Raw genomic sequence first — 56284 nt, 5'->3', positions numbered from 1 at the left:
TCAACGACATCAACCTGCCGCCCGGCTCCGTGCTGGCGACGGCCGATGCGCGCGGCACCGTCATCTCGCGCCGCCCCGATCCGGAGCGCTTCTTCGGCACCAGGTTGTCGCCGGCGATGCAGGAAGCGTTGAACACGGCCGGCCAGCGCGCCGTGACGGTCCGCGGCGACGACGGCATCGAGCGCCTGCACACGTTCGCGCGCGTGGGCGCGCCCGCGCTGACCGACTACACGGTCACGATCGGCATCCCCACCGAGACGATCCTGTCGGCCGCGCGCCACGACCAGATCATGTCCCTGCTGGGCCTCGCGGCGACCACGCTGCTCGCCATGCTGGCCGCCTGGCTCGTGGGCGACGTGCTGATCGTCCAGCGCGTGCGCAAGCTGATGGGCACCGCCGAGCGCATCGCCGCCGGCGACCTGGAAGCGCGCTCCGGCATCGCCTACGGCCACGAAGAGATCGGCAACCTGGCCCAGGCGCTGGACCGCATGGCGGCCGCGCTGCAGAAGAAAGAGACGGCCCGCTCGCTGGCCGAGCGCGAACTGCGCGCCGCCGACCAGCGCAAGGACGAATTCCTCGCGATGCTCGCGCACGAGCTGCGCAACCCGCTGGCGCCGATCAGCACGGGCGCGCACCTGCTCAAGCTGCTGCACTCCGATAATGCCCAGATCACCCAGACCTGTTCCATCATCGTGCGCCAGGTCGACCACATGACGAGCCTCGTCGACGACCTGCTCGACGTGTCGCGCGTGACGCGCGGCCTCGTGTCGCTGGCGACGCAGGTGCTGGACTTCAAGCGCGTCGTCGACGACGCGGCCGAGCAGATCCGCCCGCTGATCGCGGCGCGGCGCCACCGCGTCGTGATCGAGCTGCCGCCCGCGCCCGCGTACGTCAAGGGCGACCACAAGCGGCTCGTGCAGGTATGCGCGAACCTGCTCAACAACGCGACCAAGTACACGCCGGAAGGCGGCACCATCCACCTGCGCGTGGACGCGGACGGCAACGACTACGTGCTGACGGTGGCCGACGACGGCATCGGCATGGAGCCCGCCCTCGTCGAACGCGTGTTCGACCTGTTCACCCAGGCCGAGCGCACGCCGGACCGCTCGCAGGGCGGCCTCGGTCTCGGCCTCGCCCTCGTGAAAAGCCTCGTCGAACTGCACGGCGGCGAAGTGAAGGCCTACAGCGCGGGCCTCGGCAAGGGCTCGACGTTCACCGTACGCCTGCCCCGCTACACGCAGGACGTCGTGCTGGCGCCGGCGCCCGTCGTCGGCGGCGAACACCACGACGGCGGCGTGCCGCTGCGCATCCTGCTCGTGGACGACAACGTCGACGCCGTCCACACCTTGCAGCTGTTCCTGCGCTCCGGCGGGCACCGCGTGGAAGTCGCGTACTCCGCCACGGACGCGCTGGAACTGGCGAAATCCTTCGTGCCGGAAGTCTGCCTGCTCGACATCGGCCTGCCCGACTTCGACGGCAACGAACTGTCGCGGCGCCTGCGCCTGCTGCCGCAGGCGGCCGGCGCCACGCTGATCGCGATGACGGGCTACGGCCGCCAGCAGGACCGCGACACGTCGATGGCGGCCGGGTTCGACCACTACCTCGTCAAGCCGGTGAATACGATGCAGCTGGCGGATATCCTGGCTGCGGCCGCCGAGGCGAACATCCGGCGTTAACGCGTCTGCGTATCGCGTTGATGGACTGGGGAGCCCATCTTACGACGCTGCAAAACTATCGCCACGCGGTTTCTCTCAACATCTGCGGATACTGATCTCGCATAAATGTACTCGTGCCTTCCGGTCGAGAATCACGGATGGGCAACCGAGGAGAGAAACATGGCAGCTGATGTCTATTTGCAAATTGATGGCGTCAACGGGGAATCGAACGACGACAGGCACAAGGGATGGATCGAGATCGTGGCCGTTGACTGGGGTGTCACCCAGCCGACTGCCGGCACCGTGTCGACCGCTGGTGGCCACACAGTCGGACGCGCTGTCTTCGATGCGATCCGGATTACGAAGGCGGTTGATCTCGCTTCTCCAAAACTGATGGAACTGGCGGCCCAGGGCAAGACGATCCCGAAAGCCAAGCTCGAATTCTTCCGCGCGGACGGCTCCGGCGCGCTCAAGTATTACGAGGTCATGCTGGAAAGCGTGCTGGTGTCCAGCAGTAAAAAATCCTGGGGCGGATCCGGCTTGGTGCTTGACCAGTTCACACTGCACTACGCCAGGATCGCCGAGAAATACACCCAGCAGAAAATAGGCGGCGGTGCCGGCGGAAACACGTCCGGCGGATGGGATCTGGCAGCGAACAAGACCGCGGCCTGACAGGATGAGGTGACCTCATGCTCCATGTGGACACGCAAGGCTACGTCGTCAATGCACGTGTACAGCGGGCGCCGCGTCCACTGATCGAGCGCGGCATTTTACAGCGGGTCAATGGGATCATCGTTCACCAGACCGGCGGCGGGTCTGGCGCCTCGACCTTGAATAGCTACACGATGCAAAACGCGAACGGCGCTCATTTTTTGATCGACAAGGATGGAACGATCCATCAGACCGCATCGCTATTCCGGCAGACCTGGCATGTGGGTAGACTTCGAGCGCGGTGTCTCGCTGAGCATCGTTGTAGCCCGACCGACCTTCATGCGCTGAAACACTTCAGTCCAAAGACCGAACACCGGATGGAAATGGCGAAGCCCACGCCTCAGCGTTATCCCTCGAACGAGGACAGCATCGGGATTGAGATCGTTGGTGCCGTGGTAGCCGGCAAAAGCCGGAACCCGGCCGAGCAGGGAGTCTACGAAACGGTGAATGAACGGCAAAACGCGTCGCTTCAGTGGCTGATCGCCGAGCTCACCTCGACTTTCGGCGTGCCGATGAGTGAAATCTTCCGGCACCCGGTCGTCTCCCGCAAGAACCCGACGGAAGCCGAAAGCGCATCATGGTAGTCGCTGCACTCCTCCTTGCCGTGACGGCAGGCGCGTCCGTAGCAATGGACGATGGTTCTGGTACCGAACCAATAATGCGCAAGACACATCTTCCGCCGATCAGCACAGTCACCAGTCGGAACAGCGGCGCGATCTCTCCAGCGGCAGGTGAACCTGCGGCGCAATGCTCTGGTTTCAAGCTCAGCGATCAGGAAATCCGCGAGTACATCGGCAAAGCGGCCGAAGTCTCAGAACACGATTACTTTCATATGCTCGACTGGTCGCCCTGCTATGCGAGCGGAGAAGTCACCTTCAAGAACGGCGTCAGGGGTATCTGGGCAATCCAGCAGTATCGTGCCGGCTCGCTTAAACTGGGCAACGGTCAAACCTTATACCTGTATTGTCCGCGCTGCCGGGCCGACGCTTTCCCGCCTGCCGATGAATAATCAGGCCACGGCGGGTTGGTTGAACGTGTAGGCACGCGCAACCGTACCGTGTTTCATCCGCACCATCCCTTATCATCGACCGTGAAAGGAGATGATATGGAGACCGTCGAAGTCATCCTGGCGATGCTGCTCGCCGTGATCGCCAGCGGCTACGTGGCGCGCGTGCTGCCCATCGCCCTGCCCCTGCCGCTGATCCAGATCGCCGCGGGCGCCGTCATCTCGGGCGTTTTCCGCCATGGCATCGCGCTGGAGCCGGACATCTTTTTCCTGCTCTTCCTGCCCCCGCTGCTGTTCGTGGACGGCTGGCGTATTCCCAAGATCGGCCTGTTCCGCGACAAGGCGACGATCCTGGAACTCGCGCTGGGCCTCGTGCTGTTCACCGTCGTCGGCGCCGGCTACCTGCTGCACTGGATGATCCCCGCGATGCCGCTGGCGGTGGCCTTCGCGCTGGCGGCCATCGTGGCGCCGACGGACCCGGTCGCCGTCTCGTCGATCACGGCGCGCGTGCCGATGCCGCCGCGCCTCATGCACATCGTCGAGGGCGAGAGCCTGCTCAACGATGCGAGTGGCCTCGTGTGCTTCCGCTTCGCCGTCGCCGCGGCCGTGACCGGACACTTCTCGCTGGCGCAGGCGAGCCTGACGTTTCTGTGGGTGGCGCTGGCGGGCATCGCGGCCGGCATCGCGATCACGTTCGCCATCACGCGCGCGCACGGCATCCTGCAGCGCCGCTTCGGCGAAGAGGATGGCGTCCCGGTGCTGATCAACCTCCTGACGCCATTCGGCGCCTACCTCGTGGCCGAACGCCTCGAGGCATCGGGCATCCTCGCGGCCGTGGCGGCCGGCATCACGATGAGCTACCTGGAATTGTCGGGCGGGGCGACGCCGGGCACGCGCATCCGCCGCAACGTCATCTGGGATGCGCTGCAATTCACGTTGAACGGCACCATGTTCGTGCTGCTGGGCGAACAACTGCCGGACATCGTGCGCGGCGCGCTGCACCCGGCCGGCGGCACGCCGTACGATCTGTGGTGGCTCGTCGGCCGCGCGCTCGCGTTCAGCCTGGGGCTGGTGCTGCTGCGCTTCGCGTGGGTGTGGATTTCGCTGCAGCTGACGATCCTGAACCGCAAGCGCCTGGGCCGCCAGGTCTTCACGCCGAAACTGCGCGTGATGCTGGCCACGTCGGTGGCGGGCGTGCGCGGCGCCCTGACGATGGCTGGCGTGCTGACCCTGCCGCTCGCGCTGCCGAACGGCGATCCGTTCCCCGCGCGCCACCTGGCGATCTTCCTGGCCAGCAGCGTGATCGTGGTGTCGCTGCTGCTCGCCAGCGCCGCGCTGCCCGCCCTGCTGCGCGGCCTGGAGATGCCGGCCGAGCCGGATGCGAAGTGCAGCGAGGACGATGCGCGCCACGCGGCCACGCTGGCGGCCATCGCCGCGCTGGAACGGGCGGAGAAGGAGGACGGCGAGGACGGCAGCCGGGCCGTGGCCCACGTGCTGCGGCTGTACCGGCACCGCCTGAACGCGACCGACGCCGTGGGCGGCAATGGCGACGCGCAGGCGCTCAAGCGCACGGAGCGCAGCTACCGGCTGCTCGCGCTGAGCGCGGAGCGCGACACGGTGCTGCGCCTTGCGCGCCGCATGGACATCTCGGACGAGACGGCGCGCCGCCTGCTGCGCCAGATCGACTTGCTCGAAGCGCGTTATCAGAAAAACTGAGCAGCAAAACCGAGCAGCAAAACCGAGCAGCGAGGCTAGCCGCGGCTGCTCTTCAGCCAGTCGCGCCCCCGCTCGTCGAGCGCTTTCGCGATGACGTCGGGCGGCAGGCTGTACACGGTGGCCCACGTGGCGCGGCCGTCCGGCGCGTTGGAAGGAAAACTCGTCGTCTCGATCGGCCAGTGGTACTTGCGCTTGAGCGCGCGGACGATGGCGGCCAGCGTCACGCGGCCGCGCAGCGGCTCGGCGCCCGCCTGGTCGGCGTTGGACAGGAGGACGGCGAGGACGAGGCCGCGCGCGGTGCGCGGTCCGGGGAAGATGGGCGTTTTGCTCGGCATGGCGCCATTCTAACGGGCCTGCGCTACGTTAGTTCCCGAACGGTGCGCACCCGGCGCCGGCGTAGACTGGGGCCAGCCCACCTTGCGAGTCCCCGATGAAGAGCGCAGACCAGATACCTTCCGACCCGGTGCCGAACACCGATCCGCCTGCCGCCGCCAGGGCCGCGGGCCTGCGCTACGTCCACGACGACCGCCCGGGCATCTTGCGCGAGCCGGTCAAGGACGGCTTTCGCTACCTCGACGCGAAGGGCGAACCGGTCGAGGACGAGACCACCCTCAAGCGCATCAAGTCGCTGGCGATCCCGCCCGCGTGGACGGACGTGTGGATCTGCCCCCAGGCCAACGGCCACCTGCAGGCCACGGGCCGCGACGCGCGCGGGCGCAAGCAGTACCGCTACCACCCGAAATGGCGCGAGGTGCGCGACGAGGTCAAGTACGAACGGATGATCAAGTTCGGCAAGGCGCTGCCGCAGATCCGCAAGGAAGTCGATCGCGCGCTGTCCCTCCCCGGCCTGCCGCGCGAAAAAGTCCTCGCGACGATCGTCTACCTGCTGGAAGCGACGATGATGCGCATCGGTAACGACGAATACGCCCGCGAGAACAAGTCGTACGGCCTGACCACGCTGCGCAATCGCCACGTCAGGATCGACGGCAGCGAAGTCGAGTTCCGCTTCCGCGGCAAGAGCGGTGTGTATCACGACGTCAAGGTGCACGACCGGCGCCTCGCCCGCATCATCCAGCGCACGCGCGACCTGCCGGGCCAGGACCTGTTCCAGTACCTCGACGAAGACGGCGAAACGCACACGGTGGGATCGAGCGACGTGAACGACTACCTGCGTACGATCACCGGCGAGGATTACACGGCGAAGGATTTCCGCACGTGGTCCGGGACCGTCCTCGCCGCGATGGCGCTGCAGGAATTCGAAGCCGTCGATTCCGACACGCAGGCGAAGAAGAACGTCGTGCGCGCCATCGAATCCGTCGCGGAACGGCTGGGCAATACGCCGTCCGTGTGCCGCAAGTGCTACGTGCACCCGGCCGTGCTGGACGCCTACCTGGACGGCACCATGCTCGAAGGCCTGCGCGCCCGCGCCGAGGAAAGCCTCGTCGAAGACCTGAAGGACCTGCAGCCCGAAGAAGCGGCCGTGCTCGCGATGCTGGAACGGCGCCTCGCGCAGGAGACTGCCGCCAACGACCTGGCCGTGAAGCGGCGCGCCGCCTGAATCCATCCAACGAAAGGAACCCCATGAGCAGCATCGAACTCGTCGCCGATTTCGGCCACCAGGTGACGGGTGTGACCGTCGCCGAGGACGGCCGCATCTTCGTCAACTTCCCCCGCTGGACCGAGGACACCGAGGTGTCCGTCGCCGAATTGAAGGATGGCGGGGTGCGGCCGTATCCGGACGAAGCGTGGAACGGCTGGCGCAACGCGAAGAAGGACGAGGTGACGCCGCACGACCACTGGGTGTGCGTGCAGAGCGTCGTCGCCGACCGGCGCGGCAGCCTGTGGGTGCTGGACCCGGCCGCGCCGGCGCAGGCGCACCTGGTGGCCGGCGGCGCGAAGCTCGTGCGCATCGACCTCGCGACCGACAAGGTGACGCAGACGATCGCGTTCGACGAGGACGCCGCACCGCAAGGCTCCTACCTGAACGACGTGCGCTTCTCGAACGACGGCAAGGTCGCGTACATCACCGATTCCGGCGTGCGGGGCGCGCTGCTCGTCGTCGACATCGCGTCCGGCAAGACGGTGCGCGTGCTGGACGGCCACCCGTCCACGCAGATGAAAAAAGGCTTGAACGTGACGGCCGACGGCAAGATCCTGCGCCGCCCGGACGGCCGCGGCGTGGAGTTCTCGGCGGACGGCATCGAGCTGTCCGGCGACGGCAAGTACCTGTACTGGCAGGCGATCAAGGGCGACGAGTTGTATCGCATCCCGACCGCCGCCCTCACCGGCGCCGGCTTGCTGGGCGAGGACATCGGCGGGCAGGTCGAATCGTACGGGAAGAACGGCGTCAACGACGGCCTCCTCATCGCGCGCGGCACGGAGCTCATGTACCTGACGTCCGTGCAGGACGATGCGATCAAGGTGCGCGACCTGTCCGAAGGCCCGTCGGCGCAGGCGCGCATCGTCGTGCAGGACGAGCGGCTGCGCTGGCCGGATACGTTCAGCCAGGGCCCGGACGGGACGATCTACGTGACCACGTCGCACATCCAGGATTCCGCGTTCTTCAAGCCGGAGGCGCCGGCGGCGTTGCCGACGCAGTTGTGGAAGATTGTGCTCTAACCCGTCGTTCCCGCGAAAGCGGGAACCCATGCCGAGCAACAAAAACCAGTAAGTCGGATATTTCGCGAGCGGATTGATACCGGGCTTCTGACGTTCAGTATGGGTTCCCGCCTACGCGGGAACGACGAGTCATGGACTGTCGGCGAGTCCAAATACCCCTTCCCGCAACCACCCCCGCACAATCCGGAACCGCCACGTCCGCTCCACCGGCGGCATGCGCTCCGGCTCCGCCGCTTCCCAGTCCACCTCGACGACGCCCTGCAGCTGCAGCACGTCGCCGGTCGCGAAATCGGCCACCACGATCGCCGCGCGCGGCTCCACCAGAAAATTGCCGAGCGTGTTGAAGTACCGGTTGCCCGCGTAATCCGGCACGACCAGCACGTCACCCTCCAGCCGCGCGAAGCCGGCCGGGCCGCCCCGATGCGACACGTCCAGGCCAGCGGCACCGTCCTGCGCATCGGCGCCGCTGGCGCTGGCCACGAACAGCGTGGGCGTCGCCGCCAGCATCGCGCGCGCCCGTGCCGGCAGGTCGGCATCGAATGCCGTCACCGGGCCGGCCGTGCGCTCGACCGGCTGCAGCGCGCGCACGTGGATGTAGCGCGGGCAGTTCCCGAACGACTGCGCGACGTCGACCGTGAATCCGGCCGCGCCCAGTGCCGCGACAACGCCGTTCAACCGGTTGCGCCGGCGCGTGCCCAGGTCGATGCCGAGCATGCCGACCCGTGCACCGGCCGCCAGCCGCGCCCGCACGGGATCGTCGGGCGACGGCAGCGCGGCCACGTCGAGGCGCGCCGGATCGGGCGAGCTGGCGAATCCGGGCGGCCCCTGCACGAGGGTCGCGAGCGGCCAGCCTTCATCGTCCGCGACGGCCAGGGCCACGAACGGCAGCAGCGGGAAGAAGGTCCGGTGCTGGTCCGGCATGCGGTTGCGGATCGGCGCGTTGAACGGCTCGACGCCGGCCAGCGCCTGCGCGCTCAACTCGCCTTTGTGGAACGGCAGCGGGATACGGTCGCCATCCATGATCGCTCACTCCCCCGGCATCGCGACGAAGCCCGGCAGCGCTTCCACGCGGGCGATCCACGCGCGCACCTGCGGGTACGGATCGAGCGCGATGCCGCCTTCCGGCGCGTGCGCGACATAGCTGTAGCACGCGACGTCCGCGATCGTGGGCACGGCGCCGGCGAGCCAGTCGCGCGCGGCCAGCTCGCCTTCCATCAGGCCCAGCACGCGGGCGGCCAGCGCCTGCGACAGCGGGGCCGGCACGCCGGTGTCGTAGAACCGAGCGGACACGCGCGCGGCGGCCGGGCCGAACATGATCTCGCCCGCCGCCTGCGACAACCAGCGCTGTACGCGGGCCGCGCCGACGGGGTCTTCCGGCAGCCAGGCGCTGCCCGGCGCGTAACGCTTCGCGAGGTAGACGAGGATGGCGTTGCTGTCGGCCAGCACCACGTCGCCGTCCTGCAGCACCGGGATCTGGCCCAGCGGATTCATGGCGCGGAACGCGGCGGAGTTGCGCACGTCGGCCGGGCTGTCGGCGAATTCGTAGGTCAGGTCGAGCAGGTGCAGGAACAGCCGGGCGCGGTGCGCGTGGCCGGACAGGCGGGTGCCGTGGAGGATGCGGGTCATGGTCGTCTCTGTGGTGATTGTCGGTCCCTGCATCGTAGTGCCGGATCATTCATACCGGAATCCGGCATAATGACAATTCAGTATTCCACCTCTCGCAATAATCATGGACCGACTCGACGAGCTGCACGTGTTCATCGCCATCCTCGACGCAGGCAGCATGGCGTCCGCCGCGCGCAAGCTGGGCCGCTCGCCCGCGGCCGTCACGCGCATCCTGGGGACGCTGGAAAACCGCGCCGGCGCCCGGCTGTTCGAACGCAGCACGCGCCGCCTCACGCCGACGGAAACAGGCCTGCGCCTCGCGGAACAGGCGCGCCGCCTGCTGGCGGACTACGACGCCGCGCTGCAGCCGCCCGGCGCCGGCACCCCGCGCGGCCTGCTGCGGCTCACGGCGCCCACCGTGTTCGGCCGGCGCCACGTGGCGCCGGTCGTCACGCGCTTCCTCGCGCTGCATCCGGACATCCAGGTCGACCTGACGCTGTTCGACCGCAATGTCGACCTGATCGAGGAAGGGATCGACGCCGCGCTGCGCATCGGCGCGCTGGCCAACCTGAGCCTCGTCGCGCGCCGGCTGGGCGAGGTGCGGCGCGTGACGGTCGCGAGCCCCGCCTACCTCGACCGGCGCGGCACGCCCCTCGTCCCGGCCGACCTCGCGGGCCACGAATTGATCATGTCGACGGCCGTGCGCAGCGTGGCCGAATGGCGCTTCCGCGCGGACGGCCGCGAGCACGTGGTGCGCTACAGCCCGCGCCTGCGCATGAACGACACGGAAGCCATGCTGGCGGCCGCGCGCGACGGCTTCGGCATCGCGCGGGCGCTGTCGTACCAGGTCGAACCGGACCTGCGGACCGGCCTGCTGCGCCGCCTGCTCGTGGAGTACGAGCCGGAACCGGCCCCGGTGCACCTCGTCATGCCCAGCCGCCACCACATGGCGCCGCGCCTGCGCGCGTTCGTCGACTTCGCGGTGCGGGAATTCGCGGCGCTGGACGTGATCCGCTGATTGGCCCGAGCGAAGGCCGCTGCCTGTCACCCTGCACGACTTACTTGCCGGCTTCCCAGGTCGCCGCGACCTCGACACGTCGGTTGGGCTCAAGACAGTGGATCCGTTTTTTCTCGGCACCTCGACCTGGACAATTCAGGTCGGCCACCTTCGGCTGCAATGGGCCGACGCCTTTGATATCGATGTCCAGTTGCTTGATGACGTGCGGTGGTTTTTGCAGATACGACTGCAGGTAATTTGCCACGGTAAAGGCGCGCATTTGCGACAGCTGCAAGTTGTAATACGGCGTACCAATCGAATCGGTATGGCCGATCACCTTGAGCGTCATCGTCGGTGCGTCCGTCGCGGCCAAATCCTTGGCGAATTTCTGCAATAACGCGTTCCCATCCGGCTTCAAGACATACTTATCGAATTCGAACAACTCGGTCTTGAGCGACTGCTGCGCGGTCCGCTCTTTTGGTTCCGGTGGCGGCGCAGGACGCAGCGGCGGCGCTGCAGGCGGTGCCGCAGGCGGGGCTGCGCAAACGGACACCCCGGTGCCGAGCCCATTCACGATGCCGCTCTTGTGGAAACGTCGCACGGTCGTGTCCACCCGCATCCCGAGGATTTCCTTGGACGGTAAATAGACGTCAAGCACCCACTTGCTGGCGTCGACTTCTTTTTTGTCCTCGTCCTTTTGAGAAGCACCACCGGCGTTTTTTGCGGAAGACGCAGCACCTGGCCCGGGCTTCTCGGCCGCCGTTTTTTTGCCTGGATAAGACACGAGCAGATAGCTTTCTGTACCAATCCGCGACAGGACATGCACATTGCAGAGTTTGTTCATGCCATCGCTCTGCTTGACACAAAGCTTTTCGCCGGCGTTCTCGATGATCTGGCAAGCTGTGTTTGTCACCGTCATTTCAGCTGCGCGGAAATTGCCATATTTCGTCGTCATGGCCGTCAGCGCAAAAAAGAGGACAGGGTTGTTCAGGAAAAAGGAGACGATGACTGGCGCCGCAAACGCGGTCAGGCACGAAAATACGCGATGCTTCGGGTTGAGATCCGGAATACGCCACGCGCTGACGAGGTAGATGCCAATCACGTGAAGTATCATGCCGCTCCATGCGAGGCCGACGAAGAGACTGGTAAGGGAGATGTCCGCAGGATTGTCCGCGTATGGCGAATCGCGCAGCATGTTGAACAGGATTGCCATCGAAACCAACTCCATGGCCGCGACGCAAGTCATCATAAAGATGAACGAAACACGCGACCAGATCAACGATCCGGTTTTTTCCGGTTTCGCTGAGTCCTGGTCGAGAACCGGTTCAGGCTTCGTAAGCGATACGCCGCCTTCTGCCGTGTTCCCCTTATCCGGCGTCGTGGGCGCATCGCCATTCGTTTCCCCCGCGCCGAAAAGCTTCTTCAGGAAGTGCCCAAGGACAATCCATACAGTCGTCACGACAGGCAGGGCGGGCAGCAGCAGCCAACTCGGCATCTTGTTGTCGACGACAATGAAGAATATTCCGCAAACCGTCAGGAAAATAGCGAATGCCAGGAAGAAGCATTCGAAAATCCGCTTTCGCAACCCGCCGCTATCCTTCTGCTCATGTCCGAGGTGCTCATCCAATCCCCAGGTCCCGATGACATAGGCCGGTGCAAACAGACTGAGACTGAAGACGACCAAGGTACACAATGCCGTGTAGGCAGCAGCAAATACCGTACTCGCCAACGACTTGAGGTCAAAGCTCGGGAAATACTCGATATGAAAGTGGTAGGCAAAAATGACTAACACACCATATAGCGTGGCTAACGCCGCACCGGACTGAAAAGGATTTTTCTTTATGTAGGCGAGCAGCCAGACTTCTTCAGGAACGCTCTTCTTGGCGGTATGTTTTCGCGAAAAATGTCGGATGCGAGGCGGAGCAGGTTCGTGCGGACTCATGAGAATGGATGGCGTCCAGCCGCCGGACCGTTGGCGGCTTGGACATGAAATTTAGATAAGCAAATTTTATCATTATTTCAATATAACAACATTCTCAATTGCAATAAATCCCACCGTTGTGAATTATTAAGCTCAGAACATCAACCGCCCTTCGATCGAATCGTCGAGCGTCTTGCCGACGAGCGCCCCCACCGCCATCTTGGCGCCCGCGACGAGGTTGCCGTGCTTGTTGTCCCAGTAGTAACCGGATTGCGGCGTGAACCTGATGACACTGATGCGTGGGTCGTCCTCGCCTTCCGTGAACCACGTCTTCAGCATCGGATTCCACAGGTCGTGGATGCGGGCGCGGTCTTCCAGGATCTCGGCGCGGCCTTCCAGTTCCAGGAAGCCCGCGTGCGCATCGCGCTGGAAGTACAGCTTGACGGCCGGGTTGGCCGCGAGCTCGTGGTTCTTGTGGCTGTCGTTCGCGCTCAGGAACCACAGGTTGCCGGCATCGTCCGCCTTGCGCACGCTCATCGGGCGCACGCCGTTCGTCGAGCCGGTGCTGCCCGCCGTGCAGAAGAAGCAGGTGTCCGCATCGTCCGTCATGTCCTTCACGCGCTGGATCGCTTCGCTGCCGCTCAGGTCGCGGCGATTCGTTTCGGGCTGGTTGCGGTTGATCGAGTCCATGGTCCCCTCCATCGGCCGGGATGGCCGTGTCGTCGCGCATGATCCGGTCCGCCGGCCGCGGCGTCTGTGCGCGGCCGCACAAGCCTCGCTATACTGGACGGCTCGACATCGACAGGGGATACGCATGACGCAGAAGATCATCGGTATGCTGGGCGGGATGAGCTGGAAAAGCTCGGCCGAATACTATCGCCTCGTCAACGAGGGCGTGCGCGACCGTCTCGGCGGCCTGCACTCCGCGCGCTGCCTCATGTGGTCGTTCGACTTCGACGACATCGCCGTCCTGCAGCGCGAAGACCGGTGGGACGACGCTGCCGGACAGATGATCGAGGCGGCACGGCGGCTGCAGCGCGGCGGCGCCGACTTCCTCGTCATCTGCACGAACACGATGCACAAGGCGGCGCCGCAGATCGAGGCCGCCGTGGACCTGCCCCTGCTGCACATCGCCGACCCGACGGCCGCGCGCATCAAGGCTGCCGGCTACAAGCGCATCGGCCTGCTGGGCACCGCCTTCACGATGGAACAGGATTTTTATAAAGGCCGGCTGACCGACAAGCACGGCCTCGACGTGCTCGTGCCCGATGCGGACGATCGCGCCACGGTCCACCGCATCATCTACGAGGAGCTCGTGCAGGGACGCGTCGAAGCGGCGTCGCGCGAGGCCTACCGCGGCGTGATCCGGCGCCTCGTCGCGGCCGGCGCGCAAGCGATCATCCTCGGCTGCACGGAGATCATGCTGCTCGTCGGGCCCGGGGACAGCCCCGTGCCGCTGTACGACACGACGGGGCTGCATGCCGAGGCAGCCGTCGCGCTGGCGCTGGGGTGATCGTCACCCGGCCGGTGCGATGTTGTGGTTGAAGCGGAACAGGTTGTCCGGATCGTAGCGCCGCTTCACCTGCACGAGCCGGTCCCAGTTCGTGCCGTACGCCTCGTGGATGCGCGCCCCCTCGTCCTGCGTCAGGAAGTTGATGTAGACGCTGCCGGCCGCATACGGCGCCACGGCCGCGAAGAACTCCCGTGCCCAAGCCACGCAGCGCGCGTCGTCGGCGGCGTCGAGCCAGCGCCCGTGCACGTTCATCGCATACATCACATTGCGGTGCGGGTACGCGGTGGCATCGACGGCCGGCTCGTTCGCGCGGCCGCCGATGAGGCCCAGGAAGATCTCGCACTGCGGCGTCGGCACGGCAGCCGCGTAGCGCAGCACGAGGTCGACGGCCTCGTCGGACAGCGTGGTGAAGTTGTGCGACTTCCAGTAATTGCGCGCGCCCGGCGCCAGCAGCGGGTCGAACGTCTTCTGCCACGCCGCGTACAGGACGGCGCCCACGTGTTCGCCCAGCACGTCGCCGAACGACCGCACGGGCGCCAGCACCGGCTCCGCTTCCTCCGGCGGGCGTGTCGAGAACACGGCCAGCGCGACGATGTCCTGGCCGTGCACGGCCTGCGGCAGGAACGGCAGCGGCGGCGCCTTGCGTAATACGGCCCAGATCGAGACGTCGTTCGGCAGCGTGTCCACGTAGTCGCGGTAGCGGCGCAGCACCGCTTGCCCCTGCGCGGCCGGGAACACGACCAGGCCGGCCGTGACGAGCGGCCCGACGGCATGCAGCGCGAATTCGAAGCGCGTGACCACGCCGAAGTTGCCGCCGCCGCCGCGGATCGCCCAGAACAAATCCGGCTCCTGGCGCGGTCCGATGTGGCGCCGGCGCGCGTCCGCCGTGACGATCTCGGCGCCCACGAGGCTGTCCACCGTGAGCCCCAGCATGCGCGACAGCCAGCCGAAGCCGCCGCCCAATGTCAGGCCCGCCGCGCCCGTCGTCGAATTGATGCCGAGCGGGACGGCGAGGCCGCAGGCCTGCGTCTCGTGGTCGACGTCGGCCAGCAGCGCACCGCCGTCGACGTACGCGAGGCAGGCGTCCGGGTCGACGTGGACACTGCGCATGCCCGCCAGGTCGATCACCAGCCCGTCGTCGCAGATCGCGTTGCCGGCGATGTTGTGGCCGCCGCCGCGCACGGCCAGCGGCAGGCCGTGGTCGCGCGCGAACGCGACGGCCGTGCACACGTCGGCCGTGCCGGCGCAGCGCGCGATCAGCGCCGGGCGGCGGTCGATCATCGCGTTCCAGATCTGCCGCGCGCCATCATAGTCCGGGTCGCCCGGCTGCAGCAGCGGCCCCCGCAAGGCGGCCCGCAAGCCGTCGACTGTTTCCTCTTTCAATGCAGCCATGATGTCGCCTCCGCGCATACGCCGTCCTTGCAGCATAGTCGACCGTGCGGAGGTTACAAGCGGGGCCGACTATCGTCCTGGTCGTTTTGTACTGGTTTTGTCGTACATAAACAGGAGGTTTGCCTAGCGATTCCGTGACACTCGACTGATGCCTGAATCTTTCCGGGCCGATAGACTTTTCTCCAAGCATTGACACTGAACAACCAGTCAACTGATCTGAGTCAAGCAGGGAGTAAGAAAATGAACAATGAACTCGGCGCCTTTTTCGCACTTGCCATCATGCTCGTCACGGACCCGCGCAACGTCGCGCTGTTCGTCCTGCTCGTGGCCGCCGCCGTCGCCGACGTGCGGCACCAGCGGATCCCGAACCGGCTGACGCTGGGCGGCCTCGCGTTCGGCCTCGCCTACAGCACCGTCGAGCCGTTCTGGGGCGGACACGGATTCCTGTGGTCCCTGGCCGGGGCCGGCGTCGGCTTTGCCGTGCTCTTCCCGCTGTGGCTGCTGCACCTGACGGGCGCGGGCGACGTCAAGCTGATGGCGATGGCCGGCTCCCTGCTGGGCCTGCACGCTATCCCGCTGGCCCTGGTCGGCACCTTCGCCGCCGGCGGCGTGTGCGCCATCCTGTACGCCCTCCGCCACGGCACCCTGCGCGTCATGCTGGGCAACGTCATGCGGATCCTGCACCTGGGCGGCATCGCGGTCACGGCCGGCCTGCCCGTCCGCATCGCGACGACGGACCCGGGTTCCGTCGGCAGGCTGCCGTACGCCGTTCCCATCGCGCTGGGCACCATCACGACGACGGTCGCCGCGCACTTCGGTTTCCTCTGACAACTCCGGTGACATCATGAAAAACGTCAAGGCATTCGCCCTGCTGCTGGTTGCGGCCGTCCTCGGCCTCGTGGCCGCCATTTACGCCAACAACTGGGTCGGCCAGCACAACAAGGTCGCGGCCAACAAGATCGTCGTCGCCACCGTCGACATCCCGGCCGGCAGCCGGCTCGAACCGGAAATGCTGACGACGATCGACTGGCCCGCCACCGCGCTGCCGACCGGCGCGGTCGCCGATCCCGCCGCGCTGAAGAGCCGCGTCGTCAAGCAGGACGTCGTCCGCGGCGAGGCCGTCATCGACGGCAAGCTGGCCCCGATCGGCACGATGGGCGGCCTGTCCGCCGTCATCGCCGAGGGCAAGCGGGCGATGACGGTGCGCGTCAACGACGTCGTCGGCGTGGCCGGCTTCGCCCTCCCCGGCAACTACGTCGACATCCTCGTCCACGCCCAGCGCGACGAGGGCAAGGGCGAGACGAAACCGATCAGCAAGACGGTGCTCGAACATGTGCTCGTGCTGGCCGTGGCGCAGGAAGCCGGCCGCGACGACACCAAGCCGAAGGTCGTCAACGCCGTCACGCTCGAGCTCTCTCTGGCCGACTCGGAAAAACTCGACCTGGCCCGCAGCATCGGCACCCTGTCGCTCGCCCTGCGCAACCAGTCGGACGAAGCGACCGTCAGCACCGCCGGCATCACCCGCACCGAACTGCTGGGCGAACCGAAAGTCTTCAAGACCGCGGCGCCGGTCCGCGTGACGCCGCCCCGGCCGCGCCCCGCCGCGCCCCGCCACTGCATCGAAGTCATCGAGATGCCGGACGGTTCGACCAGGCAGAGCTGCTTCAACTAGCACCCACGCCAACCGGACAGGAGTCAATCGTGCGCCATACCGTCCTCACCACCCTCGCGGCCGCCGCATTGTGCTGCGCCAACGCCGCCGCAGCGACTTCGGCAGCGACCGCCCGGCACGACGCCGCCGCGCTGCGCCAGTGCACCGCGACGCAGGTCGAAAAGCCGTCGTACGTCACGCTCGGCAAGTCGACCGTCGTGATGCTGCCCTATGCCGTCATCCGCATGGCCGTCGGCGGCGCCCAGCCCGGCCAGCGGGCCGCCGTGGCGCAGCCGGCCGCCGTGCCTGCCCTGCCGGGCATGCCGCAGCCCGCCATGCCGGCCCCGGGGCCGGAACAGGATGGCGTGTCGGAAGTGCGCATCACGCTGCTGGCCCCCACGGAGCTGTTCGTCCTCGGCCGCAAGACGGGCGCCATGAACGTGATCCTGCAGGACGCCGACGGCCGCTGCCACCTGAAGGACATCGTCGTGACCGTCGATCCGGAAGCGCTGCAGTCGCTGCTGGCCGACCTGGTGCCGGACGAACGGGGCATCCGCGTCAAGGCCGCCGAAAACAGCCTCGTGCTGACGGGCGAAGTCAGCGACCCCGTGGTCCTCGACCAGGTGCTGGCGCTCGCCGCGTCCTACGGCGACGGCAAGAAGGTCGTGAACCTGCTGCATGTCGCGGGTGCCCAGCAGGTCATGCTCGAGGTGAAGATCGCGGAAGTCAGCAAGACGCTGCTCGACAAACTGGGTTCCAGCGTCGGCCTCGCCCGCAGCCGCAACGGCGGCACGGACACGTTCTCGCTGCTGTCGAACTTCCTCAGCGAAGGCGGCGGCTTCGCCCAGGCGATGCGGCTCGGCCGCACGACGCTGCAGGTCGACGGCCAGAAGGACGACGGCCTCGTGCGCGTGCTCGCGGAACCGAACATCATGGCCGTCAGCGGCCAGCAGGCCAGCTTCCTCTCGGGCGGCAAGATCTTCATCCCCGTCGCGCGCGATCCGGGCACCGGCGGCTTCACGACGATCACGCTGGAAGAAAAGGAATTCGGCATCGGCATCAAGTTCACGCCGACGGTGCTGGGCGGCTCGCGCGTCAACCTCAAGATGGTGTCCGAGGTGTCCGACCTGGCGCAGGCGGGCAACCCGTTCGTGTCGGTCAACGGCGTCACCTCGGTGCTGCCCTCGTTCACCGTGCGGCGCGCCGACACGACGGTGCAGCTGAACGACGGCCAGAGCTTCGTGATCGCGGGGCTCATCAAGAACAACACGACGGAGACGGTCAAGCGCTTCCCCGGCCTGGGCGAGATCCCCGTGCTCGGCGCGCTGTTCCGCAGCAGCGAATTCCAGAAGGACCAGACGGAGCTGATGTTCGTCGTCACGCCCCGCCTCGTCAAGCCGCTGGCCACCACGCCGCGCCTGCCCACCGACAACCACGTGCCGCCGACACGGGCCGACGTGTATCTCAACGGCAGCCTCGAAAGGAGCGAGAAATGAAGACCATCACCGCATGCGCGCTGGCGCTGCTGGCCGCCGGTTGCGCGGAGACCCCGACCCCGCACTACGACATGCAGCTGGGCGCGGCCGTACGCGAGGCCAGGCTGGCGATGACGATCGATCCCGCCGCGGGCAGCCGCCCCGACGAAGTCAAGGGCATAGACGGCCGCGCCGCGAAGGAAGCGATCAAGCGCTACCAGGATTCGTTCAAGGAACCGCCGCCCGTCGTGAACGTAGTCAACATCGGCGGCGCGATCGGCGGAGGCAACGGCGGTTCCGGCGGCCGTTGAAGCAGCAGAGGCCGGACCGGTCCGGTAAGTCGGTCCACTATTTTCACTCACCATCAGCTTGAAAGGACTCTAAACATGGACATCGTCAAGACCATGACCACCCTGGCCGTCGGCTTCGTACGCGAGGAAGACGGTTCGCAGGTCGTCGAGTACGGACTCATCATCGCCCTCGTTTCGATTGCCCTGGCGGTCGGGCTCGCCAAGATCGCCGGCAGCGATCCGTTCTCGGCACTGGCGACGAAGATCTCCTCGTGCCTGGGCGGCACCTGTTCGTAAGAATGCGGAGCGCCGTCGGCTCCGATATGAAGCAGTAGCAGAGGCAGCACGGGTCCGACATCGGTCGACCCATGATTTTCCACTCACCAGTCATTGAAAGGACTTCAACATGGACATCCTGCACACCGTGAAAACCCTGGCCGCCGACTTTGCACGCGAAGAAGAAGGTTCGCAAGTCGTCGAATACGGACTCATCATCGCCCTGGTGTCGATCGCGCTGGCCGTCGGCCTCTCCAAGATCGCCGGCACCAGCGCTTTCTCGGCATTGGCAACCAAGGTGGGTACCTGCCTGAGCGGCACCTGCAGCTGAACCAGAGCGCCGCGGGTGGCGCCGCAGTCCGGCGCCACCCGGCTCTCCGCCAGCACTTGTCACGAGCACGAAAGGACGATCATGCGGTCCCTGATCAAACAGAGGAGAAACGAAGCGGGCGCGGTCATCGTCACCGTCGCGCTCCTGCTGTTCCTGCTGCTCGGCTTCCTGGGACTGGCGGTCGATCTCGGCCACCTCTTCATCGTCCGCTCGGAACTGCAAACATCCATGGACGCGTGCGCCCTCGCCGCCGCGCAAGAATTGAACGGCCAGCCCGATGCGCTGGCACGGGCCACGAACGCCGGCATCGCCGCCGGCAACGTCAACCGGGTTGACCTGCAGTCCGCCACCTGGAGCGGCAAGGGTCAGGTGACGGCGGCCGACATCACGTTCCGCGACCAGAACCACAACGTGGGCGCCACCAGTGCGACGGCGCGCTACGTGCGTTGCAACCACGTTCAGCGCGACACGGCGACGAACCTCGTCCACATGGCCGGCCTGCTGGTCGGCTCCTCGGCGTTCGCCGCGAAGATGGACGTCGCCGCCCTGGCGGAAGCGACGACCACGCCGGCGCAGTCGACCTGCCCCATGCCCCTCGCGCTGAAACCGAAAGCGGGCAGCGCCAAGCCCAATTTTGGATTCGTCAAGGGCGAATGGGTCACGCTGCTGAGCAAGACGACCGCGTCGGCCGGGCAAATCGGCTGGGCGAACCTGGACGGCAGTACCAGCGCCTCCGAAACGGAAGCCGAACTGAAAGGCTATTGCGGCACCAAGGTGGGCAGCAAGCTGGGCACGCCCGGCGTGCAGGGAACGATCGCGGATACCTGGAACACACGCTTCGGCATCTACAAGAACAACAGCGGACCGGACGTCGCGAGCCCCGATTTCACCGGCTACGTGTATACCAAGGCCGGCACCTGGCAGGCTGGCAGCAATGCCTACAACGATTTCGTCAATCAGCGCCAGAATTTCACCAACTGCGCCGCATCGGTCAGTGCGTGTGAAAACCTGACCAAACTCAAACTCAATCAGTTCAAGACGGTAGCCACGGGCGGGCCGAACGGCGACCTCAAAAAGTACGGCAGCAACCGGCGGCTCGTCGTGGTGCCGGTCGTCGACGGCGGCAGCAACGTGATCGACTTCGCCTGCATGCTCATGCTGCAGCCGATTCCCTCGCCGTTCGACGACGTGCAGCTGGAATTCCTGGGCAACGCGTCGGACGCCTCCAGCCCCTGCACGGCCAACGGCCTCCCGGGCGGCCTCGCGGGGCCGCTCGTTCCCGTCCTCGTACGATAAGGAGTTCGCCATGAAGAACCAGAACGGCGTTGCGCTCGTCGAGTTTGCCCTGATCCTGCCGATGCTCGTCATGCTGCTGTTCCTGACGACGGAATTCGGCCGCGCCTACTACCAGTACGACACGATCACGAAAGCCGTACGGCAGTCGGCGCGCTACCTGTCGGTCCGGGCCCAGGGCACGGGCATCGTCAACGCCAGGAACATCATCGTCTACGGCAACCCGAACGGCACCGGCTCGCCGCGCTTCGCGGGACTGACGCTGTCCAACGTGCCCGATCCCGTCTGGAGCACGACGGGCAGCTACCCCGTGATGAACACCGTCACCGTCAGTGTCACCGGATTCACGTTCGTGCCGATGGCCGGTAGCGTCTTCGGCATGCGTCTCAATAACATAGTCTTCGGCACGATCCAGGCCACGATGCGGAGCCCGTCATGAACACCAGACAAAGGGGCTCGACCAGCGTCGAATTCGCCCTCGCCTTCCTCCTGCTCCTCGGCTTCCTGCTGGGCATCCTCGACTTTGCGCGCCTGCTGTACACGTGGAACGTCGCCAACGAGACCGCCCGGGCCGGCGCACGGTACGCCGTCGTGTGCGCGGATCCGACCAACAAGGCCCGGATCCTGGCGACGATGCAGGGCCTGATGCCGCAGGTCTCCGACATCGACGTCGTCTGGCAACCGGCCAACTGCGATGCGACCAACTGCGAATCCGTCACCGTCGCGATCACGGGCCTGCAATTCCGCTGGATCGCGCCGATTCCGAGCCTGCTGGCCACGCCCCTGGTCATGCTGCCCGGTTTCTCGACCTATCTGCCGCGCGAGATGATGACCTACAACCCCCTGATCTGCTAGCCCATCGAGAGGACACCATGAAGATCGTAATCGTTTCCGAGGACAAGGCCTTCCTCAAGCTGGCGGCCTCGATCCTGGCCGTGACGGGCCATGACGTCATGAGCACGGCCGGCAACGCGGCCGAACTGCGCACGCTCGCCAAGGCGCTGGCGCCGGACGTACTGCTGCTGGACGGCCGCGACGACAAGGCGCTCGACTTCGCCCAGATCGAGCGCACGACCATGCAATGCCCCGGCGTGGCGGTGCTGCTGCTCGCCACCGCGCGCGCGCCCGGCTTCCTGATCGACGCCATGCGGGCCGGCGTGCGCGAGGTGCTGCCGTCCGTGCATCCCGGCGAGCTGCTGGCGGCCGTCGAACGCGCGGCCGTGAAGCTGTCGGCCGTGCGCACGGCAAGCCAGGGCAAGATCCACGCCTTCATCGGCACGAGCGGCGGCAGCGGCACGACGTTCCTCGCCACGAACTTCGGCTACCAGCTGGCGCAGTCGCACAAGGTGCTGCTGATCGACCTGAACCTGCAGTTCGGCGACGCGCTCAGCTTCCTGCAGGACACCCGCGCGGCAAGCACGATCACGGACCTGACGCGCGACATCAACCGCCTCGACGCGCCGCTGCTGCAGGCCACCACCATCAAGGTCACGCCCGCGTACAGCATCCTCGCGGCACCGGAAGAACCCGGCCAGGCCGCGGACATCCGCCCCGAGCACATCGACGCCATCCTCAAGCTGGCCGTCACGCAGTACGATTTCGTGCTGCTCGACCTGCCGCGCGTGGTGGACGCCATGCTGATGACGGCGCTGGACCAGGCCGCGTCGATCTTCCTCGTGCTGCAGGCGAGCGTGCCGCACCTGCGCAATGCCGACAAGCTGCTGTCCGTGTTCCGCTCGCTCGACTACCCGAAGGACAAGATCGAGCTGCTGCTGAACCGCTACGACAAGCGCGACGACATCACGCTCGACAAGATCCGGCGCACCCTGGGCGCGCACGAGATCCACATGATCGCGAACGGCTGGCGCCAGGTGAGCACGGCCATCAACCACGGCGTGCCGCTCGTGCAGGTGGAGCGCAAGCACGGCGTGATCCGCGGCCTGTCGGAACTGGGCGGCGCCATGGCGGCGGCGGCCGAGCCGCCCGCAAGCCTGTTCGACCGCCTGTTCCGCCGCGCCTGACCCACCTACGGAGGATGCCATGTCCCTGCGCGATAAACTCAGCATGCCCGTCGCCGCGGATGCCGGCAAGGCCGGCGTCCAGCAGGCGATCCTGCGCGACGCCTACAAGCAGCTGAAGGAACAGATGCACCTGAAGCTGCTCGACCGGTTCGACCTCACGGTGCTGGAGAGCCTGCCGGCCGACCGTCTGCGCCAGGAGATCGCCGCCGCGATCGACGGCATGCTGCTGGACGAGGACACGCCCATCAGCGGCCTCGAACGGCGCATGCTCGTGCGCGACATCCAGCACGAGATGCTGGGCTTCGGCCCGCTCGAACTGCTGATGGCCGATCCGGCCGTCTCCGACATCCTCGTCAACGCGTGGGACAAGGTCTACGTCGAACGCCACGGCAAGCTGGAACTGTCCGACGTCACGTTCACGGACGACCGCCACCTGATGCGCATCATCGACAAGATCGTGTCGCTCGTCGGCCGCCGCATCGACGAATCGAGCCCGATGGTCGACGCGCGCCTGCCCGACGGCTCGCGCGTGAACGCGGTGATCCCGCCCGTCGCGCTGGACGGCCCGATGATGTCGATCCGCCGTTTCGCGCACATCCCGCTCAAGATGACGAACCTGGTGGACGAGATGCGCAGCCTCACGCCGGACATGGCCGCCATGCTCGAGGGCTTGAGCCGGGCGAAGGTCAACATGATGATCTCGGGCGGCACGGGCGCCGGCAAGACGACCTTGCTGAACATCCTGTCCGGCTACATCCCCGAGACCGAGCGCCTCGTGACGATCGAGGACGCGGCCGAGCTGCAGCTGCAGCAGCCGCACGTCGTGCGCCTGGAAACGCGGCCGCCGAACATCGAAGGCAGGGGCGAGGTCACGGCGCGCGCCCTCGTCAAGAACGCCCTGCGGATGCGGCCGGACCGCATCATCATCGGCGAGGTGCGCGGCGCCGAGGCGGTCGACATGCTGCAGGCTATGAACACGGGCCACGAAGGCTCGCTGACGACGATCCACGCGAACACGCCGCGCGACGCGCTGTCGCGGCTGGAGAACATGATCGGCATGGCCAACCTGAACCTGCCGCACAAGGCGGCGCGCCAGCAGGTCGCGTCCGCCATCACGGTCGTCATCCAGGCGCTGCGCCTGACGGACGGCCGGCGCAAGGTGACGAGCATCCAGGAGATCACGGGCATGGAAGGCGACGTGATCACGATGCAGGAAATCTTCGCCTACCACCAGACCGGCGTCGACGGCGATGGCCGCATCATCGGCCATTTCCAGGCGACGGGCGTGCGTCCCCGCTTCGCGGAGCGGCTGCGCGCATTCGGCATCCACCTGCCCGACCACATGTTCGATCCGTCCCGCCGCCTTGCCTGAGGAGAACGTCATGTCAGAGAACCCGTCCGGCCATGCCCTGTTCGTGGTCCTGCTGCTGGTGTTCGTGTCCGTGATCCTGTTCGTCGAGGGTGCGTGGCTGCTGTACCGCGCGCGCCGCGGCCCGGAGGCGATGCGGCTGCAGCGGCGCCTCGACCAGCTCGCGCACACGAACGCCGGCCCGGCCCGCCGCCCCCTGCTGAAGCGGGGCCGCCTGTCGGAGCTGTCGTTCGTGGCCCGCATCCTGAGCGGCGTCGTCGTGACGTCGACCCTGCACAACCTGCTCGGCCAGGCCGGCCTGCACTGGACCGTCGCACGCCTGCTGCTGCTCAGCGCCACGGCCGGCGCCGCCGGGCTGGCGCTGGGCATGACGGGCGCGCAGCCGCTGTACTTCTGCCTCGTCCTCGCGGGCCTGCTGGCGGCACTGCCGTGGGGCTACGTGGCGGCGCAACGCGCACACCGCCTGCGCCGGCTCGAGCAGCAGTTGCCGGAAGCGCTGGACCTCATCACGCGCGCCGTGCGTGCCGGTCACTCGCTGCCGCTCGGCATCCAGATGCTGGCCGATGAAATGCCGGAGCCGATCGCCGCCGAGTTCCGGCTCGTGCACGAGCAGGTCAGCTTCGGCGTCTCGCTGCAGCAGGCACTGGCCGGCCTGTGCGAGCGCGTGCCGCTGACGGACTACCGGTATGTCGCGGTGGCCATCCTGCTCCAGCGGCAGTCGGGCGGCAACCTGGCGGAAGTGCTCGGCAACCTGAGCAAGCTGATTCGCGAACGCCTGAAACTGCTCGCGCGCGTGCGGGTCCTGTCGGCGGAAGGCCGGATGTCGGCCTGGACGCTGGCCCTGCTGCCCTTCCTCCTGGGCGCCCTGCTGTACTTCGTCAATCCCGACTTCATGCGGCCGCTGTGGGTCGACCCCATCGGCGTCAGCATGCTGCGCGCCCTGCTGTGCATGATGTTGCTCGGCATCGTCGTCCTGAGCCGCATCACCCGTATCCGTGTCTGAAGGAGAGCACCATGTTACTGCCCATCGTCGTCTTCCTCGCCGTCAGCGTCGGCAGTGTCGGCCTGTACCTGTGGCTCGCCCCCGACCGGACCGACCGGCGCCTGCACGCGCTGACGCCCGGCGCCCCGTCCGCGCCGGCCTGGCGCGAGCGGATCACCAATGCCGTGACGCCGTTCGCCAGGTTGTCCACGCCGTCCGGCGACTGGGACACGTCGCCGATCCGCATCAGGTTCATGAACGCCGGGATCCGCCATCCGAAGGCGCCGCATCTGTTCTTCGGCCTGAAGACGCTGCTGCCGGCGCTTGCCGGCGCGCCCACGTACCTGGCCCTGCGCGTGTCGCACGAGGCGACGGGCATGACCCTGCTGCTGTGGGTCGTCGCCGCGGCGACGGCCGGCTGCTACCTGCCGAACATCGCGCTGGCGCTGGCCGGGCGGGCGCGCAAGCGCGACATCTTCGACGGCTTCCCCGACGCCGCCGACCTGCTGCTCGTGTGCGTCGAGGCGGGGCTGGGCATGGACGCGGCGCTGACGCGCGTGGCCGAGGAAATGCAGACCCGGAGTCCGGCCCTGGCCGACGAGCTGCAGCTGACGAACCTCGAGATGCGCGCCGGCGGCACGCGCGAAACGTCGCTGCGCAACCTGGCGCTGCGCACGGGCGTCGAGGAATTGACATCGTTCGCCACGATGCTGACGCAGGCCGACCGGTTCGGCGTCAGCATCGGCGATTCGCTGCGGGTATTTTCCGACGATTTGCGCCACAAACGTCAGACCCGCGCGGAAGAAAAGGCCGCGAAAATCCCGACCAAGGTGTTATTCCCGCTGGTCTTGTTCATTTTCCCGTCGATTATCATGGTCGTGCTCGGACCGGCCATCATCCAGATTATCCGGACAATCGCCCCGCTGCTGCTCCAATAATCAGGGAAACGCGGTTCAGGCCATTTCGGCGGTATTTGTTACCAAATGGCTTTGCGCGTATACATATAAATCGAGCCGATTACTCACGCCCAGTTTCTGATAAATCGACGATAAGTGATTCCGCAACGTGGATTCGGAAATGAACAGGATTTTCGCCAGATCCCGATTCGTCCGGACCTTGTTCGCCACCACGGTCTGCAGGACGCGCCGCTCGCGGGGCGTCAGCGCATCGAGGCCGTCGTGGTGCGGATGCGGCCGCGCCGGCTCGCCGCCGCGCAGGGCGTTGAGCGCGAGACAGGTCGCTTCGCGGCCGAACCACAGCTCGCCCTGATGCGTCTTCTCGATGGCCTTGACGATCTCGTCGGCGCTGGAGCGGCGGCTCAGCAGGCCGTGCGCGCCGCAGCGCAGCGTCGACGCCAGCGTGTCCGTCTCCAACTCTTGCGCGAACAGCAGCGTGTGGCGCCCGCACGTCAACGCCTCGGGCAGGTCGGGCTGGTGGGCCGTGACCGCGAGTTCGTACTTCATCAGCACGAGGTCGGGCGCCGCCGTGGGCAACTGGAACAATGCATCGCATTGCGTGCCGGCGACGGCCACCACTTCCATCCCCGGCCGATGGCTATTGATCAGTTTGGTCAAAGCCCACAGGATCAGCTGGTGGGTTTCCACCACCATGACGCGAATGGGCGCTTCCGATATCGACAGTCGTTGTGGCGTCATATTTCATTCCTGAAATATATATAAAAACCGCACTCCCAAAAGAGTGCCGCTGCCCTTGTTTCAATGACGGCCGCGAATTCCACCGGTCATTTATCGATGAGCTCCGTAAATATAATATCGCCAATTTTTGCGACTCAAGCCCCTCCTGCGACGTTTCCGTGAAATATTTTGTGAGAATTTACGGTTGTTGCGGCTTCCAGACATTTGGTTTTCCACAAATGGTTAATTGCCGAATCACCCCATTTCACGAATGCATGTGCAAATGTCCGCCGCATCGGTTTGGACTTATAATCGGCCTTTTCTCGAATCCCGATTCCATGCGCGCCCAACGCGGCCCTTCGCTGTCCCTGCGTCACCTCCTCGTCGTGCTGACGGCGACCGGCCTGCTCCCGCTGGCCGCGCTGGGCGCCTGGAGCGTGCATCTCGCCGCCGAGTACCACCAGGGTGAACAGGAACGGGCGCTGCTGGACCTCGCGCGCGCGCTGTCGAGCGCCGTCGACGCGGAACTGGACGGCACCGTCGCTACCCTCGCCAGCATCGCGCGCACGCCTGCGCTCGGCGCCGGCAATGTGCGGGCCTTCTACCCCATCGCGCGCGACCAGGCCCGGGCGCAGCCGGAATGGCTGGGCGTGATCCTGGCCGACGGCGACGGCAACATGGTGTTCCGCACGACCGCGCCTTTCGACGCGCCGCCGCAACCCGTCGCCGACCCGTCCAGCCTGCGCCGGGCGCTGCTGCTGCGCCGCCCGGTCATCGGCCACGTCGCGCGCGGCAAGGGCGGGCGGGCCGCCGTCCCCGTGCGCTTTCCCGTCAGCGACGCCGCCGGCCATCCGTACGTGCTGACGGCCGTCGTCCAGCCCGACCGCATCATGCGCGCGCTCGCGCGCCAGCAGGTGCCGCCCGGCTCGATGATTTCGGTGCTGGACGGCGACGGCGCGATCGTCGCCCGTTCGCACGGCCAGGGCGACCACGTCGGCGGGCCGCCCAGCCCGAGCCTGGCGCGGCTGATCCGGCTGAACGGCCCGGAAAGCGCCGGTGCCACCGTCACGTTCGAAGGCAATGCCGTCACGACGGCCTATACGCGGCTGTCGCGCTACGGCTGGACGGTCGCCGTCGGCGCGCCGCCCGCGGGCTGGGCCGGCGGGCCGGGCTTTGCGTGGTACGGCGCCGGCATCGCGCTGTCGCTCGCGCTCAGCATCGGTCTCGCGACGCTGCTGGCGCGCCGCATCGTGCGCCGCATCGCGACGCTCGCGGCGGGCGCCGCCGCCCTCGGCGCCGGCACCGACCCGGTGGTGCCCACGTCGCGCATCGAGGAAATCGACGCGATGGGCGACGCGCTGCGGGCCGCGGGCGCGCGCCGCGCCGCACACGAGCGCGACCGCGAGGACGCGCTGGAACTGGCGCGCCAGGCCGGCCGCGCCAAGGACGAATTCCTCGCCGTGCTGGGCCACGAACTGCGCAATCCGCTGGCCCCCATCGCCGGCGCGCTCGACCTGATGGACCTGCGCGACGACGCTGCCTCGCGCCGCGAGCGCGGCATCATGCGGCGCCAGGTCGCGCACCTGAAACACCTCGTCGACGACCTGCTCGACGTGTCGCGCATCGCGTCCGGCAAGCTGCGCATCGACGTCGCACCCGTGGACCTGGCGGCCGTCGTGCGCCACGCCGTCGCCGCCCGCCCCGACCAGCCGCTCGGCCTGCAGGCCCCCGCGGCGCTGTGGATCGCCGGCGACGAGCACCGGCTTGCGCAGGTGCTGGGCAACCTGTTGTCGAACGCGGCGCGTTTCGGCAGCACGGACACCCACGTCGTCCTCGAGCGCGTGGGCGGCGAAGCCCGCCTCGTCGTCGCCGACAACGGCGTGGGCATGGATAGCGCGCTGGTGCAGCGCGTGTTCGAACCGTTCTACCAGGCGCCGCAACCGCTGGTGCACCACAGCGGCCTGGGACTCGGTCTCGCCATCGTGCAGCGCATCGTCGAGCTGCACGGCGGCCGCGTGAGCGCGCACAGCGACGGGCCCGGCCTGGGCAGCCGCTTCGAGATCGTGCTGCCGCTCGGCGCGCCTCCGTCCCCCACGGCGCCCGCTCCCATCCGCGCGGCGAGCCGGCCGCTGCGCGTACTGGTCGTGGACGACAACGAGGACGCCGCCGCCCTCACGGCCGCGATCCTGCGCGAACTGGGCCACGAAGTGAAAACGGCGCACACGGCGCACGCAGCGCTGGACGTGCAGGCGGCCTGGCCGCCGGACGTCGCGATCCTGGACATCGGCCTGCCCGACATGGACGGCTACGCCCTCGCCGCCGCCATGCGCCGCGCGGCCGTGAAACCGCTGCGGCTGACGGCGCTCACCGGCTACGGCCGCCAGGCCGGCGTGGCCGCGCACGCGCCGCCGGATGATGTCGCGTTCGACCTGCACCTGACCAAGCCGGCCAGCCTGGACGATCTGCGGCGGGCGCTGAACGCAAACGACGCCGCCGCATCGAGCGACCCGGCACCGGCCTGAACCGGTACGGCCGGCCCCGCGCTGCCGGTTGTCGGTTGCCGCTGCCGGTTGCCGCTGCCGGTTGCCGCTGCCCTCCGCCGGTCGCCGCTGCGCACACGTCGGTTAGTTGCATAAATGTCGACAAAGAGACGCCGCGCGGTGGCGGCGCCCTTGCGATCAGATATGCTGGTCGAACACCTGGCGCAGATAGGCGATGAAGGTCTCGTCCGTGCTGAAGCCCTTGCCGGGGCTGTCGGACAGCTTGGCGACGGGCTGGCCGTTGCAGCGCGTGAGCTTCATGACGATGTTCAGCGGGTCGTACTGCGTGTCGTTGGTGAGCTTGGTGCCGATGCCGAAGCCCGTCATCACGCGGTCGGCGAAGTGGCGGTACAGGGAAAGCGCCTTGGGCACCGTGAGCGCGTCCGAGAACACGAGCCGCTTCGTGCGCGCGTCGATGCGCAGCCTGGCGTAGTGCGCGATGGCCTTCTCGCCCCACGCCACCGGGTCGCCGGAATCGTGGCGCAGGCCGTCGAACAGCTTGGCGAAATACAGGTCGAAGTCGCGCAGGAACGCGTCCATGCCGACGACGTCCGTCAGCGCCGTGCCGAGGTCGCCGCGGTATTCCTGCACCCAGTCCTCCAGCGCCTTCTTCTGGAAATCGCGCAGGCGCACGTCGAACGACTGGAACGCCTGCATGTATTCGTGCGCCATCGTGCCGATCGGCACCAGGTTGAATTTCTTCGCCAGGTAGACGTTCGACGTCCCCTTGAAGAACTGCGGCAGCTCGCGCGCCAGCGTGGCGACGACTTCCTCGTGCCAGTCGCCCGAGAAGCGGCGGCGCACGCCGAAATCGAAGAACTCGAACGGGTTGACCTTCTTCGGCTCCTGGTCGAAGGCGCGGAACTCGGCGATCTTCTGGTCGAGCCGCTTGCGCGCCTCCCCGATGGCGGCCTGCTGGTCGAAGCGGCGGAAATACAGCTCGTTGACGATGTACAGCACGAAGATCTCGAAGCCCATCACGTGCACGATGGGACCGCAGGCGCGGATGCGCAGGTGCGGCCCGTCCGTTTCCACGTGGATGAACTTGCGCTGGAAACGGAACAAGGTGAGGAAGTCGGCGAAGTCGCTTTTGATGAAGCGCAGGGACCGCATGTAACTGACCTCGTCCTCCGTGAACATCAGCGTGCACAGGTGGTCCAACTCGCGTTCGACTTCTTCTTTCAATTCCGCCAGCGGATACGCGGGCGTGTTGCGGCACTTGAACTCGTATTCGCCGCTGGCGTTCGGGTGCATGTGCATCAAAGCCTGCCACATGGTGAATTTATAGAGATCGGTTTCGAGCAGGCTGCGGACGACGGGTTTCATGGGCTGGCGGTGGTTCCTGTTGTTGTGGTGTCGATGTCTGGTCCGGATGCTTCAGGTCGAGGCGCCGGCAGACTCCGACGTCCCCTTCCTGCGCACACGCTTCTTGGGCGCCAGCATCGTGCCCGTGCAGGCCGGCGTGCCGCAGCGGCAGGCGAACAGGCGCTTCAGCGCGGGCGTGTGGCGCTCGTCGTAGATCAGCGCGTAGTTGTAGTTCAGTTCCTCGCCCGCGTCGATGTCGCGCAGCGCGTGGATGTACACGCGGCCGTCTTCTTCGTAGGCTTCGCAATTGGGTTCGCACGCGTGGTTGATCCAGCGGGCGTCGTTGCCGCGCCGGCCGCCGTCGATCACGTTGCCGTCGGCGAGGCTGAAATAGAACGTGTGATTGACCGGGCCGCCCCGTTCGGCGGCACGGCGCGTCGCCTCGTCCCACGTGATGCGCTCGCCGCGGTATTCGATGATGCGCTCGCCGGCCGGGATGTCGCGCAGCGCGAACACGCCGTTGCCATGCACGGGCGATTTCCGAACCTCGTACGAGGCCGGGCGGGCCGGCTTGCGGGCGCCCTTGCTTGCGGTCTGCTTCGATGTGGTCGGAGGGACGGACGGGTTCATGGATCGGCGTTCGGTTGGATGGACACGATCTATTATTGATCGGATCGCGGCATTCCTGCCGCACGCCATTATCTTACCGTGTCGGCTGCTCAGCCGCCGAATTCGTCGTCCCTGAATTCAAGCACGGCCCGATCGCCCGCCGCCTCCGCCTTGCGCAACTCGACCCGGCGGATCTTGCCGGAGATCGTCTTCGGCAAGTCCGTGAACGCGATGCGGCGGATGCGCTGGTACGGCGCCAGCCGGTCACGCGCGAAGGCGAAGATCGCGGCGGCCAGTGCGCGCGTCGGTTCCACGCCCGGACGCAGCGCGATGAACGCCTTCGGCACCGCGAGGCGCACCGGGTCCGGACTCGGGACGATGGCCGCTTCCAGCACGTCCGGATGCTCGATCAATACGCTCTCCAGTTCGAACGGGCTGATGCGGTAGTCGGACGACTTGAACACGTCGTCGTTGCGGCCCACGTAGAAGTAATAGCCCTCCTCGTCCACGCGCGCCGTGTCGCCCGTGTGATAGTGGCCGGCGCGCATGACGTCCGCGGTCTTCGCCTCGTCGTTCTCGTAGCACAGCATCAGGCCCAGCGGGGCAGGATCGAGGCGCAGCGAGATCTCTCCCTCCTCCGCCGGCTGGTCGTCGATGTCGAGCAGCGCGACGCGGTAGCCCGGCAGCGGCCGGCCCATCGATCCCGGCTTGACGGGCTGGCCGGGCGGATTGCCGATCTGGCACGTGGTCTCGGACTGGCCGAAGCCGTCGCGGATGCGGATGCCCCACGCGCGCTCGACCTGCTCGATGACTTCCGGATTCAACGGCTCGCCCGCGCCGACCAGTTCGCGCAGCGGCGGCTGCCACTGCGCGAGGTCTTCCTTGATCATCATGCGCCACACCGTCGGCGGCGCGCACAGTGACGTCACGCCGCAGCGCACGATCGTGTCCAGGCAGGCGCGGGCGGAAAAGCGTTCGTAGTTGTAGACGAACACGGTGGCGCCCGCATTCCACGGCGCGAAGAAGCAGCTCCACGCGTGCTTGGCCCAGCCCGGCGAGCTGATGTTCCAGTGGACGTCGCCCGGCCGCAGCCCGATCCAGTACATCGTCGACAGATGGCCGACCGGATAACTCTGGTGGCTATGCAGCACGAGCTTCGGCTTCGCCGTCGTGCCCGACGTGAAGTACAGCAGCAGCGGATCGGTGGCGCGCGTGCTACCGTCCGGGACGAAGCCTGCCGCCGCCGACGCGCTGTCCGCGTAATCGCGCCATCCGGCGACGTTTCCGCCGACGGCGATGCGCGTGAAATCGCCGGCCAGGTCCGCGAACTTGTGCGTCTCGGACGCCTGCGCGATCACGTGGCGCACTTGTCCCCGCTGCAGGCGGTCCTGCAGGTCGTTGCTGGACACGAGCATGGTCGTCGGCACGAGCACGGCGCCCAGCTTGATCCCGGCCAGCATGATCTCCCACAGCTCGACGCGGTTCGGCAGCATCAGGAGCACGCGGTCGCCGCGCCGCACGCCGCAATCGCGCAGCCAGTTCGCGACCTGGCTGGAACGCGCCGCCATGTCGGCAAAACCGATCTTGCGCTCGCTGCCGTCCTGTTCCACGACCCACAGCGCGGGCGTCGTGTTGCCCTTGGCCTGCGTGTCGAAATAATCGAGTGCCCAGTTGAATTCGTCGAGCTCGGGCGGCCGGTAATCGCGATAGGCCGTCGCGTAGTCGGTACGGTGCTGGTGCAGGAAGTCGCGCGCGCGGATGAAGCGCTCGTACGGGGATGCCATCGGTCGTCTCCTTGTGGTTGCGAAACGGGCGCCTCGTGAGCGCCCGTGTCGGTGGTCGTGTAACGGCTCGCGACCATTCTGCCACGAGCAGGATGGGAACGGACGATGTGCAACCTCGTCGTCCCCGCGCAGGCGGGGACCCGGTTTGCACGCGTCATCGAAACGCGCCGAACCTGGCTCCCGCCGCCGCGGGAGGTCGCTTCCGGCAGTGCCGGGGGCGCCGCATCAACGCTGCCGGCGCAGCTCCTGCGCCTGATGAATGGTCTGCTCGCCGGCCGGCGTCATCATGTCGATCACGCGGCAGTCGCCGCACATGCGCATGCGGTCGAGGTGACCGGCGAACGCGGGATGGCCGGCCAGGCGCGCCAGCATGCTCTCGACCATGCGCAGCGTCCCGAACGGCTTGTTGCAGCGGATGCAGTGGAACGGCTGCGTCTCGTTCAGCACCACGGGCTGCTTGCGCGTGTCGCGGAACGACAGCCGCGGCACCAGCCGGATCGCATCTTCCGGACACGTATCGGCACACAGCCCGCACTGGACGCAGTTCTTTTCGATGAAGCGCAGCTGCGGCGCGTTCTGCCCATCCTGCAGCGCCGACGCCGGACATGCGCCCACGCACGCCATGCACAGGCTGCATTTGCCCGCGTCGACGGCGAGCGTACCGAACGGACTGCCGGCCGGCAGCGCGATCTCCTCGACCTGCTGCGGCGCCTCGCGCAACAAATGCTCGAGCGCGTAGTCGAGCGTGTTGCGCTTGTCCGCCGCCACGTTGAAGCCGGCACGCCGCGCCGGCACCTCGCCGCGCGGCGCGTTCTGCAGCGCGCGCGCCAGCTCGTCCGGCGCGGTCGCGCGCAGCAGCTGCACGTGCGCGCCCGCGTAGCCGAGGCCCGTCATGATGGTCCGCGCGATGGTCATCTGCTCATCCAGCGCGGCCGCGTACTGCGGGGCCTCGGCGTCCGTCATGAGGACCGTGATGCCCGCCGCGCCCCAGGCGAGCGCCGCGAGCCAGATGTCGATGCCGGTCGATGCCGTGTGGTGCACGCCCAGCGGCAGCACGCGTCCGGGGACGTCGACGGCGTCCAGCAGCGCCGCGCCTTCCAGGCCGTGGACGAGCAGCACCGGCTCGCGCCCGCCCGCCTGCGTGTAGGCGTTCAGCGCGGCCTTGATGCGCATGCCCGTGTGCGCCGCGCCGGGATAAGCATAGCCCAACGCGCCCGTGGGGCAGACGGTCGTGCACGCGCCGCAGCCCGCGCACAGGTAAGGGTTCACGGCGATCAGGTCGCCCGCGCCCGAGATCGCGCCGGCGGAGCAGATCTCGACGCATGCATTGCAGCCGCTGCGGCGGTTGCGGCCGTGCGCGCACAGGCGTTCCTTGTACGCGAAGTATGTCGGCTTCTCGAAGTCGCCGACCATCCCGACGAGTTCGGCGACGGCGGCCTGGCGCGCGGCGGGATCGAGCCCCGGCGCGTAATAGCCGTGCGGGCGCTGGTGCGTGGCGATCTGCGGCGCCGCGCCGAGGTCGAGCACGAGGTCGAAGCGCGCGTGTTCGGGCTGGCTGCCTCCCGTCTGCCACGTCGCGTCGAACGCGCCGAGCCAGCCCGTCACGACGAGCGCGCGCGCCGCAAACACGGGATACAGGCGCAACGCCTTGTCGCTCCCATCGTCATCCAGCAGCAGCACGGTGACGGGCAGCGCGGCAGCCAGGCGCTCGGCCCACGGCAGAGCGTCGGCGCGGGTGCCGATGACGAGCGTGTGGCCGGCGGACTTGTAGCCGACCGTGTCCAGCGGGTCGGGTGCGGGAATGTCGGCCAGCGCGGCCAGCGCCGCGTTGCGGGCGACGCGGTCGCGGTCGTCCTGGACGGGGTCGAGGGCGACGCCCTGCCCTTCGATCAAACGGATATTCATACTGTCCCGGTTTCAGGTGGTGTTATTGGCGTCCCCCGGCGCATCTTCCGCGGCCGGTGGGTCTTCGACGGCTTCGACAACCCGCTGCAACGCGTTCTTCGCGTGCTCCAGCGACGCGAGCATCGCTTCCGACACGGGACTCGGCTTCGTGTAGTCGGCGATGTAGACGTCGAGGCAGTCCATCGTATTGAAATGCGGGTCGGCGAACAGTTTTTTCAGCGCCGTCCGGCGCACGGCGGCATCGACGCCGCGCGCGACGAAGGCGGAGAAATCGGAGTCGCCGGTCAGGCGCGCGACGTCGTCCATCGTCGGCAACGGCGCGTCGGCCGGTGCCACCGCAGGCGCATCGACGACCGGGACCGGCAGGTCTGCGACAGGCGCGAGCGGTTCCGGCGGCGGTGCCATTCCCGATCGCACCTCCGTCTTGCGGCGCGCCCAGCGGCGCAGGAAGCCTTCGTCCGTCATCCGTGCTGGCGGCCGCGCCGCGGCTTCGGTTGATAGTGCTCGCGCAGATAGCCCGCGAGCCACGCATAGATCTCGGCCGACATCGTCACGCCGTCCGCGTTTTCGCCCGAGTCGAACATGCGCGTGCCCTCGACGTAGCTGACCGATGCGCGCACGGGCATCGCGCGGCCGTTCTCCATCCGCCACAGCACGAAGACCTTCGATTCGGGCGCCACGCAGTTCTCGTAATAGCCTTCGTTCTCGTCCGGATACAGCTCCAGTTCGAGGCCGGACACGAGGTAGTAGTCGCGCTCGGGCGTCTGGCTCAGCACCTGCAGCGGCGGCAGGTCGCCGCGGTCCGGCACGACGCCGACCGCTTCCCAGGCCTCGTCGGCCCAGCGGTGCTGGAGGGTCCGCCGCTGCATCAGCACGGCGATCGGCATGGATCCCATCTTCATCGGTTGTTCACCTTCGGCGTGCCTTTCTGGACGGTCGGCGGCGTGCCCGCCGGCTCGGACCGCGTCGGGTGGGCCTTCACGTCCGCGCTGGGCGGCGCCGTGCCCAGTTTTTCGCTCCTGATCGGCGCGGCGGCGCCGGCCGGCGTCAGCTTGCCTTCCGGCTGTCCGGCCGGTGCGGCCGCTTGTGCCGGTCCGGCCGCGGCGATCGCGACCGGCGCATGCACCTTCCAACCCTGCGCCGACGCGCGGCTGCGCCAGCGGGCCGTGATGGCATCCATCGACGCGGTCAGCAACGCCTTGTCCTTGGCCGCCTGCGCATCCGCGGCCGCCTTCTTCGCGGCGGCGGCCTCCTGCTGCGCCGGTGTCGGCGGCGGCAGCGCGGCGTGGGCCGCCGCGGCGGACAGCGCCAGCGCGATGGCGGCAATCCTGGTCAGGTGCTTCATCGTGGTCTCCTCATCGTCCCGGCGCGGCCGAATGGCTCGGGTCGCGGTTGACGGCGCCCGGCTGCGGCCCCACTTCGGCCGGCGTCGGCGCGGCCGGCTTGCCATGGTCGCCGGGCTCGGTCTGCGTGGTGTCGAGCGTCCCGGGACCGCTGGGCGGCGTCACGCCCTGGCTCGGGCCTTGCCCCGTCTCGCGCACGGAGCCGCCCGTCGCGGCGCCGGCCGTATTGCCGCCGCTGCCGCCCGCGATGCCCGGCGTGCCGCCCGCGTACACGGCGTTCGTTTTCGGGCCGCCGTGCGCGGCCATCACCTGGCCGCTCGTGCCGCCGTCGGCCGTCACCATGCCGGGGAATTTGGTCTTGCGCTGGGCTTCGTCGCCATGCTGCTTGCAGCCGGCGGCGCCCAGCAGTACCAGCGCGGCCATCAACATCGTCGTGGTTTTCATCGACCGCTCCTCAATGCGCGGGCCGCGGCGGCGGGCTGCCGGCCGGCGGCCGCTGGTCGGGCGGCACGCGGTCGTCGAACGTGCCCGGTTCCACGCCCGCCTTCACTTCGTCGTACCACACGGCGTGGTGCGCCTTGGCCCACGATTCGTCCACGGTCCCGTGGCGCATCGCTTCGTACGCGCCCGGCGTGCCCCACGTGCCGATGTAGATGTGGCCCATCGCGGCCGCGATGTAGAACGTGGCGCCGGCGATGTGCAGGTAGTTCGCGACCTGCATCACGTAGCGCGTCTGGCCGAACGTGACGAAATCGAGAATCAGGCCGGTGACCGACATCACGAGGCCCAGCAGGGTCACGCCCAGCCAGAACCACGATTTCTCGCCGGCGTTGAAGAACCCGGCCGGCACGTGCTTGTGCGACACGAGGCCGCCGCCCTGCCTGACCCACTGCCAGTCGATGCGGCGGAAGACGTTCCGGCGCAGGAAAGTGAAGAACATCAGCACGGAGCACACGATGAACAGCGGGCCCACGAAGTTGTGCAGGTACTTGAAGATATAGGCCAGCGCGGCGAACACGTCGTGGCCGACGAGCGGGATCAGGAGCTTCTTGCCGAACATGATGACGAGGCCCGTCACCGCGAGGATGATGAAGCTGATCGCGGTCGCCCAGTGCACGCCGCGCTCCCAGCCCGTGAAGCGGCGGATGCGCCGGCCCGTGTCCGGTTCGTCCGTGCGCGCGGGGCCGATGGCGCGGTAGAAGAAGAAAATCGCCACGAGCACGACGACGAGGATCGTGCCCATCGCCGTTGCGATCGGCCCGTTGCGCCAGATGCGCCACTGGTTGCCCCCGCGCTGCACGATCACGGTGCCTTCCGTGCCGCCGTACTGGCCCAGGTAGTGGCGGTCGATGTGCACGCGGCCGGAGGCCGACGAACCCAGGCCCGGCTCGGGCGTGCGCGCATCCTTCTCGGCCTGCAGGATGGTCTGTTCCTCGGCATACGCAGGCTCGGCGCGGTTGTTCGGGACGCCGGCGTGCGCGATGCCGACGAGCCACAGCGACAAGAGCAATGACAATATCGATCGTAGCGTGAATGACATGGTCGGCTCCTGTTACGGGTTGGCCCGGTTGTATTCGTTCTGGTTCATGTTGCGGTTGCTGATCGTGCCCCACCACGACAGCTTGTCGTTGTGGAAGTGGCGCAAGAACGGCCGGTCGTCCTTCTTCCCGGCGTACATGCCGTGCACCCAGTTCGGATGCTGGTCGACTTCGAGGCAGCCCGCGAGCAGCGCCAGCGGCAGGCACAGGATGAGGATGCGCTTCATGTCGGCAGCCTCCCCTCGTCGTTCTGCGAGTCCTTGAGGTTCTGGTTCTCGCGCGGGCCGTCGCCCGTCGCCTTGATGTCGCCGCCGCGCTTCGGCTTGCCGTACGCGATCTTCCAGCCCCACAGTTCCGGACCGTAGCCGCGCGTCTCCACGCGCTGGCGGTAGATGTCGGCGATGACGGTCGCGTCGCCGCCGATCAGCGCCTTCGTGCCGCACATCTCCGCGCAGGCGGGCAGCTTGCCTTCGGCGATGCGGTTGCGGCCATACTTCTTGAACTCGGCCTCGGACGTGTCGGGCTCCGGACCGCCGGAGCAGAACGTGCACTTGTCCATCTTGCCGCGGTGGTTGAACAGGCCCGTCGACGGGAACTGCGGCGCGCCGAACGGGCACGCGTAATAGCAGTAGCCGCAGCCGATGCACTGGTCCTTGTCGTGCAGGACGATGCCGTCTTCGGTGTGGTAGATGCAGTTGACGGGGCAGACGGCCAGGCACGGCGCGTCGCTGCAATGCATGCACGCGACCGAGATCGAGCGCTCGCCCGGCACGCCGTCGTTGATGGTGACGACGCGGCGCCGGTTCACGCCCCACGGGGTCTCGTTTTCGTTCTTGCAGGCGGTCACGCAGCCGTTGCAGTCGATGCAGCGCTCCGTGTCGCAGATGAACTTCATTCTAGCCATTGCTGCCTCCTCGTCGTTCCCGCGAAAGCGGGAAGCCATGCTGAGCGACCGAAGTCGCCTTGGTCTGATCCGCCTTGCATCCATCGAGAGCCCGATTCCTGAGCCTCGGCATGGATTCCCGCATGCGCGGGAATGACGGTATTTACGCCCGCACCAGCCGGCACAGCGATACTTTCGTTTCCTGCATCATCGTCACGGCGTCGTACCCGTACGTCCAGCCGGTGTTCACGGCCTCGCCGCGCACCGCCGGCGCGCCGCCTTCCGGATAATGCTTTTCCAGGTCCTCGCCCATCCACCAGCCGCCGAAGTGGAACGGCATCCACACCAGGCCCACGGGCACGCGCGGCGTCACCATCGCCATCAGTTTCAGGCGCGCGCCGGTCGGCGTCTCGACCCACATGAATTCGCCCAGCTTCACGCCGATCTGCGCCGCGTCTTCCGGATTCACTTCGCAGAACATGTTCTGCTGGAGCTCGGCCAGCCACGGGTTCGACCGGGTCTCCTCGCCGCCGCCCTCGTACTCGACGAGGCGGCCCGACGTCATGATCAGCGGGTAGTCCTTCGAAAAGTCGACCGCCTGCACGGATTTATAGAGCGTCGGCAGGCGCCAGAACGCGGCCTTGTCGTCATAGGTCGGGTATTTGGCCACCAGGTCGCGCCGCGGCGTGACGAGCGGTTCGCGGTGCGTCGGCACGGGGTCCGGGAAGTTCCACACGTTGCAGCGGGCGCGCGCATTGCCGTACGGCGCGCAGCCGTGGGCGATGGCGACGCGGATGATCCCGCCCGACAGGTCCGTCTTCCAGTTCTTGCCCTCGGCCTGCACCTGTTCTTCCGGCGTCAGCTCGGCCCACCAGCCCAGCTTTTTCAGGAACACGTGGTCGAATTCCGGATAGCCGGTGTCGATCTCGCTGTCCTTCGTGAACGAGCCGTCCGCCGCCAGCAGGGGCTCGCCGTTGTGCTCCACGCCCCAGTTGGCGCGGAACGGCAGGCCGCCCTCTGCCACCGGCTTGTGCAGGTCGTACAGGATCGGCGTGCCCGGGTGCTTCATCTCCGGCGTGCCCCAGCACGGCCACGGCAGGCCGTAATAGTCGCCCTTGCACGGACCGGACTCCGCGCGCATCGTCGTCGGATTGAAGTCGCGCTTGTGCTCCATGTGCAGTTTCAATCGCTCGGGCGAGCAACCCGTGTAGCCGATCGTCCAGCAGGAGCGGTTGATCTCGCGGAGGATGTCCTCGATGACCGGTTCGTTGTTGACGACCTTGATGTTCTTGACGAGCTGTTCGCCGAAGCCGAGCTTTCTCGCGAACAGGTACATGATCTCGTGGTCCGTCTTGCATTCGAACAGCGGCTGGATCACGCGCTCGCGCCACTGGATCGACCGGTTCGACGCCGTGACGGAGCCCTGTGTCTCGAACTGCGACGCGGCCGGCAGCAAATAGACGCCGTCGCTCCTGCCGTGCATCGCCGCCGTCATGCTGGGATAAGGATCGATGACGACCATGAAGTCCAGCTTCTGCATCGCCGCCTTCATGTCCGGCAGGCGCGTCTGGCTGTTCGGCGCGTGGCCCCAGTAGAACACGGCGCGGAGGTTCGTCGGCTGGTCGACGTACTGGTTGTCTTCCAGGACCGCGTCGAACCAGCGCGACACCGTGATGCCCGGCTTCTCCATCAGCTCCTTCGAACCGAAGCGCGACTTGACCCAGTCGTAATCGACGCCCCACACGGTCGAGAAGTGCTTCCACGCGCCTTCCGCGATGCCGTAATAGCCGGGCAGCGACTCGCCGTTCGGACCGATGTCCGTCGCGCCCTGCACGTTGTCGTGGCCGCGGTAGATGTTGGCGCCGCCGCCCTGCACGCCGATGTTCCCGAGCGCGAGCTGCAGGATCGACAGTGCGCGCACGTTCGCCGTGCCCACGTGGTGCTGCGTGATGCCCATGCACCAGACGACGGACGACGGCTTGTTCGTCGCCAGCATCTCGGCCGCCAGGCGCACCGACGCCTCCGGCACGCCCGTCACGTCGCTGACTTTATCGGGCGTCCACTTCGCGACTTCCTTGCGCACGTCGTCCATGCCGTACGTGCGCGCGGCGATGTATTCCTTGTCTTCCCAGCCGTTGTTGAAGATGTGCCACAGCAGGCCCCACACGAACGCGATGTCCGTGCCGGGACGGATGCGCACGTAGTGGTGGGCGAAGCGCGCCGTGCGGGTGAAGCGCGGGTCGACGACGACCATCTTCGCGCCCAGTTCCTTCGCATGCAGGAAGTGCAGCATCGAGATCGGATGCGCCTCGGCCGGGTTCGAGCCGATGAACAGCACGGCCTTGCTGTAGTGGAGATCGTTGAACGAGTTCGTCATCGCGCCATACCCGTAGGTCTGGGCGACGCCGGCCACCGTCGTCGAGTGGCAGATGCGGGCCTGGTGGTCGCAGTTATTGGAACCCCACATCGAGACCCATTTGCGCAGCAGGTAGGACTGCTCGTTGCTGTGCTTCGAGCTGCCGATCACCATCAGCGCATCCGGCCCGGACTGCTCGCGCAGTTTCAGGAGCCGGTCGCCGATCTCGTTGATGGCCTGGTCCCACGTGATGCGCTCGTACTTGCCGCTCACGAGCTTCATCGGATAGCGCAGGCGGTGTTCGCCGAAACCGTGCTCGCGCACCGACGCGCCTTTCGCGCAGTGCGCCCCCATATTGATCGGCGAGTCGAACGCGGGTTCCTGGCGGATCCACACGCCGTTGCTGACGACCGCCTCCACCGAGCAGCCCACCGAGCAGTGGCTGCACACGGTGTGCTTGACCTCCGTGTTCGGCTTCGCCGGCACGGGGTCCGCCGCGGTCGCGGGCTGGATCACGTTCAGCGGCAGGTGGCGCGCGAGGGCGCCCGCGCCGGCCGTCACGCCCGCGCCGACGAGGAAGCGGCGCCGTTTCAATCCGCTGTCGCGTGATGTCTTCACCAGGGTCATGGCGATGGTCTCCTTCTACCAGTAAGCCGCAGTGCGGTAGTAACGCCGGATGTGCTCCGTCTCGTGATAGCCCTGCGCCTTCTGCGGTTCCGCCGGCGCCGCGGGTTCGGGCTGCGCTTCCGGCGCACGCGCACGCGCCGCCGCGGCGACGGCCAGCGCGCCCAGCGGCGCGGCCTTCAACAGGCTGCGGCGGGTCGGATCGGGTTGCTTGTCATCGTTCATGATGGTCCTCAGATGGTCCTCATGCGGCAATCGGGTCGGCGCTATCGAGCACGGCGAACGCCTGCGCTTCGATCGAAAGGAAGGCGTCGACGACGCCTGCGACGATCCGGTAGAAATTCGCGTCGGCACTCCCCGCGATGTCGGCCAGGCAGGCCGCATACCACGGCCGGACATGCGTTTCGAAAAAGGCTTTTTGCACGGCGAGGCCGCGCGCCGGCATGCCGGGTCCGCCCTGGATCAATACGCGCATCGTCTCGCACAACGTGCCGAGGTGATCCTCGAACTCGCCCACGCCTGGCGCCCGCGCGAGACGCAGGCGCGCGAGGTCGTGGCGCAGTTCGGCCAGCGGCGCATCGTTCAGGTGGCCCGTGATGTAGAAGGAACCGTACGGATTCAGCGGCGGCGTGCCGGTGCTGATGAACATGGCCGAGAATTCATCCGCCGCGGCGGCCGCATCGACGACGCTGGCGGCCTGGGTCAGCTTCAGCCAGGCGTCCTCGAGCGCGAATTCGCCGGCGGCGCCGATCGGATCCGCGGCGGCCAGCGCCGCGAGCAGCGCGGCGTCGGGCGGAGCCAGCAGCAGGCGTGCGAACAGCGCGTAGAAGTCGGCGCGGGCCTGGTCCTCGTCGGCCAGCGGCGGCGCGACAGCACTCTCCACGCCGTCATGCAAATTGGATGAAGCTGAACGCTGTTCGACGGACATGGTTCTCCCGTTGGCAAATATTCATGGGAAGTGTAATCCTTGACAACGCGAAGGCGCGCACGCTTGACGTCCACGCGACACTTCGTTGGCAACGCAACCAATGTCGGGACAAATTCCCTCGTTGCAGTAGGGCTGCACGTCTATAATCGAGACATCACCCGAAGGTACTTGCCATGATTGCCGCTGATACCACATCCGCACCCCTCGTCAACGTCACCGCACTCAAGTCCAGTTGCGCGGCCTGCAGCATGCACCAGCTGTGCCTGCCGATGGGCCTGGAAGACGCGGACATCGACCGCCTGGACCAGATCATCGGCAAGCGCCGCCGCCTGGAGCGCGACGAGCCCCTGTACAAGATGGGCTCCCCGTTCCGCAACCTGTACGCCGTGCGCTTCGGCCACTTCAAGACATACCAGATCAATGCTTCGGGCGAAGCGCAGATCACGGGCTTCCAGATGGCCGGCGAGCTGCTCGGCATGGACGCCATCAGCGCCGACCGCCACCACTGCGACGCCGTCGCACTGGAAGACAGCGAAGTGTGCGAGATCCCGTTCGGGAACCTGCAGGACCTGTTCGGCCAGGTGCCGGCGCTGCTGCGCCACTTCCACCGCATCATGAGCCAGGAGATCACGCGCGAACAGAACGTCATGCTCCTGCTGGGGAACATGCGCGCCGAGCAGCGCTTCGCCGTCTTCCTCATCAACCTCTCGGCCCGCTACGCGGCGCGCGGCTATTCGTCCACGCGCTTCCAGCTGCGCATGTCGCGCGAAGACATCGGCAACTACCTGGGCCTGACGATCGAAAGCATCAGCCGCCTGCTGTCCCGTTTCAAAAAGCTGGGGCTCGTGCAGGTCGACAAGCGCGAGGTGGTGCTGCTCGAACCGGCGCGCCTGAAGGCGATGGCGGCCGGGACGGAGCAGTGCAGTCCGATGGCCTGACCTTTCGGTAGTTCCCGCTCTCCCCGTCCGCATCGACAATGCGGGCAAAGGAGATCCCCCATGCATATCAAGTACATCCCCGCCGCCCTCCTGCTGGCCGCGGGCACCGTCCACGCGCAAGACGGCGCCGTGCAGATCTACGGCCGCCTCAACGTCGCCCTCGAACACGCGGAATCGTCGTCCGGCCCCGGCCTCACGCGCCTCGTGAACAACCGGTCCGTGCTGGGCTTCCGCGGCGGCGAAGACCTGGGCGGCGGCCTGAAGGCCCTCTTCCAGATCGAAGGCACGCTGTCGCCCGACACGGGCGCCGGCGCCCTCGCCGCACGCGACACCCGCGTGGGCCTCGCCGGCACGTGGGGCACGCTGTTCGCGGGCCACTGGACCACGGCCTATAACGGCGCCACGTCCGGCCTCGACCCGTTCTATCCGACGACGGCGGGCTACATGAGCATCATGGGCAACGGCGCCGCGGGCGATGCGGACAACGTCAGCGACAAGTCGTCGTTCGACCGGCGCCAGTCCAATTCGATACATTACTGGAGCCCATCCTGGCATGGCCTGTCGCTGCGGGTGACGCACGGCCTGAACGAGGAAAAGCCGGCAAGCGGCGCGAAGCCGTCGCTGACGTCGGCCGCCGCGATCTACGAACGGGGCCCGTGGTATGCGGTGCTGGCGGGCGAACGCCACCACGAGTACCAGGGGCCGGGCCTTGACGACACGGGTGCGAAAGCCGCCCTCGCCTACCAGTTCCCGCAGACGCGCATCGCCATCGTGGCCGAACGGCTGAAGTACGGGACGGGCACCGGCAACCTGGCACGCAATGCCGTGTACCTGTCGGTGTCGCACCAGATGGGACCGCACGGCATCCGCATCGGCATCGCGCGCGCCGGCGACGCGAGCGGGCCGGCCGGCACGCGCATCGGCTTCGTGCGCGCCGGCGCGGGCACGGGCGCCACGCATGCGACGCTCGGCTACGACTACACGCTCAGCAAGCGCAGCAGCCTGTACGCGTACACGACGCGCCTGGACAACCGCGCGAACGGCGTCTACGACTTCGCGATCAACGGCCTGGGTGCCACGCCGGGCGCGACGCTCAAGGCGTACGTGCTCGGCATGCGCCACAACTTCTGATCACACGTAGCGTTCCAGCGTGATGACGCGCGGGTCGGCATACACGGCCTTGATGCGCGCATCGTCATTGGCCGCCGTGATGTCGACCCACGACATGAAGAACGACCACGGCGCGCCGCCTTCGAGGCTGCTGTCGATGTCGGGCAGCGAACCGTTCTCGGTCATCGCGATGAGCTTCGTGCCGTTGCTGAGCGCATAGGCCTTGTCGAACGCCGCCTTGTTGTTGATGTAGACGAAGTTGCCGGGGTAGGAATCGATGCCGACGAGATCGACCTTGTCGTTCCCCGGATACCAGGCAGCGTCGTCGCCGCACCAGCACCACAGCAGGTTGTGCAGGCCGTGGTAATTCGCGAGGCGGTCGTACAGCATGTCCCACAACTGCCTGTACACGGTGCTGCCTTGCGCGCTCCACCAGAACCACGTGCCGCCGGCTTCGTGCAAGGGCCGCCAGATGATGGGGACGCCGGCATCGCGCAGCTTCGCGAGCTGGACGGCGATCGCGTCGATGTCGCGCAGGGTGTCCGCATATTCCTGGGTCCCCTTCCGCACGGCCCGGGATGCATCGAATGTCGTGAACTCGGTGTAGAACGTGTTCGTGCCGACGCTGCCGCCCGACGGCGAATGCCAGTGCCACTGGTAGGCGATGATGGGTTTGTCCCCGTGGTCCCGGCGCCATGCGATCGAGTTGGCGATGGACGGGTCGGCCGCATCGGGACCGAACGTGAAATAGCCCGGCTGGCCGGTGCCGGGGTTGACGGCGTCAGCGTCCCACAGCCAGGAATACATCGGGCTGTAATGCTGCATGTCGAAGCCCCGCAGCAATGGGTAATGGCCGGTCAACGTCTTCACGTAGTCGAAATGGTCCTGGTCGGTCTGGCCCGAGATGATGAACGTGCCGAATGTCGACAGCAGCCAGCTGTACAGGGCCTGGGCGGCGGGCGTCGCGGCCGGATCGACCGGGGCGGCGTCGATCGTGAAGCGCCGCACGACGCAGGTCGAGGTCGCGCCCGCCTGCCCGCAGGAATCGATCGTCACGGTCGCGGGTTTCGGCGCTGCCTGCCGGGATGCGGCGACGGCGTCCTCGTTGCCGGCGCGGCTGGCGGTGCCTCCGCACGCGCCCAGGAGCGTCGTGGCCGCCGCGGCGCCGGCGCCCATGAACAAAACACAGCGGCGGGTCAAAGAAATTTTTGTATCGTTCGACATCTTGTCTCCTCCATCGATGGGTCGGCGTTAATTTCACGCAGCGTTTCATGGCGAAAAATTAACGACATCGATTATTCCACCGGCCCCTGCGCATTCTTCCGACTCCCCTTCGCTACCCCGCTGTTTAGTGACGTTTCCCGCAACAGCGTGGATTCCACCCAAGCACACCCAGCGTGTTTCGCGAAACAACGCTAAACAACGCCGATTTCGCGCCGTGTTTCGCCCGTCGACAAACCCCGGCATCAATAATTCGTACATCCGGCGTTAATAAATTGTCTTTTGCAAGATGTTTTTTTATTGGCGCCGGATTTACGTGGATGCACACCGGTAATCGCCGCACTCGACGGCTGGACAACCAGAAGGGGACACATGAAACGCACCAACAAGACTGCCATCGCACTCGCCGTCGCTCACCTGGCGTGGGGAACGGGCATGGCGCACGCGCAAGCGGACAATGAAGGCAAGGCCGTCGTCGTCGTGACCGGCCAGCGCGCCGCGCTGGCCTCGGCGCAAAAACTCAAGCAGGATGCCGACGAGATCGTCGATTCGGTCGTCGCCGACGACATCGGCAAGCTGCCGGACCGCTCCGTCACCGAGGTGCTCCAGCGCGTCGTCGGCATCAGCATCAACCGCCAGGCGGGCGACAACGAACGCTTCTCGGTCGAGGGCGCCGGCGTCAACATCCGCGGCCTGAACTACGTCCGTTCCGAACTCAATGGACGCGAGGCGTTCGCATCGAACGGCGGCCGTTCGATCAGCTGGGGCGACATCCCGCCCGAACTGATGGCCGGCGTCGACGTCTACAAGAATCCGTCGGCGGAGCAGACCGAGGGCGGCATCTCGGGTCTCGTCAACCTGCGCACGGCGCTGCCGTTCGACTTCAAGGGCCAGCGCGGCGCGCTGTCCGTCGAGGCGACGCATTCCACGCTCAGGAAGGGCAAGCCCGATCCTTCCCTGTCCGGCCTGTACTCGAACCGCTGGAAGACCGGCTTCGGCGAATTCGGCGCCCTGGTCGATATCGCGTCGTCGGACAGTTCCACGCAGACGGACACGTTCCAGTTCGAACCCTTCTTCCCGCGCACCGACATCCAGCCGGGCCGCACGGTGTGGATCCCGAAAGGCGCGCAATGGCGCAACTACCAGTACGACCGCAAGCGGCAAGGTGCCTACGGCGCCCTGCAGTGGAAGCGCGACAACCTCCAGAGCCACCTGACCTATTTCCAGTCGCGCTACAAGGACAGCGCGAACGAGCAGTCGATCTTCTCGTCGGCCAGCCCGTATGACCTGAAGGTGAGCCCCGATACCGTGTACGACGCGAAGGGCGCGTTCGTCACGGGCACCATCAGCGACACCACGAACGGCGGCATCCCGTTCAGCAATGCGGGCGGCTTCAACAAGGGCGATTCGAAGACCACCGACGTGTCCTGGAGCGTGCAATGGAGGGTGGCCGACAACTGGACGCTGACGAGCGACCTGCAGCACGTGCGCTCCACCGGCAGCCACTTCACCTCGGCGGTCGGCCTGGGCATGCTGATGCCGAACGAGAGCCTCGACCTGCGCGGCAGCCTGCCGAAGATTAACTTTACCGATGCACAGCGCGCCTTCCTGGCCGATCCCGCGAATTACTACTGGGAGTCGACCATGGAGCACCTCGACAAGACCGCCGGCACCATGAAGGCCTGGAAGGGCGATGCGCGCTATGCGTTCGACCATCCGGTGCTGCGCGACGTGCGCTTCGGCGTGCGCCTGACGGAACGCGAAGCGCGGACGGTCAATTCCGATCCCAGCTGGAACTGGGCCGGGGTGACGCCGCCGTGGCTGCTGGGCTGGGACATTCCGAAACTGGCCTACCTGAACGACCCGCGCTTCAACGCGCCGCACGTGACGCAACAGTTCAACAACTTCTTCGGCGGCGACGTCAGCGTCCCCGCGGTCGTGTTCCCGGCGCCGAGCGTGGCCAGCGGCTATCCGGGTTCGTACCAGACGCTGCATGACTACCACGACGCGATCCTGTGCCCGGAGCGGATCGCGGCCAATGGCGGCGATGGCGGCAACCCGTGCCAGATCTGGAAGGCGGCGAAATTCGGCGGCGACAACCCGGCCGGCACCAACGACCAGAAAGAGAAGACCCGGGCGTTCTACACGCAGCTGCGCTTCGGCTTCGACGACCTGAAATACCCGATCGACGGCAACGTCGGCCTGCGCTACGTGCAGACCCGCTCGCACTCGACCGGCTACATGTCGTACACGCCGGGCGCGCCGTTCGGGCAAGGCACGCAGGCCACCGGCATCCCGGTTCCCTACATCCCCGCTTACCTGAACAAGAGCGATGTCGAGAACAGGTACAACAACTTCCTGCCGACCGTGAACCTGCGCCTGAAGGCCAGCGACACGCTGCAGTTCCGCCTCGCCTACGGCAAGTCGATGTCGCGTCCGGACTTCTCGCAACTGCAGGCCTACACGACGCTGTCGCAGGAAATCGTGTCGTCGGTGAACGAGGAGACGAAGGTCGTGAACGTGACGGCCGTGAACCGGACCGGCAACGCGCAGGGCAATCCGGCGCTCCGCCCGATCACGTCGAATCAGCTCGACGTCACCGCGGAATGGTACTTCGCCAAATCCGGATCGCTGACGCTGGCGCTGTTCGACAAGCACCTCAAGGACGTGATCATCAACCAGACGACGTCGGTGGGCCTGCAGGATATCAACGGGAACACGCAGCAATTCCTGGTGACGTCGCCGGTCAACGGCGCGAAAGGCATCGCCCGCGGCGGCGAGATCGCCTACCAGCAGTATTTCGACAACGTGCCGGACTGGCTGCGCGGGATCGGCGTGGCGGCGAACTACACCTACGTCCACAGCAAGCGCAGCCTGTACAACCCGGTCTTCAGCGAATACTGCTCGGGCGGACAGAACGCCGCGAACATCAACCTGAACCTGAACGGCTGCGACATCGACGGACGTGCCTTCGGCAACCTGCCGCTGCCCCAGTTGTCCCAGAACGCCTACAACCTGGCGATCCTGTACGACCAGGGACCGTGGTCGGCGCGCCTGGCCTACAACTGGCGCTCGCGCTACCTCCTCAGCACCAACACGAACGGGACGCAGGGCAGCAACGGTACCGACACCAATCCCGCCAGCCCGACCTTCGGCCAGCACAACCTCGCCTGGGGCCTGCCGCTGTGGGCGGACGCGTACGGCCAGCTGGACGGCGGCGTCTCGTACAAGTTCAGCGAGAACCTGAAGTTCGACTTCCAGGCGCAGAACCTGACGGACGCCCGCTACAGCCAGACCATGCACCAGGGTATCGGCGACAAGGTGCGCGCCGTCTTCGTCTCCGGACCGCGCTACAGCCTGCGCGTGGGCTACACGTTCTGATCCCCACGCTCTGATCTCCTTGCCCGGGCAACCGGGCCTTGCGGCCGCGCCTCCCCGGCGCGCGCCTTTTTTATTCGGAATCATCATCCTATGTTGAAAGCACTCTTCACCGTCCTGCTGCTCGGCGGCGCCATCTCGCACCAGGCGTACGCGCAGGGCGTGACGGTCCCGGTGGCGCCCGGCACCCCGGGCAAGTTCACCGAACTGGCGCAGCGCCCGCAAATGGGCTGGAACACCTGGAACACGTTCGCCTGCAACATCAACGAAAACCTGATCCGCGACGCCGCCGACGCCATGGTCGCCAGCGGCATGCGCGATGCCGGGTATGTGTACCTGAACATCGACGATTGCTGGCAGGGCGAGCGCGATGCGCAGGGCTTCATCCACGCCGATCCGCAGCGCTTCCCGTCCGGGATCAAGGCGCTGGCCGACTACGTCCACGCCCAAGGGCTCAAGCTCGGCATCTATTCGGACGTGGGCGACAAGACGTGCGGCGGCCACGCGGGCAGCCGCGGGCACGAGTACCAGGACGCGCTCACGTACGCCGCCTGGGGCATCGATTACCTGAAATACGACTGGTGCAATACCGAGGGCCTGAGCGCGAAGGGCGGCTACACGACGATGCGCGACGCGCTGCGCGCCGCCGGCCGCCCCGTCCTGCTGTCGATCTGCGAATGGGGCGACAACAAGCCCTGGGAATGGGCCGGCGACGTGGGCCATTCGTGGCGCACGACGGGCGACATCTATCCGTGCTGGGACTGCGAATTCAATCACGGCGACTGGTCGTCGTTCGGCGTGCTGCCCATCCTCGACAAGCAGGCTGGCCTGCGCAAGCATGCCGGCCCCGGACGCTGGAACGACATGGACATGCTGGAAGTCGGCAAAGGCATGACCGAGGACGAGGACAGGGCCCACTTCTCGATCTGGGCCATGATGGCTTCGCCGCTGATCGCGGGGAACGACATCCGATCGATGTCGGCCGCCACGCGCGCGATCCTGACCAACCGCGCCGTCATCGCCGTGAACCAGGATGAACGGGGCATCCAGGCCTGGCGTTTCATGAACGACGGCCAGCTCGAGATGTATGCCAAGCCGCTGGCGAACGGCGAATGGGCGCTCATGTTCCTCAATCGCGCCGACCACGCGCGGCGCTACCGGTTCGACTGGAACAGCCATGCGCTGTCCGACCGCGTCAGCAACAACGGCGTCGACTTCGGGCAGAAGCGCCACCGCTTCACCGACTTGTGGACCGGCGCCACGGGCGACACCGGCAAGCCGCTGGCGTTGACGGTGCCTGCCCATGGCGTGGTGATGCTGCGCCTGTCGCCCGACTGACGGCGTGGATGCGCGGCCCGCCTTGTGATAAGGTTGGGCGCATGACTGTTTCGCGAGTATTCGCCGCCCTGGCGGCATGTCTGGCGCTGTGCGCGTCGACGACGGCCCGGGCGGGCGAGCTGGAAGTGTTCCATTACTGGGACCTGGCCGGCGACGCCAGGGCCATCGCCTTCCTGAAAGCGACGCTGACGCAGGAGGGCGAGACCTGGCGCGATTTCGCGGTCGCCGGCGGCGGCAATGGCATGGCGCTGACGCTGCTGAAATCGAGGGTCGCGGCCGGCAACCCGCCGACCGCCGCGCAAATGAAGGCGCCCGCCATCGCCGCGTGGGCGCAGGCCGGGTACCTCACCAACCTCGACGACATCGCGCGCGCCGGGCGATGGGACAAGGTCCTGCCGGAGGCGATCAGCGCGCGCATGAAATACAACGGGCACTACGTCGCCGTGCCCGTGGACCTCCACCGCAACAACTGGTTGTGGATTAACGCGCGCGTCCTGAAAGCGGCGCGCGCGAAGGCGCCCACGACGTGGGACGAGTTTTTCCAGGCCGCCGAACGGATGAAGCGCGCGGGCTTCATCGCCGTGGCCCACGGCGAGCAGCCCTGGGAAGACCTGCGCCTGTTCGAAAACGTCGTCATCGGCCTGGGCGGCGCGGAGTTTTACCGGCGAGCGCTCGTGCAACTGGAACCGGCCGCGCTGACCAGCCCGACGATGGAACGCGCGCTGGCGACCTTCAGGCGGATCAAATCCTATACCGGCCGCTCGGCCTACCAGAACGACTGGATCCAGGCGTCGGCCCTGCTCACCAGCGGCAAAGCCGGCATGCAATTCATGGGCGACTGGAACAAGCCGGTGCTGATGGAGGCCCGCAAGACGTCGGACTTCGAGTTCGAGTGCCTGCCGGTGCCGGGCGCCACCGACGCGTTCGTGTTCGACGTCGATTCGTTCGTGATGTTCAAGGTGCAGGGCGAAGCGAAGGTCGGCGCGCAGCGTCACCTCGCCGCCGCGCTCCTGCGTCCGGACATCCAGGAACGGTTCAACCTCTACAAGGGCGCCCTGCCCGTCCGGACCGACGTCGATCTCGGCCGCCATGACCGCTGCGCGGCAGCGTCCAGGGCGGCGTTCCAGCACGCGGCGCGCACCGGCGTCCTGGTCCCGAGCATCAACATGTCGCAGCCGCCGCCCGTGGAAGACGCCATGCGGGCCATCATCAGCGATTTCTGGCGCGACGACCGCGTGACGCCGGCCACGACGATCGCCCGCCTGCAGGCGCTGGCGGCCAGCCGCTGATCACGCGGCCCGCTTCCAGGCCTGCTTTCAAGCGTGCTTTTGCGCCGCGATCCAGCGCTCGACGATCTCGCCCAGCACGTCCAGCGGCACGGAGCCGTTGCGCAGCACGACGTCGTGGAATGCGGGCAGCGAGAACGTCGCGCCCAGTTCCTGCTTCGCGTGTTCGCGCATTTCGACGATGCGCAGCATGCCGATCATGTACGCGCACGCCTGGCCCGGCCACGCGACGTAGCGCTCGACTTCCTGCGCGCCGATGCCGTAGGCGATGGCCTGCTCGCGCGTCCAGCCCTTCGTGTGCAGGCCCGTGTCGACGACGAGCCGGCGCGCGCGGAACAGTTCCGAGCCGAGGGCGCCCAGCAGGCCCGCGACGTCGCCCTCGTACCAGCCCTGCTCCACCGCGAGCCGCTCCGCATACAGCGCCCAGCCTTCGCTGTGCGCGCTGCCGCCGCCGAAGATGCGCTGGGCGCGGAACTTGGGCAGGTCCGTGCGCTCCTGCTGGATCGCGAGCTGGAAGTGGTGGCCCGGGACGGCCTCGTGGTAGGACAGGCTGCGCATGCGGATCACGTCGAACGTGGGCCCGCGCATCGGCACCCAGAAGATGCCGGGGCGGCTGCCGTCCGGCGCGGGCAGCGAATAATGCGCCGCGGCCGACGGCTCCGTCAACGGCGGCTCGCGGCGCACGTCGACCGGCGCGTGCGGCTTCAGGTTGAACAGCGCGTCGCTGCGTTTCAATGCGTCCTGGACGATGCTTGCATAGCGCTGCAGCAGTTCGGGGCGCGGATCTGGGTTACCCGACCCCGCGGTCCTGGGCTGGAACGTCGCGTCCAGCTGCTTCATGCGCTCTTCGATGCCGCCTTCCGCGTAGCCGAGGGCGCGCAGGTGCTTGTCCATCTCGGCCTCGATGCGCGCCACTTCGCGCAGGCCGATCGCGTGGATCTCTTGCGCCGTCAGGTTCGTGCTCGTGTAGGTCTTCAGCGCCTGCTGGTAGGCGGCCGCGCCGTTTGCCAGGCGCGCGATGCCGGCCGTGTCGTTTGTCTGCGGGTGCAGCTCGGCCATGTAGGCCTGCACGCGCAGGTACGCGGGGCGGATCTTCGTCTCGACGATGCGGGTGGCGTCGGCGATGGCGTTGGCGCGCGCCTCCGGCTTGAGGTCCGCGAGCTTTTCGGTGCGCTGGGCGAACGTCGTCACGAGGACGTTCTGCTCGGCCGCCGGCTTGAGGAACAGGTCGACCTGGTATTGCGCACGCTCGAGGATGAAGCGCGGCGGGACCAGGCCGCGCGCCGTGGCGGCGCGCGCGCGCGCGAGGGCTTCGTCCATGCGCGTGGCCACCTGGTCCAGGCGCGCCAGGTAACTGGCGACGTCGGACGCGCGACGCAGCGGATGCGTCGTCGTCATGAAGTTGACGAGGCCGACCTGCGTGCCGCCGAACTGGTTGAAGACGAACTGGTAATCCTCGTACGGCGCGCTGGCGACCGTGTTGGCCAGGCTCCAGCGCATCACGGACGCCGACGTGCGCTGCTCTTCGCCCAGCGGTCCGGCGAGGAATTTGTCGAGGCGCGCCACGCCGGCCCGCGCCAGCGCGATCATCTTGTTGCGGTGCGCCTGCGTCAACGGCGTGAGCTGGCGGTCCAACGCGTCCTGTTCGGCGCCGTCGAAGTATTGCGTCGACGTGGCGAGCTGCGGATTGGCGCGGACCCAGTCGGCGGCGAACCGGTCGGACCAGGTGTCGAAGGCGGCGTCGGGTTTGACCGCCTGTGCGGTTTGCGCGGCCGCCGCGATGTTTGACGCGGCGGTGCCGAGGACGAGGGGAACGAACAGGGTGGCGATGGCGGCGGCCGTGCGGGCGCGCGCGTGAAGATGGTTCTCGGGCATCTCTCTCTTTTCCATGGATAGTGGTAGTCGCCGGCTCGGTAAGCCTGGCGATGGCAATCTATCATGGATGAGTCTGCAAGAGGGCCGGGGTTACGCGTTTACCTCAGCCACCGTGGCGGAAACGGGAACCGGCCCCGCATACTTCCGCGTGAGCCACGCACGCACCGGCCGGTCGAACCAGCGCAGCAACGCGTACGCCAGCAGCACGATGCCGATCTGCGAACCCGCCGCCACCAGCGCCACCCGCGCAGGCGCCGGATGCGTATTCCAGTTCCAGTGCGCGAACAGGTAGACGAACGCGTAGTGGACGACGTAGACGGGATAGGACAGTTCGCCCATGAACCGGCACAGGGCGCCGATCGCGCCGTCGGTCCGGGTCACGCCCGCGCCCGCGGCCAGGACCAGCGGGAACACGACGATCACGCAGGCCGCTTCGAACAGGCCGTTCCAGGCGCCCATCTGGGGCGCCACGAAGATCACGGCCAACACCAGCGACAGGACGACGAACGGTTGCGGCACCGACAGCCGGAACCCCGTCCGGTACACCAGCAGCCCCGCCAGGAATGGACAGGCGAGGCGCACTGGGGCGGCCCAGAAATCGGCCCATCCCCAGCCGTGGCTCAGGTCATTGAAATGGTGCGCCGTCCACGCCAGCGCGACGGCGCTCAGCACGCACAGGCCCACGTGCAGGCGGCGGGTCAACCGGTGCCCGAAGACGCCGTACAGGACGTTGGCGATGTATTCCTGGAACAGCGTCCAGCACGGGCCGTTCAGCGAATGCGTTTCGCCGAAGCTGTTCGGCACGTTCGGCGTCGGCAGCAACAGCACGCTGAGCGCGATCGTGCCGGCGAACGCCGCGAGCGAGATCTTTTCGCCGATGCGCTGGGTGTCGCCGACGAACGGATCGAGCAGGTACACCGTCACGCTGATCGCCAGCGCCGCCAGCGTCATCGGATGGAGGCGGATCAGGCGGCGCTTGAAGAACCCGGACAGCGACAGCGCCTCGCGGGGCGCGGCGTGCGGCGCCAGGCGCGCGTCATAGGCGTGGCCGAGAACGAATCCGGACAGCGCGAAAAAGAAATCGACGGCCAGGAAGGCATGGCCCATCGGGTTGTGGGCGATGTCGGGCACCATCATTTCCCAGAAATGGAACATGAGGACGCAGAGCGCGGCCGTACCGCGCAGGCCGTCGAGGGCTTCGTAATGGGATTTCATGGTGGGCATGGGTTGAGGTCTCCGTTTTTTTGGGTAGAATGCCGGAGTGCAATAGGTATTTACAATGGCTTTGTCACAGTCCGGATTCCGCTGTTGCGAGACGGTTGCGGCGCCCATCGAACGGGCGGCGCCCCGTTCCCGTGCGCCGGCCGCTTACACGTCAACGATCAACCAGTGAAACGTCGCACCTCACGCTATGTCGTCGCAATCCTTGCCTGCACGGCCGCCGGCGGCGTGTTCGCGCTGCCGTACATCCTGCGCGGCGCCGGCTGGAGCGCACTGCTGTCCGTCACCATCAATTGCTGGTTATGGGGTGCGCTGACGCCGCTGATCAAGCGTCTGCACGACCGCCTCGCAACGACTTTCCAACGCGCCCTGCCCCTGCTGGCGGCCCATGCCGTGTGCGGTCTGGCGTTGACGGCGCTGTACGTGCTGACGGCGGCGGCCGTGGAAGACCGGCTTGGCCTGCTCGACTGGGATCCCTGGAGCCAGCCCCTGGGCCTGCTCGACTGGTTTTATTGGGCGATGCTCGTGTACTGCATCATCATCGGTGCGCTGACCGGCCTGAAATACTACCGGCGGGTGCTCGTCGACGCCTTGCAGATCGAGCGCTTGCAGCGCGGCTTTCTCGAAGCCCAGTTGAACACGCTGCGCACCCAGCTCGATCCGCACTTCCTGTTCAACGCGCTGAACGGCATTTCCGCGTGCGTCGAGCACGAGCCGAGGGTGGCCCGCCGCATGATCGAGCACCTGGGCGACCTGCTGCGCTTCACGCTCGACACCCGGAACCGGCGTGAGGTGAGCCTGGCCGACGAGGTCGAGTTCCTCGAGCATTACTTCGCGCTGCACCGGATGCGCTTCGCCGAGCGCCTGGCCGTCACGGTGTCCGTCATGCCCGACGTGGCGCACGCGCGCGTCCCGTCGCTGCTGTTGCAGCCGCTGGTGGAAAACGCGATCCGCCACGGCATTGCGGTCCGCGCGTCCGGCGGCAAGGTCGACGTGTCGGCGCGGCGCGTCGGCGACCAGGTCGAGATCCGCGTGACCGACGACGGCGTGGGGCTGCCGCCCGGCTGGACGATGGACGCGGCGCGCGGACTGGGCATCAGCGTGACGCGCGACCGCCTGGCGGCCATGTATCCGTCCGGCGCCAGCGCGTTCGCCATCGCGCCCCATGCCGGCGGCGGCACGGAAGCGACGATCGTCCTGCCCCTGACTTGAACGAGGAGATGCCGCGCATGCCGCCCGCCAGTCCATTGAAGATACTCGTCGTCGACGATGAAGCGCCGGCGCGGCGGCGTCTCGTCGACCTGCTGGCCAGGGTGGACGGAGTCGGCGAGGTGCTCGAGGCCGGGGACGGCGCGACAGCCGTGCGGATGATTGCCGACCAGCGCCCCGACGCCGTCTTCCTGGACATGCAGATGCCCGGGCCGTCCGGCCTCGACGTCGTCGCCACCGTCGGTGCCGGCCGCATGCCCGTCACCGTCTTCGTCACCGCCCACGACCAGTATGCGGTCCGCGCGTTCGAGGCCAGCGCCCTCGACTATCTGTTGAAGCCGTTCAGCGACGAACGCTTCGAGGCGGCCATGCGGCGCGTCCTCGCGCGGCTGGAAGAACACCGTCCCGCCGAAGAACCTCCGCGCTGGGACCGGCT

Annotated in this window: 54 protein-coding genes (2 of these 54 cut by a window edge); 30 read left to right on the top strand and 24 right to left on the bottom strand. The window is 67.2% G+C overall.

Annotated elements, in window-relative coordinates:
- The 5 genes from ACEN9H_RS09935 to ACEN9H_RS09915 form a co-directional block, all read left to right on the top strand.
- Positions 1-1676: the 3' portion of an ATP-binding protein gene (locus tag ACEN9H_RS09935; RefSeq protein WP_413674631.1), read on the top strand. Its footprint begins 565 nt before the window's first position; 1676 of the gene's 2241 nt are visible here — the last part of the coding sequence; its start codon lies beyond the left edge, outside the window; its stop codon occupies positions 1674-1676.
- Between the two features lie 159 nt (positions 1677-1835).
- The gene (locus ACEN9H_RS09930) at positions 1836-2327 is read left to right on the top strand and encodes an Hcp family type VI secretion system effector (RefSeq protein ID WP_413674630.1); all 492 of its coding nucleotides are present in this window, start codon (positions 1836-1838) and stop codon (positions 2325-2327) included.
- A 17-nt stretch (positions 2328-2344) separates the two neighbouring features.
- Complete coding sequence (locus ACEN9H_RS09925) at positions 2345-2950, top strand: N-acetylmuramoyl-L-alanine amidase (RefSeq protein ID WP_413674629.1); 606 nt, start codon at positions 2345-2347, stop codon at positions 2948-2950.
- Positions 2944-3375: a hypothetical protein gene (locus tag ACEN9H_RS09920; protein WP_413674628.1), complete on the top strand. Its 432-nt coding sequence runs from the start codon at positions 2944-2946 to the stop codon at positions 3373-3375. Before ACEN9H_RS09925 ends, ACEN9H_RS09920 begins: the two co-directional genes overlap by 7 nt.
- A gap of 96 nt (positions 3376-3471) precedes the next feature.
- Positions 3472-5088, top strand: coding sequence for a Na+/H+ antiporter (locus ACEN9H_RS09915; protein WP_413674627.1), 1617 nt, complete (start codon positions 3472-3474; stop codon positions 5086-5088).
- A gap of 35 nt (positions 5089-5123) precedes the next feature.
- Here ACEN9H_RS09915 and ACEN9H_RS09910 read toward each other — a convergent pair whose 3' ends face one another.
- Positions 5124-5423 (bottom strand): hypothetical protein, encoded by a 300-nt coding sequence (locus ACEN9H_RS09910; RefSeq protein ID WP_056135542.1) that lies wholly within the window; start codon positions 5421-5423, stop codon positions 5124-5126.
- 95 nt (positions 5424-5518) lie between these two features.
- Between ACEN9H_RS09910 and ACEN9H_RS09905 the strand changes: the two genes are divergently transcribed.
- Positions 5519-6646 carry a DNA topoisomerase IB gene (locus tag ACEN9H_RS09905; protein WP_413674626.1) on the top strand — a complete coding sequence of 376 codons (1128 nt, stop codon included), beginning with the start codon at positions 5519-5521 and terminating at the stop codon, positions 6644-6646.
- A gap of 23 nt (positions 6647-6669) precedes the next feature.
- The gene (locus ACEN9H_RS09900) at positions 6670-7707 is read left to right on the top strand and encodes an L-dopachrome tautomerase-related protein (protein ID WP_413674625.1); all 1038 of its coding nucleotides are present in this window, start codon (positions 6670-6672) and stop codon (positions 7705-7707) included.
- Positions 7708-7836: 129 nt separating this feature from the next.
- Here ACEN9H_RS09900 and ACEN9H_RS09895 read toward each other — a convergent pair whose 3' ends face one another.
- Together ACEN9H_RS09895 and ACEN9H_RS09890 are read right to left on the bottom strand one after the other, a co-directional pair.
- A complete protein-coding gene (locus ACEN9H_RS09895) occupies positions 7837-8727 on the bottom strand; it encodes a pyridoxamine 5'-phosphate oxidase family protein (protein ID WP_413674624.1) in 891 nt (296 codons plus the stop codon).
- A 6-nt stretch (positions 8728-8733) separates the two neighbouring features.
- On the bottom strand, positions 8734-9333 hold the full coding sequence (locus tag ACEN9H_RS09890; RefSeq protein ID WP_413674623.1) for a glutathione S-transferase family protein: 600 nt from the start codon (positions 9331-9333) through the stop codon (positions 8734-8736).
- Positions 9334-9436: 103 nt separating this feature from the next.
- Here ACEN9H_RS09890 and ACEN9H_RS09885 point away from each other — a divergent pair, with 103 nt between their 5' ends.
- On the top strand, positions 9437-10330 hold the full coding sequence (locus ACEN9H_RS09885) for a LysR family transcriptional regulator (RefSeq protein ID WP_413674622.1): 894 nt from the start codon (positions 9437-9439) through the stop codon (positions 10328-10330).
- 40 nt (positions 10331-10370) lie between these two features.
- Here the strand turns inward: ACEN9H_RS09885 and ACEN9H_RS09880 are convergent, their stop codons facing one another.
- Entirely contained in the window at positions 10371-12251 is a 1881-nt protein-coding gene (locus ACEN9H_RS09880) for an OmpA family protein (protein WP_413674621.1), read from the bottom strand.
- A gap of 132 nt (positions 12252-12383) precedes the next feature.
- Complete coding sequence (locus ACEN9H_RS09875; RefSeq protein WP_371766452.1) at positions 12384-12920, bottom strand: pyridoxamine 5'-phosphate oxidase family protein; 537 nt, start codon at positions 12918-12920, stop codon at positions 12384-12386.
- Between the two features lie 124 nt (positions 12921-13044).
- On the opposite strand from ACEN9H_RS09875, the gene ACEN9H_RS09870 reads away from it, so the two are divergent.
- Entirely contained in the window at positions 13045-13743 is a 699-nt protein-coding gene (locus ACEN9H_RS09870; RefSeq protein WP_413674620.1) for an aspartate/glutamate racemase family protein, read from the top strand.
- A gap of 3 nt (positions 13744-13746) precedes the next feature.
- Here the strand turns inward: ACEN9H_RS09870 and ACEN9H_RS09865 are convergent, their stop codons facing one another.
- Positions 13747-15135: an FAD-binding oxidoreductase gene (locus ACEN9H_RS09865; RefSeq protein WP_413674619.1), complete on the bottom strand. Its 1389-nt coding sequence runs from the start codon at positions 15133-15135 to the stop codon at positions 13747-13749.
- Positions 15136-15375: 240 nt separating this feature from the next.
- On the opposite strand from ACEN9H_RS09865, the gene ACEN9H_RS09860 reads away from it, so the two are divergent.
- The 13 genes from ACEN9H_RS09860 (at position 15376) to ACEN9H_RS09800 (ending at position 25761) form a co-directional block, all read left to right on the top strand.
- Positions 15376-15963 carry a prepilin peptidase gene (locus ACEN9H_RS09860; RefSeq protein ID WP_413674618.1) on the top strand — a complete coding sequence of 196 codons (588 nt, stop codon included), beginning with the start codon at positions 15376-15378 and terminating at the stop codon, positions 15961-15963.
- A 16-nt stretch (positions 15964-15979) separates the two neighbouring features.
- Positions 15980-16807, top strand: a complete 828-nt coding sequence (gene cpaB / locus ACEN9H_RS09855) for a Flp pilus assembly protein CpaB (protein ID WP_413674617.1) — start codon at positions 15980-15982, stop codon at positions 16805-16807.
- A gap of 29 nt (positions 16808-16836) precedes the next feature.
- Entirely contained in the window at positions 16837-18282 is a 1446-nt protein-coding gene (locus ACEN9H_RS09850; RefSeq protein ID WP_413674616.1) for a type II and III secretion system protein family protein, read from the top strand.
- Positions 18279-18572 carry a hypothetical protein gene (locus ACEN9H_RS09845; protein ID WP_056135577.1) on the top strand — a complete coding sequence of 98 codons (294 nt, stop codon included), beginning with the start codon at positions 18279-18281 and terminating at the stop codon, positions 18570-18572. The genes ACEN9H_RS09850 and ACEN9H_RS09845 overlap by 4 nt, the downstream gene beginning before the upstream one ends.
- Positions 18573-18647: 75 nt before the next feature.
- On the top strand, positions 18648-18848 hold the full coding sequence (locus tag ACEN9H_RS09840) for a Flp family type IVb pilin (protein WP_056135580.1): 201 nt from the start codon (positions 18648-18650) through the stop codon (positions 18846-18848).
- 109 nt (positions 18849-18957) lie between these two features.
- Positions 18958-19158, top strand: a complete 201-nt coding sequence (locus tag ACEN9H_RS09835; protein WP_056135583.1) for a Flp family type IVb pilin — start codon at positions 18958-18960, stop codon at positions 19156-19158.
- Positions 19159-19239: 81 nt separating this feature from the next.
- Positions 19240-20454, top strand: coding sequence for a pilus assembly protein TadG-related protein (locus ACEN9H_RS09830; protein ID WP_413674615.1), 1215 nt, complete (start codon positions 19240-19242; stop codon positions 20452-20454).
- Positions 20455-20464: 10 nt separating this feature from the next.
- Positions 20465-20890: a TadE/TadG family type IV pilus assembly protein gene (locus ACEN9H_RS09825; RefSeq protein ID WP_413674614.1), complete on the top strand. Its 426-nt coding sequence runs from the start codon at positions 20465-20467 to the stop codon at positions 20888-20890.
- Positions 20887-21306, top strand: a complete 420-nt coding sequence (locus ACEN9H_RS09820; protein WP_056135597.1) for a TadE/TadG family type IV pilus assembly protein — start codon at positions 20887-20889, stop codon at positions 21304-21306. Before ACEN9H_RS09825 ends, ACEN9H_RS09820 begins: the two co-directional genes overlap by 4 nt.
- Before the next feature lie 17 nt (positions 21307-21323).
- Complete coding sequence (locus ACEN9H_RS09815) at positions 21324-22472, top strand: AAA family ATPase (protein WP_413674613.1); 1149 nt, start codon at positions 21324-21326, stop codon at positions 22470-22472.
- Positions 22473-22491: 19 nt separating this feature from the next.
- On the top strand, positions 22492-23844 hold the full coding sequence (locus ACEN9H_RS09810) for a CpaF family protein (protein ID WP_413674612.1): 1353 nt from the start codon (positions 22492-22494) through the stop codon (positions 23842-23844).
- Positions 23845-23854: 10 nt separating this feature from the next.
- The gene (locus ACEN9H_RS09805) at positions 23855-24844 is read left to right on the top strand and encodes a type II secretion system F family protein (RefSeq protein ID WP_413674611.1); all 990 of its coding nucleotides are present in this window, start codon (positions 23855-23857) and stop codon (positions 24842-24844) included.
- Positions 24845-24855: 11 nt separating this feature from the next.
- Positions 24856-25761, top strand: a complete 906-nt coding sequence (locus ACEN9H_RS09800; RefSeq protein ID WP_413674610.1) for a type II secretion system F family protein — start codon at positions 24856-24858, stop codon at positions 25759-25761.
- Between the two features lie 15 nt (positions 25762-25776).
- On the opposite strand, the gene ACEN9H_RS09795 is transcribed toward ACEN9H_RS09800, so the two are convergent.
- On the bottom strand, positions 25777-26478 hold the full coding sequence (locus tag ACEN9H_RS09795; protein WP_413674609.1) for a LuxR C-terminal-related transcriptional regulator: 702 nt from the start codon (positions 26476-26478) through the stop codon (positions 25777-25779).
- A 317-nt stretch (positions 26479-26795) separates the two neighbouring features.
- Between ACEN9H_RS09795 and ACEN9H_RS09790 the strand changes: the two genes are divergently transcribed.
- On the top strand, positions 26796-28979 hold the full coding sequence (locus tag ACEN9H_RS09790; RefSeq protein WP_413674608.1) for an ATP-binding protein: 2184 nt from the start codon (positions 26796-26798) through the stop codon (positions 28977-28979).
- Positions 28980-29135: 156 nt separating this feature from the next.
- On the opposite strand, the gene pncB is transcribed toward ACEN9H_RS09790, so the two are convergent.
- From pncB to ACEN9H_RS09720, 14 genes are all read right to left on the bottom strand, one after another.
- Positions 29136-30323: a nicotinate phosphoribosyltransferase gene (gene pncB / locus ACEN9H_RS09785; protein WP_413674607.1), complete on the bottom strand. Its 1188-nt coding sequence runs from the start codon at positions 30321-30323 to the stop codon at positions 29136-29138.
- 51 nt (positions 30324-30374) lie between these two features.
- Positions 30375-30932 carry an SET domain-containing protein gene (locus tag ACEN9H_RS09780; protein WP_413674606.1) on the bottom strand — a complete coding sequence of 186 codons (558 nt, stop codon included), beginning with the start codon at positions 30930-30932 and terminating at the stop codon, positions 30375-30377.
- Positions 30933-31021: 89 nt separating this feature from the next.
- Positions 31022-32695, bottom strand: a complete 1674-nt coding sequence (locus ACEN9H_RS09775; RefSeq protein ID WP_413674605.1) for an AMP-binding protein — start codon at positions 32693-32695, stop codon at positions 31022-31024.
- A 225-nt stretch (positions 32696-32920) separates the two neighbouring features.
- Positions 32921-34600 carry a 4Fe-4S binding protein gene (locus ACEN9H_RS09770; protein ID WP_413674604.1) on the bottom strand — a complete coding sequence of 560 codons (1680 nt, stop codon included), beginning with the start codon at positions 34598-34600 and terminating at the stop codon, positions 32921-32923.
- A 12-nt stretch (positions 34601-34612) separates the two neighbouring features.
- Positions 34613-35065 (bottom strand): DUF3306 domain-containing protein, encoded by a 453-nt coding sequence (locus ACEN9H_RS09765; protein WP_413674603.1) that lies wholly within the window; start codon positions 35063-35065, stop codon positions 34613-34615.
- Entirely contained in the window at positions 35062-35502 is a 441-nt protein-coding gene (locus ACEN9H_RS09760) for a DUF3305 domain-containing protein (protein WP_371768323.1), read from the bottom strand. The genes ACEN9H_RS09765 and ACEN9H_RS09760 overlap by 4 nt, the downstream gene beginning before the upstream one ends.
- Entirely contained in the window at positions 35499-35945 is a 447-nt protein-coding gene (locus tag ACEN9H_RS09755) for a hypothetical protein (protein ID WP_413674602.1), read from the bottom strand. Before ACEN9H_RS09755 ends, ACEN9H_RS09760 begins: the two co-directional genes overlap by 4 nt.
- A 10-nt stretch (positions 35946-35955) precedes the next feature.
- A complete protein-coding gene (locus ACEN9H_RS09750) occupies positions 35956-36387 on the bottom strand; it encodes a hypothetical protein (RefSeq protein WP_413674601.1) in 432 nt (143 codons plus the stop codon).
- Between the two features lie 10 nt (positions 36388-36397).
- Complete coding sequence (locus tag ACEN9H_RS09745; RefSeq protein ID WP_413674600.1) at positions 36398-37459, bottom strand: formate dehydrogenase subunit gamma; 1062 nt, start codon at positions 37457-37459, stop codon at positions 36398-36400.
- 36 nt (positions 37460-37495) lie between these two features.
- Positions 37496-37708 carry a hypothetical protein gene (locus tag ACEN9H_RS09740; protein ID WP_056135650.1) on the bottom strand — a complete coding sequence of 71 codons (213 nt, stop codon included), beginning with the start codon at positions 37706-37708 and terminating at the stop codon, positions 37496-37498.
- On the bottom strand, positions 37705-38385 hold the full coding sequence (gene fdh3B, locus ACEN9H_RS09735) for a formate dehydrogenase FDH3 subunit beta (protein ID WP_056135653.1): 681 nt from the start codon (positions 38383-38385) through the stop codon (positions 37705-37707). The genes ACEN9H_RS09740 and fdh3B overlap by 4 nt, the downstream gene beginning before the upstream one ends.
- Before the next feature lie 142 nt (positions 38386-38527).
- The gene (locus tag ACEN9H_RS09730) at positions 38528-41347 is read right to left on the bottom strand and encodes a formate dehydrogenase subunit alpha (RefSeq protein ID WP_413674599.1); all 2820 of its coding nucleotides are present in this window, start codon (positions 41345-41347) and stop codon (positions 38528-38530) included.
- Positions 41348-41362: 15 nt separating this feature from the next.
- The gene (locus tag ACEN9H_RS09725) at positions 41363-41569 is read right to left on the bottom strand and encodes a twin-arginine translocation signal domain-containing protein (protein ID WP_229412170.1); all 207 of its coding nucleotides are present in this window, start codon (positions 41567-41569) and stop codon (positions 41363-41365) included.
- Positions 41570-41588: 19 nt separating this feature from the next.
- Positions 41589-42227: a molecular chaperone gene (locus tag ACEN9H_RS09720; RefSeq protein WP_413674598.1), complete on the bottom strand. Its 639-nt coding sequence runs from the start codon at positions 42225-42227 to the stop codon at positions 41589-41591.
- Positions 42228-42445: 218 nt separating this feature from the next.
- Between ACEN9H_RS09720 and fnr the strand changes: the two genes are divergently transcribed.
- A complete protein-coding gene (gene fnr, locus ACEN9H_RS09715) occupies positions 42446-43210 on the top strand; it encodes a fumarate/nitrate reduction transcriptional regulator Fnr (protein ID WP_413674597.1) in 765 nt (254 codons plus the stop codon).
- 60 nt (positions 43211-43270) lie between these two features.
- A complete protein-coding gene (locus ACEN9H_RS09710) occupies positions 43271-44341 on the top strand; it encodes a porin (RefSeq protein WP_413674596.1) in 1071 nt (356 codons plus the stop codon).
- On the opposite strand, the gene ACEN9H_RS09705 is transcribed toward ACEN9H_RS09710, so the two are convergent.
- The gene (locus tag ACEN9H_RS09705) at positions 44342-45544 is read right to left on the bottom strand and encodes a glycosyl hydrolase (protein WP_413674595.1); all 1203 of its coding nucleotides are present in this window, start codon (positions 45542-45544) and stop codon (positions 44342-44344) included.
- A 369-nt stretch (positions 45545-45913) separates the two neighbouring features.
- Here ACEN9H_RS09705 and ACEN9H_RS09700 point away from each other — a divergent pair, with 369 nt between their 5' ends.
- The 3 genes from ACEN9H_RS09700 to ACEN9H_RS09690 all read left to right on the top strand — a co-directional run bounded on the left by ACEN9H_RS09700 (position 45914) and on the right by ACEN9H_RS09690 (position 51546).
- On the top strand, positions 45914-48922 hold the full coding sequence (locus ACEN9H_RS09700; protein ID WP_413674594.1) for a TonB-dependent receptor: 3009 nt from the start codon (positions 45914-45916) through the stop codon (positions 48920-48922).
- A 90-nt stretch (positions 48923-49012) separates the two neighbouring features.
- A complete protein-coding gene (locus ACEN9H_RS09695; RefSeq protein ID WP_413674593.1) occupies positions 49013-50257 on the top strand; it encodes a glycoside hydrolase family 27 protein in 1245 nt (414 codons plus the stop codon).
- Between the two features lie 41 nt (positions 50258-50298).
- Positions 50299-51546, top strand: a complete 1248-nt coding sequence (locus tag ACEN9H_RS09690; protein WP_413674592.1) for an ABC transporter substrate-binding protein — start codon at positions 50299-50301, stop codon at positions 51544-51546.
- Between the two features lie 27 nt (positions 51547-51573).
- Here the strand turns inward: ACEN9H_RS09690 and ACEN9H_RS09685 are convergent, their stop codons facing one another.
- Both ACEN9H_RS09685 and ACEN9H_RS09680 read right to left on the bottom strand, forming a co-directional pair.
- Positions 51574-53418: a DUF885 domain-containing protein gene (locus tag ACEN9H_RS09685; RefSeq protein ID WP_413674591.1), complete on the bottom strand. Its 1845-nt coding sequence runs from the start codon at positions 53416-53418 to the stop codon at positions 51574-51576.
- A 90-nt stretch (positions 53419-53508) separates the two neighbouring features.
- Positions 53509-54642, bottom strand: a complete 1134-nt coding sequence (locus tag ACEN9H_RS09680) for an acyltransferase family protein (RefSeq protein WP_413674590.1) — start codon at positions 54640-54642, stop codon at positions 53509-53511.
- 165 nt (positions 54643-54807) lie between these two features.
- Between ACEN9H_RS09680 and ACEN9H_RS09675 the strand changes: the two genes are divergently transcribed.
- Entirely contained in the window at positions 54808-55851 is a 1044-nt protein-coding gene (locus ACEN9H_RS09675) for a sensor histidine kinase (RefSeq protein ID WP_413674589.1), read from the top strand.
- A 17-nt stretch (positions 55852-55868) separates the two neighbouring features.
- Positions 55869-56284, top strand: the 5' portion of a protein-coding gene (locus tag ACEN9H_RS09670) for a LytR/AlgR family response regulator transcription factor (RefSeq protein WP_413674588.1). Its footprint extends 322 nt past the window's final position; the window shows 416 of its 738 coding nt (coding positions 1-416); the start codon lies at positions 55869-55871; its stop codon lies off the right edge, out of view.

It is taken from the genome of Massilia cellulosiltytica, from assembly GCF_047325105.1.
Taxonomy (GTDB): Bacteria; Pseudomonadota; Gammaproteobacteria; order Burkholderiales; family Burkholderiaceae_D; genus Telluria; species Telluria orientalis.
The sequence above is the reverse complement of the archived record's forward strand: the minus strand, read 5'-3'. Positions and strand labels throughout refer to the sequence as shown.

Excerpts from the sequence above, each read along its gene's own strand:
- ACEN9H_RS09820 (WP_056135597.1), top strand. The coding sequence starts at position 20,887 with ATGAACACCAGACAAAGGGGCTCGACCAGCGTCGAATTCGCCCTCGCC.
- ACEN9H_RS09695 (WP_413674593.1), top strand. The coding sequence starts at position 49,013 with ATGTTGAAAGCACTCTTCACCGTCCTGCTGCTCGGCGGCGCCATCTCG.
- ACEN9H_RS09740 (WP_056135650.1), bottom strand. The coding sequence starts at position 37,708 with ATGAAGCGCATCCTCATCCTGTGCCTGCCGCTGGCGCTGCTCGCGGGC.
- ACEN9H_RS09880 (WP_413674621.1), bottom strand. The coding sequence starts at position 12,251 with ATGAGTCCGCACGAACCTGCTCCGCCTCGCATCCGACATTTTTCGCGA.
- ACEN9H_RS09925 (WP_413674629.1), top strand. The coding sequence starts at position 2,345 with ATGCTCCATGTGGACACGCAAGGCTACGTCGTCAATGCACGTGTACAG.
- pncB (WP_413674607.1), bottom strand. The coding sequence starts at position 30,323 with ATGAAACCCGTCGTCCGCAGCCTGCTCGAAACCGATCTCTATAAATTC.
- ACEN9H_RS09870 (WP_413674620.1), top strand. The coding sequence starts at position 13,045 with ATGACGCAGAAGATCATCGGTATGCTGGGCGGGATGAGCTGGAAAAGC.
- ACEN9H_RS09835 (WP_056135583.1), top strand. The coding sequence starts at position 18,958 with ATGGACATCCTGCACACCGTGAAAACCCTGGCCGCCGACTTTGCACGC.
- ACEN9H_RS09845 (WP_056135577.1), top strand. The coding sequence starts at position 18,279 with ATGAAGACCATCACCGCATGCGCGCTGGCGCTGCTGGCCGCCGGTTGC.
- ACEN9H_RS09905 (WP_413674626.1), top strand. The coding sequence starts at position 5,519 with ATGAAGAGCGCAGACCAGATACCTTCCGACCCGGTGCCGAACACCGAT.
- ACEN9H_RS09710 (WP_413674596.1), top strand. The coding sequence starts at position 43,271 with ATGCATATCAAGTACATCCCCGCCGCCCTCCTGCTGGCCGCGGGCACC.
- ACEN9H_RS09790 (WP_413674608.1), top strand. The coding sequence starts at position 26,796 with ATGCGCGCCCAACGCGGCCCTTCGCTGTCCCTGCGTCACCTCCTCGTC.
- ACEN9H_RS09750 (WP_413674601.1), bottom strand. The coding sequence starts at position 36,387 with ATGAAAACCACGACGATGTTGATGGCCGCGCTGGTACTGCTGGGCGCC.
- ACEN9H_RS09780 (WP_413674606.1), bottom strand. The coding sequence starts at position 30,932 with ATGAACCCGTCCGTCCCTCCGACCACATCGAAGCAGACCGCAAGCAAG.
- ACEN9H_RS09800 (WP_413674610.1), top strand. The coding sequence starts at position 24,856 with ATGTTACTGCCCATCGTCGTCTTCCTCGCCGTCAGCGTCGGCAGTGTC.
- ACEN9H_RS09825 (WP_413674614.1), top strand. The coding sequence starts at position 20,465 with ATGAAGAACCAGAACGGCGTTGCGCTCGTCGAGTTTGCCCTGATCCTG.
- ACEN9H_RS09930 (WP_413674630.1), top strand. The coding sequence starts at position 1,836 with ATGGCAGCTGATGTCTATTTGCAAATTGATGGCGTCAACGGGGAATCG.
- ACEN9H_RS09865 (WP_413674619.1), bottom strand. The coding sequence starts at position 15,135 with ATGGCTGCATTGAAAGAGGAAACAGTCGACGGCTTGCGGGCCGCCTTG.
- ACEN9H_RS09765 (WP_413674603.1), bottom strand. The coding sequence starts at position 35,065 with ATGACGGACGAAGGCTTCCTGCGCCGCTGGGCGCGCCGCAAGACGGAG.
- ACEN9H_RS09690 (WP_413674592.1), top strand. The coding sequence starts at position 50,299 with ATGACTGTTTCGCGAGTATTCGCCGCCCTGGCGGCATGTCTGGCGCTG.
- ACEN9H_RS09700 (WP_413674594.1), top strand. The coding sequence starts at position 45,914 with ATGAAACGCACCAACAAGACTGCCATCGCACTCGCCGTCGCTCACCTG.
- ACEN9H_RS09760 (WP_371768323.1), bottom strand. The coding sequence starts at position 35,502 with ATGAAGATGGGATCCATGCCGATCGCCGTGCTGATGCAGCGGCGGACC.
- ACEN9H_RS09910 (WP_056135542.1), bottom strand. The coding sequence starts at position 5,423 with ATGCCGAGCAAAACGCCCATCTTCCCCGGACCGCGCACCGCGCGCGGC.
- ACEN9H_RS09860 (WP_413674618.1), top strand. The coding sequence starts at position 15,376 with ATGAACAATGAACTCGGCGCCTTTTTCGCACTTGCCATCATGCTCGTC.
- ACEN9H_RS09725 (WP_229412170.1), bottom strand. The coding sequence starts at position 41,569 with ATGAACGATGACAAGCAACCCGATCCGACCCGCCGCAGCCTGTTGAAG.
- ACEN9H_RS09685 (WP_413674591.1), bottom strand. The coding sequence starts at position 53,418 with ATGCCCGAGAACCATCTTCACGCGCGCGCCCGCACGGCCGCCGCCATC.
- ACEN9H_RS09840 (WP_056135580.1), top strand. The coding sequence starts at position 18,648 with ATGGACATCGTCAAGACCATGACCACCCTGGCCGTCGGCTTCGTACGC.
- fdh3B (WP_056135653.1), bottom strand. The coding sequence starts at position 38,385 with ATGGCTAGAATGAAGTTCATCTGCGACACGGAGCGCTGCATCGACTGC.
- ACEN9H_RS09885 (WP_413674622.1), top strand. The coding sequence starts at position 9,437 with ATGGACCGACTCGACGAGCTGCACGTGTTCATCGCCATCCTCGACGCA.
- ACEN9H_RS09895 (WP_413674624.1), bottom strand. The coding sequence starts at position 8,727 with ATGGATGGCGACCGTATCCCGCTGCCGTTCCACAAAGGCGAGTTGAGC.
- ACEN9H_RS09920 (WP_413674628.1), top strand. The coding sequence starts at position 2,944 with ATGGTAGTCGCTGCACTCCTCCTTGCCGTGACGGCAGGCGCGTCCGTA.
- ACEN9H_RS09775 (WP_413674605.1), bottom strand. The coding sequence starts at position 32,695 with ATGGCATCCCCGTACGAGCGCTTCATCCGCGCGCGCGACTTCCTGCAC.
- ACEN9H_RS09915 (WP_413674627.1), top strand. The coding sequence starts at position 3,472 with ATGGAGACCGTCGAAGTCATCCTGGCGATGCTGCTCGCCGTGATCGCC.
- ACEN9H_RS09705 (WP_413674595.1), bottom strand. The coding sequence starts at position 45,544 with ATGTCGAACGATACAAAAATTTCTTTGACCCGCCGCTGTGTTTTGTTC.
- ACEN9H_RS09795 (WP_413674609.1), bottom strand. The coding sequence starts at position 26,478 with ATGACGCCACAACGACTGTCGATATCGGAAGCGCCCATTCGCGTCATG.
- ACEN9H_RS09815 (WP_413674613.1), top strand. The coding sequence starts at position 21,324 with ATGAAGATCGTAATCGTTTCCGAGGACAAGGCCTTCCTCAAGCTGGCG.
- ACEN9H_RS09680 (WP_413674590.1), bottom strand. The coding sequence starts at position 54,642 with ATGCCCACCATGAAATCCCATTACGAAGCCCTCGACGGCCTGCGCGGT.
- cpaB (WP_413674617.1), top strand. The coding sequence starts at position 15,980 with ATGAAAAACGTCAAGGCATTCGCCCTGCTGCTGGTTGCGGCCGTCCTC.
- ACEN9H_RS09900 (WP_413674625.1), top strand. The coding sequence starts at position 6,670 with ATGAGCAGCATCGAACTCGTCGCCGATTTCGGCCACCAGGTGACGGGT.
- ACEN9H_RS09810 (WP_413674612.1), top strand. The coding sequence starts at position 22,492 with ATGTCCCTGCGCGATAAACTCAGCATGCCCGTCGCCGCGGATGCCGGC.
- ACEN9H_RS09770 (WP_413674604.1), bottom strand. The coding sequence starts at position 34,600 with ATGAATATCCGTTTGATCGAAGGGCAGGGCGTCGCCCTCGACCCCGTC.
- ACEN9H_RS09805 (WP_413674611.1), top strand. The coding sequence starts at position 23,855 with ATGTCAGAGAACCCGTCCGGCCATGCCCTGTTCGTGGTCCTGCTGCTG.
- ACEN9H_RS09830 (WP_413674615.1), top strand. The coding sequence starts at position 19,240 with ATGCGGTCCCTGATCAAACAGAGGAGAAACGAAGCGGGCGCGGTCATC.
- ACEN9H_RS09875 (WP_371766452.1), bottom strand. The coding sequence starts at position 12,920 with ATGGACTCGATCAACCGCAACCAGCCCGAAACGAATCGCCGCGACCTG.
- ACEN9H_RS09755 (WP_413674602.1), bottom strand. The coding sequence starts at position 35,945 with ATGAAGCACCTGACCAGGATTGCCGCCATCGCGCTGGCGCTGTCCGCC.
- fnr (WP_413674597.1), top strand. The coding sequence starts at position 42,446 with ATGATTGCCGCTGATACCACATCCGCACCCCTCGTCAACGTCACCGCA.
- ACEN9H_RS09730 (WP_413674599.1), bottom strand. The coding sequence starts at position 41,347 with ATGACCCTGGTGAAGACATCACGCGACAGCGGATTGAAACGGCGCCGC.
- ACEN9H_RS09890 (WP_413674623.1), bottom strand. The coding sequence starts at position 9,333 with ATGACCCGCATCCTCCACGGCACCCGCCTGTCCGGCCACGCGCACCGC.